Source organism: Acinetobacter sp. TG2027 (assembly GCF_000302435.1).
Lineage (GTDB): Bacteria > Pseudomonadota > Gammaproteobacteria > Pseudomonadales > Moraxellaceae > Acinetobacter > Acinetobacter pittii.
In genome coordinates, this window is sequence record NZ_AMJN01000047.1 from 115,344 (window position 1) to 168,479 (window position 53,136).

Annotated in this window: 43 protein-coding genes and 2 pseudogenes (1 of these 45 cut by a window edge); 29 read left to right on the forward strand and 16 right to left on the reverse strand. The window is 40.1% G+C overall.

Annotation, left to right across the window (positions count from 1 at the left end; translation table 11 throughout):
• From B806_RS0112715 to B806_RS0112730, 4 genes are all read left to right on the forward strand, one after another.
• Positions 1-199: the 3' end of a metal-dependent hydrolase gene (locus B806_RS0112715; RefSeq protein WP_005070390.1), read on the forward strand. It extends 761 nt beyond the left edge of the window; the window shows 199 of its 960 coding nt (coding positions 762-960); the start codon falls outside the window, past its left edge; its stop codon occupies positions 197-199.
• 65 nt (positions 200-264) lie between these two features.
• Positions 265-1,098, forward strand: coding sequence for an SDR family NAD(P)-dependent oxidoreductase (locus B806_RS0112720; protein WP_017386375.1), 834 nt, complete (start codon positions 265-267; stop codon positions 1,096-1,098).
• A gap of 22 nt (positions 1,099-1,120) precedes the next feature.
• On the forward strand, positions 1,121-2,644 hold the full coding sequence (locus tag B806_RS0112725; RefSeq protein WP_017403117.1) for an NAD(P)/FAD-dependent oxidoreductase: 1,524 nt from the start codon (positions 1,121-1,123) through the stop codon (positions 2,642-2,644).
• 113 nt (positions 2,645-2,757) lie between these two features.
• Positions 2,758-3,633 (forward strand): class I SAM-dependent methyltransferase, encoded by an 876-nt coding sequence (locus B806_RS0112730; protein WP_017403118.1) that lies wholly within the window; start codon positions 2,758-2,760, stop codon positions 3,631-3,633.
• Positions 3,634-3,644: 11 nt separating this feature from the next.
• Here B806_RS0112730 and B806_RS0112735 read toward each other — a convergent pair whose 3' ends face one another.
• Positions 3,645-4,658 carry an AraC family transcriptional regulator gene (locus B806_RS0112735; protein ID WP_025466699.1) on the reverse strand — a complete coding sequence of 338 codons (1,014 nt, stop codon included), beginning with the start codon at positions 4,656-4,658 and terminating at the stop codon, positions 3,645-3,647.
• 135 nt (positions 4,659-4,793) lie between these two features.
• Between B806_RS0112735 and B806_RS0112740 the strand changes: the two genes are divergently transcribed.
• From B806_RS0112740 to B806_RS0112755, 4 genes are all read left to right on the forward strand, one after another.
• A complete protein-coding gene (locus B806_RS0112740) occupies positions 4,794-6,281 on the forward strand; it encodes an NAD(P)/FAD-dependent oxidoreductase (protein WP_017403120.1) in 1,488 nt (495 codons plus the stop codon).
• Between the two features lie 43 nt (positions 6,282-6,324).
• The gene (locus B806_RS0112745; protein WP_017403121.1) at positions 6,325-7,179 is read left to right on the forward strand and encodes an SDR family oxidoreductase; all 855 of its coding nucleotides are present in this window, start codon (positions 6,325-6,327) and stop codon (positions 7,177-7,179) included.
• A 72-nt stretch (positions 7,180-7,251) separates the two neighbouring features.
• Positions 7,252-8,145 (forward strand): alpha/beta hydrolase, encoded by an 894-nt coding sequence (locus tag B806_RS0112750; RefSeq protein ID WP_017403122.1) that lies wholly within the window; start codon positions 7,252-7,254, stop codon positions 8,143-8,145.
• A 27-nt stretch (positions 8,146-8,172) separates the two neighbouring features.
• Positions 8,173-9,843: a GMC family oxidoreductase gene (locus tag B806_RS0112755; RefSeq protein WP_017403123.1), complete on the forward strand. Its 1,671-nt coding sequence runs from the start codon at positions 8,173-8,175 to the stop codon at positions 9,841-9,843.
• Between the two features lie 65 nt (positions 9,844-9,908).
• On the opposite strand, the gene B806_RS0112760 is transcribed toward B806_RS0112755, so the two are convergent.
• The 3 genes from B806_RS0112760 to B806_RS0112770 form a co-directional block, all read right to left on the reverse strand.
• Positions 9,909-12,107, reverse strand: a complete 2,199-nt coding sequence (locus B806_RS0112760) for an OsmC domain/YcaO domain-containing protein (RefSeq protein WP_017386383.1) — start codon at positions 12,105-12,107, stop codon at positions 9,909-9,911.
• A 252-nt stretch (positions 12,108-12,359) separates the two neighbouring features.
• Entirely contained in the window at positions 12,360-13,640 is a 1,281-nt protein-coding gene (locus B806_RS0112765) for an OprD family outer membrane porin (protein ID WP_017386384.1), read from the reverse strand.
• A gap of 31 nt (positions 13,641-13,671) precedes the next feature.
• On the reverse strand, positions 13,672-15,018 hold the full coding sequence (locus tag B806_RS0112770) for an MFS transporter (protein WP_017386385.1): 1,347 nt from the start codon (positions 15,016-15,018) through the stop codon (positions 13,672-13,674).
• Positions 15,019-15,390: 372 nt separating this feature from the next.
• On the opposite strand from B806_RS0112770, the gene B806_RS0112775 reads away from it, so the two are divergent.
• The 5 genes from B806_RS0112775 (at position 15,391) to B806_RS0112795 (ending at position 21,522) form a co-directional block, all read left to right on the forward strand.
• On the forward strand, positions 15,391-17,076 hold the full coding sequence (locus B806_RS0112775) for an arylsulfatase (protein ID WP_025465994.1): 1,686 nt from the start codon (positions 15,391-15,393) through the stop codon (positions 17,074-17,076).
• Between the two features lie 25 nt (positions 17,077-17,101).
• Positions 17,102-18,055, forward strand: coding sequence for a formylglycine-generating enzyme family protein (locus B806_RS0112780; protein ID WP_079381014.1), 954 nt, complete (start codon positions 17,102-17,104; stop codon positions 18,053-18,055).
• 12 nt (positions 18,056-18,067) lie between these two features.
• Entirely contained in the window at positions 18,068-19,255 is a 1,188-nt protein-coding gene (locus B806_RS0112785; protein ID WP_017403125.1) for an OprD family outer membrane porin, read from the forward strand.
• Positions 19,256-19,488: 233 nt separating this feature from the next.
• A complete protein-coding gene (locus B806_RS0112790; protein ID WP_017386389.1) occupies positions 19,489-20,565 on the forward strand; it encodes an aromatic ring-hydroxylating dioxygenase subunit alpha in 1,077 nt (358 codons plus the stop codon).
• 12 nt (positions 20,566-20,577) lie between these two features.
• A complete protein-coding gene (locus B806_RS0112795; RefSeq protein ID WP_017386390.1) occupies positions 20,578-21,522 on the forward strand; it encodes a PDR/VanB family oxidoreductase in 945 nt (314 codons plus the stop codon).
• A gap of 43 nt (positions 21,523-21,565) precedes the next feature.
• On the opposite strand, the gene B806_RS0112800 is transcribed toward B806_RS0112795, so the two are convergent.
• On the reverse strand, positions 21,566-22,258 hold the full coding sequence (locus B806_RS0112800) for a GntR family transcriptional regulator (RefSeq protein ID WP_005802836.1): 693 nt from the start codon (positions 22,256-22,258) through the stop codon (positions 21,566-21,568).
• Positions 22,259-22,345: 87 nt separating this feature from the next.
• On the opposite strand from B806_RS0112800, the pseudogene B806_RS0112805 reads away from it, so the two are divergent.
• The 3 genes and pseudogenes from B806_RS0112805 to B806_RS0112815 form a co-directional block, all read left to right on the forward strand.
• Positions 22,346-22,672: pseudogene (locus B806_RS0112805) on the forward strand (DUF3237 domain-containing protein); the annotation flags it as partial.
• Between the two features lie 40 nt (positions 22,673-22,712).
• Complete coding sequence (locus B806_RS0112810; RefSeq protein ID WP_017386397.1) at positions 22,713-23,102, forward strand: PaaI family thioesterase; 390 nt, start codon at positions 22,713-22,715, stop codon at positions 23,100-23,102.
• A gap of 33 nt (positions 23,103-23,135) precedes the next feature.
• Positions 23,136-24,887 carry a tannase/feruloyl esterase family alpha/beta hydrolase gene (locus B806_RS0112815; RefSeq protein ID WP_017403127.1) on the forward strand — a complete coding sequence of 584 codons (1,752 nt, stop codon included), beginning with the start codon at positions 23,136-23,138 and terminating at the stop codon, positions 24,885-24,887.
• Positions 24,888-24,952: 65 nt separating this feature from the next.
• Here the strand turns inward: B806_RS0112815 and B806_RS0112820 are convergent, their stop codons facing one another.
• The 4 genes from B806_RS0112820 to gudD all read right to left on the reverse strand — a co-directional run bounded on the left by B806_RS0112820 (position 24,953) and on the right by gudD (position 30,038).
• Positions 24,953-25,666, reverse strand: coding sequence for a FadR/GntR family transcriptional regulator (locus tag B806_RS0112820; protein WP_000092887.1), 714 nt, complete (start codon positions 25,664-25,666; stop codon positions 24,953-24,955).
• 242 nt (positions 25,667-25,908) lie between these two features.
• Positions 25,909-27,495, reverse strand: a complete 1,587-nt coding sequence (locus B806_RS0112825; protein ID WP_017386399.1) for an aldehyde dehydrogenase (NADP(+)) — start codon at positions 27,493-27,495, stop codon at positions 25,909-25,911.
• A 30-nt stretch (positions 27,496-27,525) separates the two neighbouring features.
• The gene (kdgD, locus tag B806_RS0112830) at positions 27,526-28,437 is read right to left on the reverse strand and encodes a 5-dehydro-4-deoxyglucarate dehydratase (protein ID WP_005077071.1); all 912 of its coding nucleotides are present in this window, start codon (positions 28,435-28,437) and stop codon (positions 27,526-27,528) included.
• Between the two features lie 266 nt (positions 28,438-28,703).
• Positions 28,704-30,038 carry a glucarate dehydratase gene (gudD, locus tag B806_RS0112835; protein WP_009387747.1) on the reverse strand — a complete coding sequence of 445 codons (1,335 nt, stop codon included), beginning with the start codon at positions 30,036-30,038 and terminating at the stop codon, positions 28,704-28,706.
• A gap of 285 nt (positions 30,039-30,323) precedes the next feature.
• On the opposite strand from gudD, the gene B806_RS0112840 reads away from it, so the two are divergent.
• The 3 genes from B806_RS0112840 to B806_RS0112850 all read left to right on the forward strand — a co-directional run bounded on the left by B806_RS0112840 (position 30,324) and on the right by B806_RS0112850 (position 34,322).
• Positions 30,324-31,682 carry an MFS transporter gene (locus B806_RS0112840; protein ID WP_017403128.1) on the forward strand — a complete coding sequence of 453 codons (1,359 nt, stop codon included), beginning with the start codon at positions 30,324-30,326 and terminating at the stop codon, positions 31,680-31,682.
• 70 nt (positions 31,683-31,752) lie between these two features.
• Positions 31,753-33,300 carry a galactarate dehydratase gene (gene garD, locus B806_RS0112845; RefSeq protein ID WP_017386401.1) on the forward strand — a complete coding sequence of 516 codons (1,548 nt, stop codon included), beginning with the start codon at positions 31,753-31,755 and terminating at the stop codon, positions 33,298-33,300.
• Positions 33,301-33,425: 125 nt separating this feature from the next.
• On the forward strand, positions 33,426-34,322 hold the full coding sequence (locus B806_RS0112850; protein WP_001181015.1) for a DMT family transporter: 897 nt from the start codon (positions 33,426-33,428) through the stop codon (positions 34,320-34,322).
• A gap of 15 nt (positions 34,323-34,337) precedes the next feature.
• Here the strand turns inward: B806_RS0112850 and B806_RS0112855 are convergent, their stop codons facing one another.
• Positions 34,338-35,408, reverse strand: coding sequence for an AraC family transcriptional regulator (locus tag B806_RS0112855; protein WP_017403129.1), 1,071 nt, complete (start codon positions 35,406-35,408; stop codon positions 34,338-34,340).
• Positions 35,409-35,537: 129 nt separating this feature from the next.
• On the opposite strand from B806_RS0112855, the gene B806_RS0112860 reads away from it, so the two are divergent.
• Positions 35,538-37,004, forward strand: a complete 1,467-nt coding sequence (locus tag B806_RS0112860) for a coniferyl aldehyde dehydrogenase (protein ID WP_017386403.1) — start codon at positions 35,538-35,540, stop codon at positions 37,002-37,004.
• A 191-nt stretch (positions 37,005-37,195) separates the two neighbouring features.
• On the opposite strand, the pseudogene B806_RS0112865 reads toward B806_RS0112860, so the two are convergent.
• From B806_RS0112865 to B806_RS0112880, 4 genes and pseudogenes are all read right to left on the reverse strand, one after another.
• Positions 37,196-37,885, reverse strand: a pseudogene (locus B806_RS0112865) (POTRA domain-containing protein); the annotation flags it as partial.
• A gap of 126 nt (positions 37,886-38,011) precedes the next feature.
• On the reverse strand, positions 38,012-39,475 hold the full coding sequence (locus tag B806_RS0112870) for an amino acid permease (RefSeq protein WP_017387195.1): 1,464 nt from the start codon (positions 39,473-39,475) through the stop codon (positions 38,012-38,014).
• 399 nt (positions 39,476-39,874) lie between these two features.
• Positions 39,875-40,969 carry an arginine N-succinyltransferase gene (gene astA, locus B806_RS0112875; RefSeq protein ID WP_017387194.1) on the reverse strand — a complete coding sequence of 365 codons (1,095 nt, stop codon included), beginning with the start codon at positions 40,967-40,969 and terminating at the stop codon, positions 39,875-39,877.
• The gene (locus B806_RS0112880; RefSeq protein WP_017387193.1) at positions 40,966-42,201 is read right to left on the reverse strand and encodes an aspartate aminotransferase family protein; all 1,236 of its coding nucleotides are present in this window, start codon (positions 42,199-42,201) and stop codon (positions 40,966-40,968) included. Before B806_RS0112880 ends, astA begins: the two co-directional genes overlap by 4 nt.
• Positions 42,202-42,336: 135 nt before the next feature.
• Here B806_RS0112880 and B806_RS0112885 point away from each other — a divergent pair, with 135 nt between their 5' ends.
• From B806_RS0112885 to B806_RS0112925, 9 genes are all read left to right on the forward strand, one after another.
• Positions 42,337-42,759 carry an Lrp/AsnC family transcriptional regulator gene (locus tag B806_RS0112885; RefSeq protein WP_002001056.1) on the forward strand — a complete coding sequence of 141 codons (423 nt, stop codon included), beginning with the start codon at positions 42,337-42,339 and terminating at the stop codon, positions 42,757-42,759.
• 327 nt (positions 42,760-43,086) lie between these two features.
• Positions 43,087-44,517 (forward strand): gamma-aminobutyraldehyde dehydrogenase, encoded by a 1,431-nt coding sequence (locus B806_RS0112890; protein ID WP_017403131.1) that lies wholly within the window; start codon positions 43,087-43,089, stop codon positions 44,515-44,517.
• A gap of 28 nt (positions 44,518-44,545) precedes the next feature.
• Entirely contained in the window at positions 44,546-45,316 is a 771-nt protein-coding gene (locus tag B806_RS0112895) for a nuclear transport factor 2 family protein (RefSeq protein WP_014206134.1), read from the forward strand.
• Between the two features lie 55 nt (positions 45,317-45,371).
• Complete coding sequence (locus B806_RS0112900) at positions 45,372-46,091, forward strand: GntR family transcriptional regulator (RefSeq protein WP_017387191.1); 720 nt, start codon at positions 45,372-45,374, stop codon at positions 46,089-46,091.
• A gap of 65 nt (positions 46,092-46,156) precedes the next feature.
• On the forward strand, positions 46,157-46,864 hold the full coding sequence (locus B806_RS0112905; RefSeq protein WP_017387190.1) for a cache domain-containing protein: 708 nt from the start codon (positions 46,157-46,159) through the stop codon (positions 46,862-46,864).
• A gap of 186 nt (positions 46,865-47,050) precedes the next feature.
• Positions 47,051-48,382 carry an APC family permease gene (locus B806_RS0112910; protein WP_017387189.1) on the forward strand — a complete coding sequence of 444 codons (1,332 nt, stop codon included), beginning with the start codon at positions 47,051-47,053 and terminating at the stop codon, positions 48,380-48,382.
• Between the two features lie 18 nt (positions 48,383-48,400).
• On the forward strand, positions 48,401-49,846 hold the full coding sequence (locus B806_RS0112915) for an FAD-dependent oxidoreductase (protein ID WP_017387188.1): 1,446 nt from the start codon (positions 48,401-48,403) through the stop codon (positions 49,844-49,846).
• A 148-nt stretch (positions 49,847-49,994) separates the two neighbouring features.
• Positions 49,995-51,353 (forward strand): amino acid permease, encoded by a 1,359-nt coding sequence (locus B806_RS0112920; RefSeq protein WP_079381166.1) that lies wholly within the window; start codon positions 49,995-49,997, stop codon positions 51,351-51,353.
• Between the two features lie 376 nt (positions 51,354-51,729).
• Entirely contained in the window at positions 51,730-52,089 is a 360-nt protein-coding gene (locus tag B806_RS0112925; RefSeq protein WP_002120526.1) for a hypothetical protein, read from the forward strand.
• A 92-nt stretch (positions 52,090-52,181) separates the two neighbouring features.
• On the opposite strand, the gene B806_RS0112930 is transcribed toward B806_RS0112925, so the two are convergent.
• Both B806_RS0112930 and B806_RS19945 read right to left on the reverse strand, forming a co-directional pair.
• Positions 52,182-52,736 carry a TetR/AcrR family transcriptional regulator gene (locus B806_RS0112930; protein WP_017403132.1) on the reverse strand — a complete coding sequence of 185 codons (555 nt, stop codon included), beginning with the start codon at positions 52,734-52,736 and terminating at the stop codon, positions 52,182-52,184.
• A 188-nt stretch (positions 52,737-52,924) separates the two neighbouring features.
• Positions 52,925-53,136, reverse strand: a 212-nt coding sequence (locus B806_RS19945) for a hypothetical protein (RefSeq protein WP_349267101.1), incomplete at its 5' end; no start/stop codon positions are given.

Genomic DNA, 53,136 nt, shown 5'->3' on the forward strand with positions numbered 1-53,136 from the left:
CTTAATTTTTGGTCCAAAAGATGGTGTTTTTGGTAGTACGATTGGTCAAATTCTTGACTACTTACGTCCAGACTTTCATCCAAATGATCATGATACAACTGAATATCTTGAGTATTACAAAAAGAAATTGCTGACCGAAGGCGGCGCAATTGCTCCTTACTTTGTTAAAGAATTTACCCCACCAGTACGCATGTCTTAATCGTCCTGCATTTCCAGCTATCAAAGAGGTAGCTGGTATCTCTTCAAGCTATTTATGGATGAATCATGATTTTATTTGGCAAAAAGAAAGTTAAACCAAGCCAAAAAGCTTATGCCGTAGTGACGGGTGCAGGCAGTGGGATTGGTAGAAGTTTTGCAATTGAACTTGCGAAACGTGGTGGCAGCGTAGTGTGTGCAGATATTAATCTGGAAGCTGCTGAAGAAACAGTAAAACTTCTTGAACAAGAAGGTGCAAAAGCTTTTGCTATGCGCTGTGATGTGGGTAATGCTGAACAGGTTAACCATCTCGCTGAAACTGCTGAAATCTTACTTGGGCATCCTGTGACTCTTGTCATTAATAATGCTGGAGTAGGTTTAGGCGGTAAATTTGACGAACTCAGCCTAGAAGACTGGAACTGGGTCATGAATATTAACCTTTGGGGAGTTATTCATGGCTGTCATGCATTTGTTCCCAAGTTTAAAAAGTTAGGTTACGGCGCGATTATTAATGTGGCATCTGCGGCATCTTACACGGCTGCACCAGAAATGACTGCTTATAACGTGACTAAAGCGGGTGTGCGTGCGCTTTCAGAAACGCTTTCTGCCGAACTGCGTAAGTTTAACATTAAGGTGAACGTGCTCTGCCCGACGCTGGTACCCACCAATATCATTAAAAATGGTCGAATTCCCGGACGCTATTCAAAGCTGGCGGACCATGCACTGATGAACTATGCGCTGACCACAAGTGACGATGTCGCAAGATTAACCCTTAATCGCCTTGATCAGGATGAGATGTATACCATTCCTCAAATTGATGCGAAGTTATTCTGGCTTATGAAACGTGCATCCCCAAGCTTGTATACCAAGTTCCTTGGTACATCGTACAAATTATTTAAATAAGAAATTTATAGGTAGTACACATATGACTGCGCAAATGAAAACAAATGCATCAGCAAAAAAAGCTGTCAAATCACCAAGCCATATTTTCGATACTTTTATTGTGGGTGCGGGCATTTCAGGGATCGCTGCTGCCATTCGCCTAGATCAAGTTGGTTATACCAATTATAAAATTATTGAAAAAGCTAGCCGCGTGGGTGGAACATGGCGTGAGAACACCTACCCGGGTTGTGGTTGCGATGTACCTTCTGCTCTTTATTCTTACTCATTTGCACCAAGTGCAAAATGGAGCCATTTATTTGCACGCCAACCAGAAATATTAAGTTATCTGGAAGATGTGAGTAACGAATTTAATGTTACCTCTAAAATCGAATTTAATAATGAATTGCTGAATGCCGCGTGGGATGACTCACGTCATGTGTGGGTACTTGACACCACTACTGGTCAATATTTATCTAAAACCGTTATTTTTGCCACAGGTCCAATTACCGAAGCTCAAATTCCACGTCTTGAGGGCTTAGAAACATTTAAAGGCGAAATGTTCCATTCAGCAAAATGGAACCATGATTATGATTTAACTGGTAAACGCATTGCCGTGATTGGTACTGGTGCATCTGCTATTCAGTTTGTGCCACAAATTCAACCAAAAGCGAAAGAACTGTTTGTGTTCCAACGTACAGCACCTTGGGTATTACCAAAACCAGATACAGACTTGGGCGAATTTAGTAAATCAGTGATTGCTAAATATCCGGCTATTCAGGCGAGCTGGCGTAAAAGTGTAGCGTTAACACTGAATGCAATTAACTTTGGTTTACGTAACCCTCTTGCGCTCAAACCAGTAAATGTATTGGGTAAGCAATTACTTAAATTGCAAATTAATGACCCAGTGCTACGTAAAAACGTAACGCCGAACTTTGACATTGGTTGTAAACGTATTTTGTTCGCTAACAATTATTATCCAGCACTACAAGCACCAAACACGACCCTGATCCCTCATGGTTTAGTGAAAGTTGAAGGCAATACAGTGGTTGCTGCCAATGGTGAACGCCACGAAGTTGATGTGATTATTTGGGGTACAGGTTTTGAAGTATCTCACCCACCAATTGGTAAACGTGTCCACAATGAAAAAGGTCAATGTTTACAAGATATATGGAAAGATAGTTCACCAGAGGCTTACTTAGGAACCAACATTGAAAATGTACCAAATGCATTTTTAATTTTAGGACCTAACGTACTGGTTTATGATTCTTTCATTGGTTTAGCAGAGGCACAACTCGACTATATCGTAGATGGCTTATTGAAAATTAAAAACAAAGGAATTAGCAAGTTAAATGTTAAATCTGATGTGATTAAAAAGCATAATGATTTAGTACAAAAGCACTTACAAACAACGGTATTTAATAGCGGCGGATGTAAGAGTTATTATCTTGATGCCAACGGTCGTAACTTTGCTGCATGGCCTTGGTCATTGAAAAAACTTAAACAACGTTTGAAAAAAGTAGATTTGAAAGATTATGAAGTGACGTATCAAACGACAAAAACTCACTAATTTGTATTTTCGATCAAATCAGTTGTAAGAAATAGGCAGTGTATTTTAGTTTTTCATGAAATACACTGCCTTCTTCGTTGAATATCTTCAAGAAATAAAAAAACAGGATAAAGATGAAAGAAGGACAATCAAGCCGTACTGCTGAAGCCGCTGCTGCATTACGGGCCAATCATTTTCAAAATACACAGAACCCTGTATTTTCAGATCCGTATGCTTTTGAGCTGACCAGTAAAGGCTGGAAAAAACTTCTCTCTAATTCACTGATTGTTAAAGTGATGAATTCTGCGGTTTTAAACCGTACTTTAGGTCTACTTACTGGACAAGTGGTCGGTCGCTCTCGCTATGCCGAAGATTTACTTGCTCAGGCAGTTCAACAAAATACTCAACAATATGTATTAGTGGGTGCTGGCCTAGACTCTTTTGCACTACGTGAATCACACCATTACCCTACTTTGAAAATTTTTGAAGTGGATCATCCTGATACTCAAGCTGCCAAACAAGCCAAGCTAAAAAAGCTAGGCAATATTCCTGCTACCGTTGAATTTGTTGCGATTAACTTTGAAAAAGAGTCTATTTCGGAAGCCTTGACCAGAAGTCTCTATGATCAATCTGCTCCTGCATTTTTTTCATGGTTAGGCACAACGCACTATTTAAACCCCGAAACCACGCTGCAAACTTTAAAAAGTATTGCTGAATTTGCTGTAAACGGTAGTGAAGTGGTACTCGACTATTCGACCGATTTTCAGGAATTAAACGGTATTGAGCGACTTGGAAGTATGGGCGTTGCACAATTTACCCATTTACTTAAAGAACCTTTATTGGGTCAATTTAAACCCTCAGATTTACATCAAGCCGTTGAAAAAATGGGGTTCGAAGTAGTCGAAGACCTGTCTGGTGAGGCAATTACTGAACGATATTTTAATGCACGGACCGATGAAATTCGCCACACCTCAGCAACGCGTTTATTGCATTTACGTTTAAATAAATAAAGATACTTTGATCATTGGTTACTTAGCCGCATGGCATGAGGTGTTTTCCCATGCCATCTTTTATAAGCATGAATAAAACTGGCAGGTTCGGCATAACCTAACCACTCGGCAATCTGTTCAACCGAAGCTTTTGGTAATGCCAAATATTGCTCAGCTAGAACTTGCCTTACTTCTTCACGTATCTGAATGAAAGTCATTCCCTCTAATGCCAAGTGACGGCGTAAGGTTCGTGCATTTAAATGTAATCGATCAGCAACTATTTCCATAGAAGGCATTTCCCCTCGCACGTTCATCAATTGCTGTTGCACTAAAGTTGTAAATTTATTTTGTGATTGGCGTTTCTCTAATATTTGTCGGCACTGTTCTTCGGCTGTATGTAAAACCAATTCATTTGCCATAAGCAACTTTTGGTCTACTTTTTGCGGATCCAGAATTACAAAACTTTTCGCAGCGCCAAATTCAGGCATGACTCCAAATAAATTCCGATATGGCTCGGCATCACCTTTGAGTTGAAAAGAAAAAGCCAAATACTGGCAAAAATTGTCCTGCACCAAATCTCGCTGTACCGTAATGAGTGCAGCGGCATCGCGTTCAATAATGAATTGACGCACTGAAGATGGAATATCTTGCTCATCAATTTCGATACGGATTCCTTGCGGTGTATCCGACACATCAAAGCGGGTAAAAGCAAAGGTTAAAGTAAAATAGGTTAAAGCCAAATCCAGTGCTTCACGAATGCTCGCACTACTCATCAGAGCCATACCTAATGGCCCAAATGTGGTGAAATGATAGCGTGTGCCCACTTCTAAGCCTAATGTCGGTCTGCCTCCTAGTTGCTCAACCAAGTTATGAATCAGCTGTAATTCCTGATGGCCTGTCACCACCATATTAGGGTCGAGTAATTGTTGTTGGCTAAGCCCTGTCCCTTGCAAAATCGTCTGATAAGAAATGCCTGATTCCACCGCAAAATCAGCCATTAACCGAACACTATGTACACTGCGTTCAAAAGCCCATGCATACTTCACTGTATTGCTCAGAATGTCCTCGAATCACAATATTTTGTCCTCATCCATCCTCTAAATCAAGCAAATAAACGTCTATTCTGCATACAGGAAATTGCGATTTTTTCGCTCACTGTTTTTAAGGATTTAGAGCAGCCCATGTTTAATTCGTCGTCTAATTCAAATAAAAATGTACGCATCGCCATTATTGGCACTGGTTTTGGTGGTCTAGGACTTGCCATTCGTCTCAAACAAGCAGGTTTTGAACAATTTACCCTCTTTGAAAAAGCTGCTGATGTTGGCGGTGTCTGGCGTGACAATACTTATCCGGGCGCTGCCTGTGATGTGCCTTCTCATCTGTATTCCTTTTCTTTTGAGCAAGAACTAGGCTGGAAAAATCGCTACGGGACATCTCAAGAGATTTATCAATATTTACGCCACTGTGCGGATAAATATGATATTCGTCCACATGTTCAATTTAATACTGAAATAGCCAGTGCCGAATTTGATGCGCTGCAAGGTGTATGGCACATTCAAAGCACGACTGGCGAACAATTTGAAGCTGAATTTTTAGTGGGCGCGGTAGGCCAACTTAACCGCCCTGCCTATCCAAAACTTAAAGGTATTGAAAACTTTAAAGGTAAGGCATTTCACTCAGCGCGTTGGGATCATGATTATGAGTTAACTGGCAAACGTGTCGCTGTGATTGGTACAGGTGCAAGCGCAATTCAGTTCGTACCTGAAATTGCTAAACAGGTTGCTCATCTCGATGTTTATCAACGCTCGGCGCCATATGTTATTCCAAAACCGGATCGTGTTTATCAACCTTTAGAGAAAAAAGCTTTCCGCAAACTGCCAATTTTGCAAAGTCTAGACCGCGCCTTGCAATATGGACACCATGAAATTCGTTTACTGGCCTTTACAACCTCACTCAATGAAATGCCGTTGGTGGAATATTTATTCCAGCGTCACATCCGTAAAGTCGTTAAAGATGGGAAGTTACGCCATCGTTTAATGCCGGACTATCCGATTGGTTGTAAACGTATTTTAATCTCTAACCATTGGTATGAAACACTGACCCAGCCTCATGTCGATGTGATTAATACGGGCATTCAAGAAATTACTGAAAACGGTATTTTAGATACGGAAGGAAATCTGCGTGAAATCGATACCATTATTTATGGGACAGGCTTTGCCGCAACGGAATTTATGGCGCCCATGCAGATTACAGGTCTTGATGGTCGCACCTTAAAAGACACATGGAAAGATGGTGCAGAAGCTTATCTCGGCTTAACTGTGAGCGGCTTTCCAAACTTCTTTATGTTGTATGGACCAAACACTAATCTTGGGCACAACTCAATTGTGTATATGATTGAAAGCCAAGTGAATTATATTTTAGATGCCATTCAAACAACCCTACAAAACAAACTTCTGTTCACCAATGTTCGTGCAGAAGTTCAACATGAGTTTAATCAAAGCATTCAAGAAAAAATGAAAAAAACTGTCTGGGCGCAAGGTTGTACCAGTTGGTATCAAACTGCGGATGGCAAAAATACCAATAACTGGCCAGGTTTTACCCTTGAATATCGACAACGCACTCGTCGCTTTGACATTGAAAACTACACTCAGGTTGCGGCTATTTCTTAAACAAGCTTCACCATAGGAAATGAGAAAATAAACGGAGAATTTTATGAAGTCTTTTAAAAATAAAGTCGCAGCTGTGACAGGTGCTGGCTCTGGTATTGGACAAGCAATTGCTATAGCACTCGCAAAACAAGGTTGCCATCTGGCACTTTCCGATATTAGTGAAGCTGGATTAGCTAAAACAGTCGAGCTGTTAACGCCTTATTCAGTCAAAGTAACTACACAAAAAGTCGATGTAGCTAAACGTGATGAAGTCGCAACTTGGGCAAAAGCTGTTGTAAATGAACATGGCCAAGTTAACCTGATTTTTAATAATGCTGGTGTCGCAATAGGTAGTACGGCTGAAGGTGTGAGCTATGAAGACCTTGAATGGCTGATTGGTATTAATTTTTGGGGTGTAGTTTATGGGACCAAAGAGTTTTTACCTTACCTAAAGCAAAGCGGTGACGGGCATATTATTAATATTTCCAGTATGTTCGGCTTAACAGCTCAACCAACTCAAAGTGCTTATAACGCTAGTAAATTTGCCGTTCGTGGCTTTACTGAATCATTGCGCCAAGAACTCGATCTACAAAATGCTGGAGTGAGTGCGACCTGTGTGCATCCGGGTGGTATTCGTACCAATATTGCCAAAGCTGCCCGCATGAATAATAGCGTCCAGTCTTTAGGAATGGACCCGCTAAAAAGTCAGGATGCTTTCGATAAATTACTTCGCACCCCTGCTGATGATGCAGCTCAACAAATTTTAGAAGCTGTTCGTAAGGACCGTCGCCGTTTACTCATTGGAGCCGATGCGAAAGCCGTTGATATGATTCAACGTATTCTGCCACAAGGCTACCAAAAGATTTTTGCAACTGCCACTGCCTTTCAAACCCGTCTACTCAACAAATCAGCAAAATAAAAATAGTGGTCAGCATACTCTTAATTTTCAGAGATGCTGGCTAATCTCACCTGCTTAGTATGAGTGCTTATTATGAAGCAGCTTCTTGCATGGACTATTCGTACCACGCTACGTCCAGCTTTATCCCCTAAAACACCACTAAAGCTACAACGTTTTTGTAGTGATGCAGCCAGTGCAATTGTGCTTGGGCCACGTGGCTATAAAACAAAAAAGCAAACAATTGCTCAAGTACCGACAGTCCATATTCAGCCCAAAACGACTCAATCAGGACTCGGCATCTTGTATTTACATGGCGGGGGCTATGTGGTGGGTAGCTCAAAAAGTCACACCAAGCTTGCTGCTCAAATCGGACACGCAGCTCAATCACAAGTCTGGTTACCTGAATATCGCCTAGCCCCAGAACACCAAAGCCCTGCTGCTATTGAAGACGCCGTTGCTGTCTATAAAGCTTTACTTGCTCAAGGACAAGACCCGAAAAAACTCGTGATTGCTGGCGATTCTGCGGGCGGCGGACTGAGTTTAAGTACTGCAATTGCAATACGAAATGCAGGGTTACCGTTACCAGCAGCATTAGTTTTACTTTCACCGTGGGTTGACTTAAGCCTATCTGGAAGCACGATTAAAACTCATGCAGCTCAAGATGCGATGCTGTCAGAGGACTGGTTAGCATGGTGTGCAAAAAACTATTGCGGACAAAAATCGGCAACCGATGCTACCTGTTCCCCACTCTATGCCGACTTAACTGGATTACCACCTGTTTTAATTCACGTCGGTACCGAAGAAGTCTTATTGGACGATGCAAAACGTCTCGCTGAACAAACCGAAAAGTATGGTATTCCGACGAACTTAAGGGTTTATGACCGAGTCGGACATGTTTTTCAATTCCACGCAGGTATACTAAACGAATCTAATGACTCGATTGAGCGCATTGGGCAATTCATTGATAAACATACACAGTCAATATAAAAATATCGCCAGAGAGGAGTCCTCGGCATGACAACAAACAATTATGACTATGATTACCTCATTATTGGTTCAGGCTTTGGTGGTAGTGTTTCTGCTTGCCGTCTAACCGAAAAAGGCTACTCTGTTGCTGTAATGGAAATGGGGCGACGCTGGGAAGCTAAAGATTTTGCTAAAAATAACTGGAATACCCGTCGCTGGATTTGGCGCCCAGGCATGAAACTTTTCGGTTATTTCAACATGCGTTTTTTTCGCCATGTCACCATTATTTGCGGTAATGCTGTAGGCGGCGGCTCAATCACCTATGCCAATACCTTACTGGTTCCACCTGAACATATTTGGAATGAAGGTACATGGGCAGATGCAGCGGACTGGAAAAATGAAATGCCACAGCACTATGCTGAAGCCGAACGCATGCTTGGTGTGACGGATAATAAAATTTTCGGTCCTGCCGACCACATGCTCAAAAAAATGGGCGATGCAGTTGGGGTTGGACATACGTTTAAACCGACGCGCGTTGCAACTTTCTTTCCACCCGAAGGTGAACAAGGCGGCAAGACCTACCCTGACCCATATTTTAACGGCGAAGGTCCAGACCGCGGAACCTGTACCGCATGTGGCGGCTGTATGACAGGTTGCAAACACAACGCAAAAAATACATTAGATAAAAACTATTTGTATTTTGCCGAAAAAAATGGTGCCAAGGTTTACGAAGAAACCAAAGTTGTTGATGTTATACCACTCAATGGCAAAGCCGATGGCAGCGATGGCTATGAAGTTACGACTGAATGTTCAAACTCATGGTTTAACAAACAGCGCCGTACATGGCGTGTTCGTAACGTGATTTTCTCTGCATCTTCTTTGGGTACGCAAGAGATGTTATTCCGTTTAAAACAGGCTGGTTCACTGCCAAATATCTCTGATGATTTGGGTAATCGGGTTCGTACTAATGCCGAGTCGATTTTAGGCGTTCGCTTTTTTGGTAAAGATGTCGACATGAGTAAAGGTGTTGCCATTGGTTCAAGTATTTACCTTGACCATGACACTCACATTGAAGCGACGCGTTACCAAACTGGTTCAGATGCCATGGGTCTCATGTGTACTTATATGGCGAAAGGCAAACCGGGTTGGACACGTATATTCTTTTGGTTATGGGCACTTATTTGCCATCCATTTATTTTTCTTCGCATGAGTAATCCGGTCAGTTTTGCACGCCAAACCTTAATTTTCTTGGTGATGCAAACAGCAGATGCCTCCATCAACATGCGCTTGAAACGTAATTGGTTCTGGCCTTTTGGTAAGGTGTTATCGAGCGAAGGTAAAAAGCTACCTGTTTATATTCCGCAGGCCAATGCTTTTACCGAAAAAGTTGCCAAAATGTTTAATGGCCACCCAATGACGACCATTACCGAAATTTTATTTAACGTGCCTTTTACCGCCCACTGTATGGGTGGTTGCGCAATCGCTTCAACCCCAGAGCGTGGTGTGGTAGATGGACAAAACCGTGTCTTTAACTATAAAAACTTATATGTTGTAGATGGTTCAATGTTAGGTGCCAATTTGGGCGTTAACCCAAGTCTCACCATTACAGCTCTTGCAGAACGCGCAATGTCGTATATTCCAGCTAAACATACTTTGGATGAGCAGCAAGATCATAGACTAGAGGCAGAAACCATAGAGATCACCAAAGCTTCTGCTTAAACTAGCAAGTTGTTTTATAAAAAAAGCCTATTTAAAAATAGGCTTTTTTTATTTCGCTTTTTAAATTACATCGCTACGGCTTTAGCACGAGCTGCATGCAATTTTTTATAGCTCTCGATCAGACGTAAATGACGATCAAGTCCTTCTAGTTTCATGCTTGTTGGTGTTAAACCATAGAAACGAACGCTACCATCGACAGAACCTAATACTGCGTCCATTCGTGTGTCACCAAACATACGACGGAAATTAGTCAGGTAGTCTTCAAGCTCGAGTTCTTCATCTAACATCACTTCAATCACCACGTTCATGCACTGATAGAACAAGCCACGCTCAACGGTGTTGGTGTTATATTGCAAGTAAGTTTCGACAAGCTCTTTTGCTTCTTCAAACTGTTGTAAAGCAACATAAATCAGCAATTTCAGTTCTAAAATTGTGAGCTGTCCCCAAACTGTATTGTCATCAAACTCGATGCCAATCAGCGTGGTGATTTCAGTGTAATCGTCTAGCTCACATTCTTCTAAGCGCTCAACCAATGCCTCAAGCTGTTTATCATCCAAACGATGTAGATTTAGAATATCTTCACGGAATGAAAGTGCCTTATTGGTGTTGTCCCAAATCAAATCTTCAACGAGATAAATTTCCGAATAATCTGGTACTAAAATACGGCAAGCAGTCGCACCTAAGTGCTCATAGACTGCCATATATACTTCTTTGCCCATCTCTTCGAGAATACCGAACAATGTTGCAGCTTCTTCTGCATTTGACTCTTCGCCTTCGCCTGAAAAATCCCATTCAACAAAGTCATAGTCAGATTTAGAGCTAAAGAAACGCCAAGATACCAAACCGCTTGAATCAATAAAGTGCTCAACAAAGTTGTTCGGCTCAGTGACTGCATTACTTTGGAAAGTTGGTTGAGGTAAATCATTTAAGCCTTCAAAACTACGGCCTTGAAGTAATTCAGTCAGACTACGTTCCAACGCAACTTCAAAACTTGGATGCGCACCGAAAGATGCAAACACCCCACCCGTACGCGGGTTCATTAAAGTTACACACATTACGGGGAACTGACCACCTAACGATGCATCTTTAACTAATACAGGGAAACCTTGCTCTTCTAAGCCTTTAATACCAGCAACAATACTTGGGTATTTTGCTAATACGTCTTCAGGAACGTCTGGAAGTGCAATTTCACCTTCTAAAATTTCACGTTTAACAGCACGTTCAAAAATTTCTGACAAGCATTGAACTTGGGCTTCTGCCAAAGTGTTGCCCGCACTCATACCATTACTTAAGTACAAGTTTTCAATTAAATTTGATGGGAAATAGACAACTTCACCGTCCGACTGGCGCACAAAAGGTAACGAGCAAATGCCGCGCTCTACGTTACCTGAGTTGGTGTCATATAAATGCGCGCCAAGTAACTCATCATCTGGGTTGTAAATCTCAAGACAGTATTCATCTAAGATTTCTTTAGGTAATTCACCATTTGGGCCCGGTTTAAACCATTTTTCATCTGGATAATGCACAAATTCAGCATTCGCAATATCTTCACCCCAGAACTGGTCGTTATAGAAGAAGTTACAGTTTAAACGCTCAATAAACTCGCCCAATGCAGATGCCAAAGCACTTTCTTTAGTTGCACCTTTACCATTGGTAAAGCACATTGGAGACTGGGCATCACGAATATGTAACGACCATACATTTGGCACGATATTACGCCAAGATGCGATTTCAATCTTCATGCCCAAATTTGCCAAAATAGCTGACATATTGGCAATGGTTTCTTCTAATGGCAGGTCTTTACCTTGAATATAGGTATGACTTTCTGAAGTTAAGCTTGGCAATAACAGTGCTTGCGCATCTGCGTCGATGCTTTCAACTTCTTCGATAATAAATTCGGGACCCGTTTGAATCACTTTTTTAACAGTACAACGGTCAATCGAACGTAAAATCCCTTGGCGATCTTTCTCTGAAATATCGGCTGGTAATTCAATTTGAATTTTAAAGGTTTGCTTATAGCGGTTTTCAGGATCAACAATATTATTTTGCGATAAACGAATATTATCGGTTGGGATATCTCGAGCGGCACAATACACTTTTACAAAGTACGCTGCACACAATGCTGACGACGCTAAAAAATAGTCAAATGGGCCCGGTGCCGAACCGTCACCCTTGTAGCGAATTGGTTGATCGGCAATTACCGTAAAGTCATCGAACTTAGCTTCCTGTCGAAGATTGTCGAGATAATTAACCTTGATTTCCATGCTGGCACCTAAATATTTTTATGTGTCAGCACAGACACATAAAATTCTAAATATTGAAAAATAAGCCGAATCACAGCGAAGAAATTGACTTAAAAAAATGAGAGATTAAAGCCATGTGTTTAATGAGAGACTCAAGTGGCTTTAATAAGATTGGCGGTATTATAGAGGGATTTTGTGCAGTTGATAACTAAAGTTAAAACATTGCTGATCACAATGTTTTAACTTGTCTTGAATTTAGTTAAATATTGAACGTTAAAATTTAAAGGTATAGTCAACATTCAAACGCGTTTCATTTGTCGAATGAAAGGTCATATTGGTAGGCATATCGTTGCGATAGTGAGAAAAACGAGCTCGCACTCCCAAACCATTTAACTTACCTTCAGGAATTTTATAGCCTAAATCAAATTCCATCGACTCTTCTTTAAAACGCTGATCGCCATATTGCAATAAATCAATGTCTTCACCTTTTGCGTAGCGAGTCATAAAACGCAGTCCGTTTAATGAAACATCACCTACCCGCGCATTTTTAAAGTCATATTCATAACGAATCGAATAGACTTTTTCGTCTTTATTTGAATAGTCCGAACTCATAAAATCAAGTACGACTGGACTTTCAGTTCCCGACAAAAATGGTAAACCGGTCGAGCCAAATGACTGCATGTAGCCCAAAGAAACTGTATGGTTTTGATAGTTCAAGCCAAATAAGCCACTAATATGTCGGTTATCGACCTCTCCTATTTTTTTACTTCCAGTTTCTTCACTATTAAAAAAACGCACGTCACTTAAAAAATTAAGTTGATCATTTAAAGGTTGTTTGCCGTTAAAACCTAAAAATTGTTGCTGGTAAATGTCTTTGAGTTCAGCATGGTAAGCCCGTAGACGATAATCCTTTAACTGATAGCTTCCACCTAATGTATAAAAAGAATCGGTAGTTGCCGCTTTGTCAAAACGATGATTGATATTGTCTGTTCCAACATCGGTATAACGAATGGAATCGCGCTGCCGCACTTCGTCAACATAAAAACCTTCGAGTTGAAGATTGGGAATTTCATTTGAAACAAAGCGAATACCGCGATAAGTCTGAGGGAACAAACGCGCTGGCGATGAAAATATGGTTGGTAATTGTGGAACTAAATCTCCCACAAAAAGCTCATTTTTTCTAAATTTAGCCTTTCCTGTAATACCTATTTTTCCATAATAATCATCACGCGAGTTATCGGTATTCACTGGTAATAAACCACTACGTGCATAGTCATCAGCTCGGCTTCCCATTAGGTTAAAACCTGCCATTGCCAGTACATCAACACCAAACCCAACTGTTCCTTCGGTATAACCAGACTGTCCTTTAAAAATTATACCCTGCGCCCAATCTCTACCTGCTGTATAGGGATATGGATCCTTTTTATAATCTCGGTCAAAGTAAAAATTACGTAGTGTTAGCTCAGCTTTACTGTCTGCAAGAAATTCGGCATGCACAACTTGACTAAATAATGGGCACAAGCATACCCCCACCCACAATGGCGTCTTTTTCATTTTTTATCTCAACTATTTAATTTTTAATGGATTAAGGTGCTGTTTTAAGAGAGTAGTTTTGCTCTTTTTGACTGCGGTAAAAAGCATTACCCAAACTTAAAATCAGGAAAATAGCCAAAATAAACACCACGCCGTAATAAGCATATAGCGTTGCGGGTGCTATACCTTTATCCAGAAAAATGCCTGCGACCGTTGGCGATAAAATTGCCCCAATTCGTCCAAAACCAATGGCATAGCCCACGCCACGACTACGGATTTCAGCATCATAAATTGTTGGAGAAATCGAATATAAACCTGCCACACAGCCATTAATGAGTGTGCCAAGTAATAACCCCACCATGAGTGCAACACTGACTTGAGCAGAGACTGCGACAAATAGGAAAACACATGCCGAGGTTAGCCCTAAAAACAGGCTTAAGGCATAGAAAATTTTAATACGTGACGCCAATAAACCAATAATGGCTGCCCCGAAAATCCCGCCAATACTAATTAAAATACCGGTACTTACGCCTTGTTGTGGCGACATCCCCATTGAAATAAGAATTTTTGGTGTCCAGCTCATCACGAAGTAAAAGCCAAACATCACTAAAAAGAATGAAAACCACAAACAAAGCGTTTGAAATCCAAGTTGTCCAGCAAATAATTTGCCCATTTCACTACCATTTTGCGTACTAATTTTTTCATAATGCGGCATAACTGGTAATTCATTTAGCCCCATACGATTTACAGTTGCATTAATTCGTTCTAATGCCTGTTTTGGTCGTTTCGCGAGTAAGTAATCTAAAGATTCAGGTAATAACCATGCGCTGATCAGCAGCATTGCAATGGTAGTAACCCCTCCTGCTAAAAAGATTGAGCGCCAACCTAAATGCTCAATCAATGCCAGTGATAGTACCCCGCCAAGTGTCGCGCCAATTCCATAACCAGTAGACATTAAGCTCACAGCAAGACTGCGCCAGCGAGCATTGGCATATTCACTTGCCAGTACATTACTACTCGCAAGGATGCCACCCACCCCAATTCCAGTAATAAACCGAAGTGCTGCTAACATGCCGTGACTTTGTACAAAAGCACAGCCCAACATGCTCAGACCTGCAATTACAAGACAAACTAAGATGAGTAAACGGCGACCGATTTTATCGGCTAAAGGTGCAAGAAAAATGGAACCGGCAGCCATCCCAAAAAGACCTGCACTTAACAACAAACCAATTTGTGCGCCTGAAAGTGACCATTCTGCTGACACAGATGGAGCGGTAAATGCCATCACCATCACATCAAAGCCATCAATAATATTGAGACAAATACAGATCAAAATGACGAACCATTGGTAACGGCTCATGTTGTTTTGATTGATCTCACTTAGAACGTCTCTTTCCATTTGTGTATCTCCCTTGGATAAGACATACACACGACATTGCTAATATGAGCGATTGGGTGGTTATGCACATCCGTATCCATAATGACCTAGAGGAATATTTGTTTTTTGAGCATCCTGCTCTTTTTCTATACTGAATATTTGGATCCAAAAAATCAACTAAAATTATAAATGGATTATTAAAAAGTATATAAACACATAAATTATATAAGTATAAAATTATTAAAAACATAAAATTAGGATGCTTAAATATTTTTATGGATCCATATTAAAAAATCTATTATGATCGATTCCAGAGCATTTTTTGGCCAAAAAAGCTCAGTTTATTTCCAGGAAATGCAAGATGCATTTTTAAAACATCAAAGGATTGTTGTTATGAAACTCAAAAGAGTAAGTCAGCTCACATTGGGACTTTTTTTTGCCAGCCAATTGTTTTACACAGCGCAAGCAGCACCTCCAAAAAATCAACAACCGCCTAACATCATGATTATTTTGGCCGATGATCTTGGATTTTCAGATATTGGTGCTTATGGTGGCGAAATTAAAACCCCTCATATCGATAGCCTGTTAAAGCAAGGAAAAATGCTTTTTAATTTTCATGCTTCATCAATGTGTTCACCTACTCGTGCACAGCTTATGACAGGTGCAGATAATCACTTGGTCGGTTTAGGTGCCATGTATGAAACTTCAAAACGACAAGAAAAATTGGTTGGCACCGATAGTCCGCGTGCACTGCTCAAAATTGATGGATATTCAGGTCACTTAACGCAAAATGCTTATACACTCGCAGAAATTTTAAAGACTAAAGATTATTACACCTTCATGGTCGGTAAATGGCACTTAGGCTATGCTCCCGAACAAAACCCTAAAGCCCGTGGTTTTGATCAATCTTTTGCCCTGCTCGATGGCTTCGATTTACATTTTAAAGACCAACCTAAAAACTATCCGCGCAACACCCAATACACGGAAAATGGTCAAAAGGTCACACTGCCTGACCACTACTACTCAACCGACTTTTTTACACAAAAAGCGTTTGAGTACTTAGACAAAAATAAAGCGCAAAAACCATTTTTTGCCTACCTCGCCTATACTGCTCCCCACTGGCCAATACAGGCACCAGCTCATTATAGATACTTATATAAAGGTAAATACGATCAAGGCTATGATGCGATTCGCAAACAACGCTTTGAGAAACAAAAGCAATTAGGATTAATTCCTACAAATGCAGAATACCCAGTCGAACGTGGTAACCAAGCTTTAGGCACCAAAAGCTGGAATGAACTCACCCCACAAGAGCGCAAATATGAAGCGCGTAAAATGGAAGTTTATGCGGGCATGGTTACCCAGTTAGACGACCGCGTGGGTGATGTCATTCAATATCTTAAAAAGCATCATTTATATGACAACACTTTGATTGTGTTTATGTCAGATAACGGCGCTGAAGGTGGTGATCATAATTTCCCAATGGGTGATGCCGATAATCGCTATGAAAATATAGGCAATGCCAGCTCATATGTTTATATGGGACCACGATGGGCCGAAGTCAGCAGTACACCATTCACCTATTGGAAATCAGCTGCTTCGGAAGGTGGAGTACGTGTTCCATTTATTGTTAAATCACCTGTGCAAATTTCTAAACAACGTGGAATCAACAATAACTTTGCGACAGTCAGAGATATATTCCCGACTGTTATGGAACTCGCGGGTATTCAAAATAATCAAATCTATCCAACTTCAAGCACTAAAATTAAACCGTCTGGTTTTAGCCTAATTCCTGCTTTTAAGGATAATACTGCCCGTATTCGCCCTGTTAATTATTATGACTTTAAAGAATTGCATGGCAGCCGCTACGCCAAAACTGACGAATGGAAACTTGTTGAAAACTCGCCTTCTAAATTTAAAAGCCACGGTTGGGAACTCTACAATTTAAAAACAGATTTTAATGAGCAACATAATGTTTATGCAGAACATCCTGAGATCGTCAAAGTCTTAAATGATAAATATTTAAGATATGCGGATGAAAATGGTGTTGTGGATTTTGAGCAATACAATAAAAAGTAGAGAAAACCAGATGAAACAGATCATGATGCTTTCATCGTTCCTCTTACTTGGTGCATGCCAAAAAACCACGCCTCAACTAGAACAGACCACCTTGCCCGACTTAGGCAGCAAAGCTAAATGTAATTCTTATTCGGGCCTTCCTTCGGGTTGGCCTAAAAACAAAGAAGCCGGCATGGTCAAGCTTCCGCAAGGAAAAATTGTTTTAGGCACCACACAAGGTTATGAAGATGAACGCCCATTAAACTTACAGACAACTTCCGTTCCCGCTTTTTTAATTGATGCAACTGAAGTCACCAATGCCCAATTTCAAGAGTTTGTTAAACAAACGGGTTATGTCACCGATGCAGAAAAGCAAGGTGGTGCGGCCATGTTTGTACAACCTGAGCATCCAGTTGAAGAATTACAGTGGTGGCGATTTGAAAAAGGTGCCAACTGGAAACATCCATGGGGCCCAAACAACCCTAAACAACCAGCACCTCATGAGCCTGTTCGTATGGTGACATGGAATGATGCTTACGTTTATGCAAACTGGCTAGGTCATGACTTACCGACCGAACTTGAATGGGAATATGCAGCCAAAGGTTTTCAGCAAAATTCCGATATTGGCCCGACCCATGAAGGCCATATTGTAGCCAATTTCTGGCAAGGTGAATTTCCATATAAAAATGTTCAGGAAGATGGTTTTAAGGATGTTGCCCCTGTTGGCTGTTTTAGTAAAAACCCATTTGGCTTATATGACTTGATTGGCAATGTATGGGAATGGACCCAAACACCCTACACAGGATCACGAGATCATCATATGGGGGATCCATCGAAATATCGGCAAAGTCATGAACAGATTTTGCAATACACGATTAAAGGTGGATCTTATTTATGTGCAACCAACTATTGCGCGCGTTATCGTGCTGCCGCGAGGCATCCACAGGAACTCGACCTTGCAACTAGCCATGTCGGATTTAGAACTGTAAAACGCTTTTAAACGGATTTAAAAATGAAGCATATTTTTATTTATGGGATTTTCTTCTCAGGGACAACCCTTGCCTGCTGTTTAGCTCATAGTGAAGTAGATGTTAATTTTCAAAATACACTCACACTAAAAACATTCAACTTCGACAGACAATATGAAAATGGTACTAGTCCCGATACTCATAGCTTGAGCCAAGGTCTGATTTATCGTGGTGACTGGTCAACCAAGCTTAATGATGTACAGCTCCACCTCAATCCAAGCATTCAATATGCTTATCGCCTAAGTAGCGACCAACACACCAATGATATGGTCATACCCTTTGACCCTAACACTAAAAAACAAGCACAAGATCAAGTTAAATATGGCTTAGGTTCTGGAGTTGAATATCAAAACTTTCGCATGAATGTAGGTGAAATCACTCCCGACTCACCACTTACGCCACAAGTAGATACACATCAATTACGAGTGAACTATAAAGGCTTAGAGTTAAAATATAAGACAATGCAACAAAATTTCGAGCTAGGTTTGATTAACCGTTATTCACCAAAAAATGAGGAGGACTACCACAAACTAGCCATTTCAAAACATGAATCTGACGGACTCTATTTCTTTCAATGGGATGGCAAAACGCCTAGATATCATTGGAAATTTTATAATGGCTATTTAACTGACCTCATCAATCAAAGTTACTTAGCTTTTGATTATCAATGGACAAAGCAGCACACCACAAAATTACGTGTGTTTCGCCATGATGATGTCGGCAAATCAAAACTTGGAGAATATGACAATACATCCGTAGGCGCTATGCATTTTATCAAACATGGCAACTTTACAACCGGAATTGGCTATCAAGAAAACTTTGGCAAAGATGGTATTCCAAAACTCGACAATATGCCGATCCCCCATATGGTGAACTGGACCTTAGGCGCGTTTACCAAAGCAGACGAAAAGTCGTATCATTTCGTTGCCTCGTATGACTTTAAAGACTATATCAAAGGTCTAAAAGTGACCTATAAATATATTTATGGCGATTCATTTCAGACCATGAACCAAAAGGATTTTGAGCAAGAAAGTGATGTGTTGATTCAGTACGACCTAAATGCTTGGGTTAAAAATCTTAAGTTTCTTTTCTTAAATATTAACTACGGCACCAAACATGGCAAAAGTCTGGATGAACAGCGCATGATGCTTCACTACACAGTTAATTTCTAAATCTTTACACTCCCATAATGGCTTAACTGAAGCCATTATGGATCCAAATAAAAACTAATAAAAATTTCACTCTAAAATTCCAAAGAATAGCAAAAGTCCTTAACAATATTTAAAAATATACAAATTAACCAACTTTAAAGAACAATATTTTTGAATAAATATACTGCTTATCAATTGACCAATATTTTTATTTGTTATAAATTGGATCCAATAAGTGATAAGGAGTCGTCACAATGTTTATTAAAAATGCTTGGTATGTTGCCTGCCGTCCAGAAGAAATCCAAGACAAACCATTAGGTCGCACTATTTGTGGTGAAAAAATTGTTTTTTATCGCGGTAAAGAAAACCAAGTTGCAGCCGTTGAAGATTTTTGTCCCCATCGCGGCGCCCCTCTTTCACTTGGCTATGTCGAAGATGGCAATCTTGTCTGTGGCTACCATGGCTTAGTCATGGGCTGTGATGGAAAGACTGTTTCAATGCCAGCCCAACGTGTAAATGGTTTCCCTTGCAACAAAGCATATGCAGTTGTTGAAAAGTTCGGTTTTATTTGGATATGGCCAGGCGAGAAAGCTTTAGCAGATGAAACAAAACTGCCAACTTTAGAATGGGCAGATCATCCTGAATGGAGCTATGGCGGAGGCCTATTTCACATCCAGTGTGACTATCGCTTGATGGTCGATAACCTGATGGATTTAACCCACGAGACCTATGTTCATTCAAGCAGTATTGGGCAAAAAGAGATTGATGAATCATTGCCTGTGACTAAAGTTGACGGTGATCATGTCATTACCGAACGCTATATGGAAAATGTGATCGCACCTCCATTTTGGCAAATGGCCCTTCGTGGTAACCACTTAGCAGATGATGTACCTGTTGACCGTTGGCAACGTTGTCACTTCTTTGCGCCAAGCAATGTGCATATTGAAGTAGGTGTAGCGCATGCTGGACATGGTGGTTATCACGCAACAAAAGACAAAAAAGTTTCCTCAATCGTGGTCGATTTTATTACCCCAGAAACTGAAACCTCACACTGGTATTTCTGGGGAATGGCGCGTAACTTCCAGCCAGATAATGCTGAACTCACCGATCAAATTCGTGAAGGCCAAGGCAAAATCTTTACTGAAGATTTAGAAATGCTGGAGCAACAACAACAAAATATTTTAAACAACCCACATCGCAAATTACTGATGCTCAATATCGACGCAGGCGGTGTACAGTCTCGTAAGGTGATTGAGCGACTGCTTACTGAAGAAAATAAAACACCTCCTGAAACGTCCGCACAAAAGTTTCCAAACATTCGGATTATTTAAAGGAGTATGAACATGGACGTTATTATTCAAAAAATTCACCAGCTCACCCCGACCATTCGTGCATTTGAATTGGTTGCAGCAAATGGTACGGAGCTACCGAATTTTGAGGCAGGTGCACATATTGATGTGCATCTTAAAAATGGTCTCACTCGCCAATATTCACTTTCAAACTGCTGCACTGAAAAGCATCGGTATGTCATTGGTGTTTTACATGATGCCAATTCACACGGTGGCTCACGTTGCATCCACACTGAATATCGTGAAGGCGATCATTTAAAAATTGGTGAACCGCGTAATTTATTTGAGATTCATCCTCAGACAAAGCAGGCGGTTTTATTTGCTGGTGGTATTGGGATTACCCCTATTTTGTCGATGGCGTATCGACTTAAGTCGGCCAAAATTCCTTTCGAATTGCACTACTTTGTTCGTAGTCATGAAATGATTGCCTTCTATGGCAACTTAACCGAGCACTTTGGTAACCAAGTCCATTTTCATATTCAAGATCAGCCAGACACTGAATGTAATATGGCAGAGGTTTTGGGCCAAGCTTCACCTGATAAACACTTATATGTATGTGGACCTACAGGGTTTATGCAGTTTGTCATGAGCTCGGCTGAACAAGCTGGGTGGTATAGTGAACAGTTACATCAAGAGCATTTTGTCGCCCAAAAAGTAGATACGTCTAATGATGAAGCTTTCACGATTGAAGTGAAAGGTACGGGCCGCCGAATTGAAGTGTTACCAGAGCAGACTGCTACTGAAGCATTAATTGCAAATGGTTTTGATATTCCTGTTTCGTGTGAACAAGGTATTTGTGGGACATGTATTACACGCGTTGTAGAAGGCACGCCTGATCATCGGGATTTATTTATGACCGATGAGGAACATGCATTGAATGACCAGTTTACTCCTTGCTGTTCTCGTGCAAAAACTAAAAATCTTGTGATTGAGCTTTAATACTCAAGTTCCTTTATTCAGAAATAAAGGAACTTCTTTCACCTTAAGCGCTGAGAACATTTCTGAGCGTTTCACCCAAAATCACCACACTACTGTGTTCACGCATTAAGGTTTCAGCACGCCCTGCCTGACGATGTACCAACGCATCGAAAATCGAACAATGCTGCAAATGTGCATAGTGCAAACGGCGATATTCTGACAAAGCTTGATTCTGGTCATAGGTAATGGCTTGCGCAGACGCCATCGGCAATTGATTGTTTTTCGCTAAGGCTTGGATGAGTGCGACGTTTTGCGCGCCTTCAATAATCGTGTCATGAAAAATGACGTTGAAATGGTGATAACGTTCCAGTTCAGCATCACCAAACTCGTCTGTTTCATTAAATAGTTTTTCAGTTTCTTGAATGCAATGTTGCAGTGTCTTTTTCTGCTCTTCGCTTAAGCCTTGTTCTGCCAAAGTTTTTGCAGCCAACCCTTCCAGCACACCGCGCACTTCGAGCGCATCATGAACGAGTTGTTCTGAAATTTCACGAACCGTGTAACCACGAGTTGGGTTTTTAATGAGGAGGCCTTCTTGCTCGAGCAACCGAAAGGCAATACGAACAGGCTGCCTTGAAACACCAAGTAACTCGGCAGTCGGAATTTCGGCAATTCTGGCACCGCCTTCAAGTTCCCCTGAAATAATCATTTTTCTTAGTTTAAGTAAAACTTGTTGTCCTGAAGACATTCGCTGCCACACATCACCAAAAACGTCACTTCGATGCTAGCAAGTTCATTTGTAAAATGAAATAAATTTTCTGTGTGAATCAGTGCTTAAGCATTTCCCCTTAAGGGCCGCATTTTAAATAATGGTGCAGATTGGCAAATCGTTGACAGTAAAGGACTGGCCATTATTGATACGCGATATTTGTTAGAAACCGATGACGGTGCGCTTATTTACCTTCAAACCAAAGGTTACCGCCATGGCTCGGCAGAGACGCTAAAACAGCTTGCCCAAGGCAAAGATGTGGACCCGAAAAACTACTATTTCAAAATTACCATGCAGTTTGAAACCAGCTCACCAAAATATTCATGGCTCAATCAGACCGTTGCGGTAGGCAGTGCAATGCGCTTGGGTAAAGCAGTTATTTATGATGCCTATACCCTGAAATAATAATTTTTATAACACTTATAAAAAGGATGGAGCCTTCATTATGGATCAAAAAATTTTAGAACACTTACCGCCCATCCATCACCATTTGGGTGGACATAATATTCATTGGAATGACCAAAACACTGAACTCACCATCCACTACACGGCGCTAGAAAGCTTTACCAATCCACGCGGCACCGTTGAAGGCGGCATGATCTGCGCCATGCTTGACGATGTGATGGGACTTTTTGCATATCTCGCCAATGACCATAAACCCGCCACCACCATCAACTTAACGATGGATTTTTTAAGGCCCTGTGCTGTGGGTGAAGTCATTACAAAATGCCGATTCATTAAACAAGGCAAAACCGTACTGAATCTCGAAAGTGAAGCTTGGCAAAACAACAAAATGATTGCACGAAGTACAGCGAATTTTCTGGTTTTAGATTAATTGCAAACATTCATTCAATAAGGATATGAATAAATGAATTACACCAACAATAAACGAATTTTGATGCATTCCGCTGTAGTGCTTGCCATGCTTGTTTCTTTGGCAGGCTGTGGAAGTGATAGTGATGACACAACGGTTCCCTCAACAACCAAACCACCGCAGTTATCTCCTGCTGTTGGCGTAAAAATGACAGGAAGCTGTTCAGACTTACTTGGATTTAAATATAACAATACGGTCATTAGCTCAGCTACCCTTCAAGAAGCAGGTACATTGACTGTCGCCAACAAACCGATTGGCGCTCATTGTTTAGTTAAAGGTTATATGGACCAACGTGTGAGCCCTGTCGATGGACAAACTTATCAAATTGGTTTTGAAATGCGCTTACCAATAGACTGGAACGGCCGTTTCCTCTATCAAGGTAATGGCGGAACCGATGGTAATTTAGTTCCTGCAACAGGTCAGGTCGGCAGCGGTGGCCCACTCACCAATGCCCTGCATGATGGTTTTGCTGTTATTTCCTCCGATGCCGGACATAACGCTTCACAAAATCCAATGTTTGGTTTAGACCCTCAAGCCAGAATTAACTACGGCTATGGTGCAATTACCAAACTCACGCCTATGGCAAAAAACCTAATTAAAGCCGCATATGGAAAATTACCAGATCGCTCCTATGCAGGCGGCACATCGAACGGTGGCCGTCATGCCATGATTGCCGCAACTCGTTTGGGCGACCAATATGACGGAATTCTAGCGAGTACACCAGGTTTTCACCTACCTCGTGCAGCCGCAGCTCAACTCTACACAGCACAACAGCTTCGTCGTGTCGCAACAGATGAAAATGACCTAAGTACTGCTCTAACTCTTCCAGAGCGTAAAGTATTAGCAAAAGCGATTTTAGATCAATGCGATGCCTTAGACGGTGTTGCAGATGGACTGGTTCAAGACGTCGAGACTTGCCGTACAGCTTTTGATATTCACAAAGATGTACCCATTTGCTCAAGCACAAGAGATGGTACTTGTTTAAGTACCGAACAAATTGATGTATTAGCCAATATTTACCGTGGTCCTGTAAATTCGGCTGGACAAGCGCTCTATGCAACCCAGCCTTTTGACCCTGGTTTAGTGGGAAGCAACTGGGCAAGCTGGAAATTTGAATCTTCTGTGGGAACAGCACGTGACCCAGTTGCAGTCGGCATTCTTTTTCAAGTCCCACCAGACCCAACTGTGACTCAAAACTCTAGACAATTTGCCTTTAATTTTAACTTCGATACCGACTATCCAAAACTCTCAGCAACCAATGATGTGTACACAGAAAGTTCGATGTCATTCATGATGCCACCTGATGAACTCAATCTAGATAAACTCCGTAATCACGGTGGAAAAATGATTGTGGTACAAGGCACAGCAGATGGCGTTTTCTCTGTAGATGACACCCAAAATTGGTACGATCAACTGCTACAACACTATAAAAATGATGCGAAAGGTACAGCGCCTGAATTTGCGCGTTTCTTTAGAGTTCCGGGTATGAACCATACCCGTGATGGCATTGCGACCGACCAATTTGATGCATTGAGTGCTTTAGTTAACTGGGTGGAATACGGGCAAGCACCTGACAAAATCATTGCGACTGCACGCGGCGTAGGTAACCCGAGTGGTCAAATTAATACTGAGCTTCCACAAGACTGGGCACCAGACCGCACCCGTCCACTTTGTCCTTATCCACTGATTGCTCGTTACAATGGTCAAGGCGATAGTGAAAAAGCTGAAAACTTTAGCTGTAAATAACATCCAATAAGATAAAAAGAGAGCTGACCTAGGCTCTCTTTTTTATCTTAATCTTAGCTCAAGTTTTACTGCTTAAACTTTTTAATACTTTTAGACAAATGAGCTCGCATCATTTGTCGAGCCAACAAACCATCCTGATCAACAATTGCGTTATAAATATTGACATGATCATGATGAACCGCTTTTAAATATTCTTCGCGGTTTTCAGGACTTTGCTCAATAGATTTAACACGTGCACGCGGAATAATTTTTTCGCCAAGATACTTTAGAAAATCAACGAAATATTGGTTTTCAGAAGCTTCAGCAATGGCAATATGGAAATCATAATCAGCTTTTACTGTGCCATCATTTGCATCTGATGAAATATGACGTTCAAAGTCTTCAAGCGCAGCTTTCATTTTATCGATGTGGATTTGCTTACGGCGCTCAGAGGCTAAAAAAACAGCTTCAGACTCAAGGCTAATCCGAAGCTCAAGTAAAGAAACAATATCGTTAATGGTTTCTAAACTGGCATTAGACAGCAAAAAATTCTGTTCAACCGTCTGCTCTTTTACAAAAGTACCAATCCCGTGACGAGTCTCGACAAACCCTAAAGAACGCAACTCAGTGATTGCTTCACGAATAACAGAACGGCTTACTTCAAAAGTTTCAATTAATTCAAGTTCGGTCGGAATTTTCTCTCCGACTTGGAAGTCTCCAGACTGAATTTTTTCGATCAGTTGTTCTACAATAATCTGGCTTAGTTTTTTTGTTGATCTAGGTTTAATTGCGCTAGACATAATCTGAAGAACTCATGAAATGTTGAAAAAAATTATAAAATTCATTTTACTATAAACTTAGCCGATAGTCATATTCGGTTTTTATACCTCTAAGTTATTAAAATCAAAATATTTTATCTCTGTTATCAAACCCTCACACATATTTAAAAAGTAAGCAACTTATGCTTCTGTTGATATTTAATAATGCGTTGAATAAGTTAAAAAATATGCAGCTCAATACCATTGATTGAGCTGCACAACTTTTAAATTTGAGCCTGAGTTAATTGCCCATTGACCAGACGAGTAATCTGTAGTGGATTACTATCTTTTAATGCATCGGGTAATAAAACTTGTGGGGTATTTTGGAAACATACCGGACGCAAGAAACGCTCAATCGCTCCCGTACCCACCGAAGTTCCGCGTGCATCACTGGTTGCAGGGAAAGGACCACCATGCACCATTGCATCAGACACTTCAACTCCTGTCGGGAAACCGTTAAACAATACACGGCCAGCTTTACCGGTTAGCAAATGAAGAAGCTCGCCTGCTTCAGACAACTCATTTTCATCACCAATAATGGTTGCCGTAAGCTGTCCACCTAAAGCCTCGATCCCTTTTAACAAAGTCGCTTCATCCTCTACGCCAATCACAATCGACATTGGCCCGAAAACTTCATGTTGTAGTTTTGGGTTGCTTGACAATAAAACAGATTGATCCGCTTTAAATAGATGTGCTTTTGCTTGAGAAACTAGCTCGGCCTCTTGTCCTGTCGCAATAACTTCAAAACCAGCTTCACTGTTTAGAGCATCAATACCTTGACGGTAGCTTTTTAAAGTTCCTTCATTCAACATGACCTGAGGCACAGCTTTTTGCGTGCTTTCAGCTAAAGCTGCTACGAAACTGTCAAATTCAGGACCTTGTACGCCTAAAATTAACCCTGGTTTTGTACAGAACTGACCACATCCCATATTAAATGAGGCAACCGTATCTTGTGCGATTTGTTCACCACGAGAATTCAGCGCTTGAGATAAAACCACTACAGGGTTCACACTCGACATTTCAGCAAAGAATGGAATTGGCTGAGGACGGCTCTGCGCAAGGTTATAAAGTGCCATTCCACCTTCAAGAGAACCCGTAAAACCAGCTGCCTGAATCAGTGGATGTTCTACCAAGTTTGCGCCAATACGGCCGCCAAAAATCATATTGAATGTGCCTTTAGGCATATCGCAAACTTCGATTGCTTTTTCAATGGCTTCTGCAACAAGCTCAGCAGTTGCCATATGGCCAGAGTGTGCTTTAAAGACAACCGGACACCCTGCTGCTAAAGCAGCTACGGTATCACCGCCTGCAGTTGAAAATGCAAGTGGGAAATTACTCGCGCCAAACACAGCAACCGGTCCTACCCCAACTTTATATTGACGCAAATCAACACGCGGCAAAGGCTTACGTTCTGGTAATGCCACATCAATACGAGCACCATAAAAATCGCCACGGCGTAAAAGTTCAGCAAACAGTCGAAGCTGACCAGTAACACGGCCTGTCTCTCCTTGAAGACGAGCAAGTGGTAAGCCTGTTTCAAGTGAAGCGACTTCTTGCAGGTTCGCACCTAATACTTCAATTTGGCGAGCAATTTCTTCAAGAAAAGAGGCACGTTGCTCTTGAGAAGTTTGGCTATAAACTAAAAAAGCGTTATGTGCAGCTTGAGCAGCTTGATCCACTTCTTCAAGGGTCGCCTGACTAAATACATAACCTGTTGGCTCATAGTCTTTTGCAGCTATACTTTCTAGAGCTGGCGCATTTGCAGCAACACGTTGACCATTAATAAACTGCCGACCGTTATTTTTACTCATTTTAAAGCTCCAATACCTAAATAGTTAGAATTATTGCGGACCAAGTGTCGCAATGAGCGCAGCCAAATCTTCATAGTCTGCTTGAGTTAAATCACTTAATGGCGGACGTACTGGACCTGCATCATGTCCAATAATTTTGGCACCTGCTTTAATCATGCTTACCGCATAACCTGATTTACGGTCGCGAATTTTAATCAATGGCAAGAAGAAATCTTTAATCAAACGATTGGTTGTTTCAAAGTCATCACTGCGAAGCGCGTTATAAAACTCCATAGCAGTCTTTGGAATAAAATTAAATACAGCTGATGAATAAACTGGGCAACCTAAGGCTTTATATGGCGCTGCAAAAACTTCTGCTGTTGGTAAACCACCTAAATATGACAAACGATCACCCATAGTCTGAGTCACTGCTGTCATCATATCGATTTGACCAGAGCTGTCTTTAAAGCCGATTAAGTTCGGGCACATCTCGGCTAACTTTTGGATTGAATCGAGATTTAATCTTGAAACGCTACGGTTATAAAAAATTACGCCAAAGTCTACTGAGTTACATACTTGCTTAACGTGTTCGATCAAACCTTCTTGGCTTGCTTCAGTTAAGTAATGCGGCATTAACAAAATACCGTGTGCACCTAAGCGCTCTGCTTCTTTTGCCTGTTCAATCGCCTGACGTGTCGGACCACCTGCCCCAGCAATAATCGGTACACTACCTTTACAAGTATCGACAGCTGTTTTAATCACGTCAGAGTATTCACTTCCAGTTAACGAGAAAAACTCGCCTGTACCACCCGCAGCAAATAATGCACTTGCACCATAAGGCGCTAACCATTCAAGACGTTTTGCATAAGAAGATTTATTAAAGTCCCCATTTTGGTCAAAGTCAGTAACCGGAAAAGAAAGAAGGCCATCAGAAACAATGTTTTTTAACTCAAGAGCATCCATTAGAAAATATCCATACATGTTTATTTTGTCAGACATCTTACATCATAAATTTTATTTTAATCAATATATTTTTCCTCTGGAAAATTAAATTTTTTAAAAAGATCAAAGTTCATTATCTAAAATAATTTAACCTATTGTTTTATAAAACATCTTTAAAAACTCTCAATATTAGGACTAATCGTTAGACATAAAAAAAGCTGCCCATATGGACAGCAAAGCATTAAGAAAACTCAAAAAGCGAATTTTTCAAAGATATCGGTAAAACATTAACGAACCAAACACGGCTTTTTATTATTAAACGACCAATTTGGTATTAAAAATTGCATCGCATCGGCATCATTACGAGCTCCTAAACCTTTTAATTTATACAGTTCATGGGCTTGATTAATTCGATCCCAGTCCAGCTCAACCCCAAGTCCTGGTGCTGTTGGCACCTGAATTTTACCGTCTTTAATTTCAAGCGGCGCTTTCGTTAGCTGATCTGTACCTTCTTGCCAAATCCAGTGTGTATCAATTGCCGTAACCTTACCTACCGCGGCGGCAGCAACATGGGTAAACATCGCAAGTGAAATATCAAAGTGATTATTAGAATGCGAACCCCACGTTAAATTGTACATATTGCAGAGCTGCGACACTCGAACCGAGCCTTCCAATGTCCAAAAATGTGGATCAGCCAAAGGAATATCAACAGCTTGCAATTGAATACTATGCGACATTTCTCGCCAGTCCGTAGCAATCATATTGGTCGCAGTGGGTAAGCCTGTTGCACGTTTAAACTCGGCCATAATTTCACGGCTTGAATAACCTTGTTCTGCACCGCATGGGTCTTCTGCATAGGCCAGCACCCCTTTAAGGTGTTTACCTAAAGCAATGGCTTCATCTAAAAACCATGCTCCGTTTGGATCAAGCGTTACACGCGCTTCTGGAAAACGGCGCGCGATGGCTGTAACAGCTTCGGCTTCTTGTTCGCCCTGTAACACGCCACCTTTTAGCTTAAAGTCTTTAAATCCATAACGATCATAAGATGCTTCTGCTAAACGCTGTACAGCCTCAGGTGTTAACGCTTTTTCATGACGGACTTTATACCAGTCATGGTTATGCTGAGGTGTAGTCGCATAGTCTAATGAAGTCTGTTTTCGGTCACCGATAAAGAATAAATATCCTAAAACTTCAACTTCACTACGTTGCTGGCCTTCACCTAGTAAGCTTGCGACATTCACATTTAAATGCTTGCCCAGCAAATCAAGTAATGCTGACTCATAAGCCGTTACAACATGAATTGTGGTACGTAAATCAAAGGTTTGGTTGCCTCGCCCCCCACTGTCACGATCAGCAAAAGTTTGTTGAATTTTTTTAAGTAGATTTTTATATTCGCCAATCGGCTGCCCTTCTACCAAGGCTTTAGCATCATTTAACGTCGCTAAAATTTTTTCTCCACCCGGAATTTCACCTACACCAATATTTCCAGAATTATCTTCGATAATAAGTATATTACGAGTGAAATAAGGTCCATGAGCACCACTCAAATTGAGCAGCATGCTGTCATGTCCAGCAACAGGAATTGCTCGAATTGATTTAACGATAGGTGTAGAGGTCGCCATTAAAATACTCCTTGGCATTCTGATACTATTTTTTCATTACCAAAACTTATAAGACATCAGACAACTTGTCAATATAAACCCGCATAAAAATTATTTTTCGACCCTACTTGCCAAAATAATATTTTTAATCATATGATGTCATACATCTAAAGACGCGGTTTTAGAACTAGGACTATAGAGTAGATACAAAATTCCGTTTTCTCATCTATTCTATCGATGAATTTGACATGACGTCACCTATTTCACGGATATGCAAATAGGTCGATTATTAAAAAGAGTTTGTATATGGATAATCTGCAAACAAATATTGCTGTAGTGACTCAGCAAAGAGCCAAACATACAAAAACTCGCTACTACATTCTTGCGATGATTTTTTTGGTCACGGCTTTTAATTACGGTGATCGTGCAACCCTTTCAATGGCTGCAACGCCAATCTCTCATGAGCTGGGAATCGACTCAGTCACCATGGGTTATATTTTCTCGGCCTTTGCATGGGCCTATGTAATTGGTCAAATTCCAGGTGGTTGGCTACTCGATAAGTTTGGTGCTCGCCGTGTATATTTCTGGAGTCTATTTTTATGGTCGTTATTCACGGTTTTAATCGGTTTTACCGACATTTTAGGTGATACTGCGACCATCATTACTTCACTCTTTGTACTCAGATTTTTAGTTGGTTTGTCTGAGTCGCCTGCTTTTCCGGGTAACAGTAAAATTGCTGCCGCATGGTTTCCAACCAAAGAACGTGGAACTGCCGCTGCCATTTTTAACTCATCCTCTTATTTCTCAACCGTACTTTTTGCTCCCCTAATGGGTTGGCTTGTTGCAACCGTCCACTGGCAGTCTATTTTCTGGGTCATGGGTGGTCTCGGAATCATTCTTTCCTTTATCTGGCTTAAGGTCATTTATAGCCCGACCAATCATCCAACAGTAAATCCCGAAGAAGTAAAATATATTGCTTCAGAAGGTGCTTTACTCGACATGGGTGAAAATAGCCAAAATAGTAAAAAAGAGAAAATTACTTTGAGCAAAGTTAAGCAGCTGCTTGCTTCACGTATGATGCTCGGTATCTTTATTGGACAATATTGTGTAAATACACTGACCTATTTTTTCTTGACTTGGTTCCCTGTTTACCTTGTCAAAGAAAGACATCTCAGCATTTTAGAAGCAGGTTTTGCAGCAGTTGCACCTGCACTCTGCGGCTTTGTAGGTGGAATTTTAGGTGGCTTGATTTCAGATAAGTTAATTCGAATGAATTACAGCTTAAGCTTTTCAAGAAAGCTACCTATCGTAGTCGGATTCTTGGTTTCAACCTCAATTATTATGTGTAATTACGTCGATTCTCAAGCAGCAATCGTATTCTTTATGTCCTTATCTTTCTTTGGGAAAGGCATCGGCTCTTTAGGTTGGGCAGTCATGTCTGATGTTGCACCAAAAGAAATGGTGGGTTTATCAGGAGGAATGATGAATGCGTTTGGTAATACGGCAGGAATCGTGACCCCAATTGTGATCGGCTATATCTTAGCAAGTACTGGTTCTTTCAACCTTGCATTGACTTATGTCGGTGTGCATGCGATTGCAGCAGTAATTTGCTATACCGCTATTGTGGGCAAAATCCAGCGCTTCGAGTTAAAACCTACCTCTTAAAACTTTAAGTCATAACGCTTAACTAACTTAAGCGTTATGACCTCTCTTCAAATGTATACAAGGAATGATCATGCTGAAGCCTCTCCTCATAAAAATTAGTCCTCTTGATAATGTAGCCATTGTAGTGAATGACGGCGGTTTACCACCTTCTACACATATTGAAGAATACCAACTCATCTTGGTTGATCATGTGCCACAGGGACATAAAGTTTTATTAAAGTCATTAAAGCAAGGTGAAGCAATTGTTCGTTATGGGGAAATTATTGGTTATGCAAATAAAGATTTATCCGCAGGTTCATGGGTAAATGAAGCCGTTACCCAAATGCCAGAGGCACCTGAGCTAGATGATCTTGAATTAGCAACTCGCCCCGATCCTAAGCTTCCTCCACTGACCGGATATACATTTAAAGGTTATAAAAATAAAGATGGCAGTGTCGGCACAAAGAATATTTTAGGTATTACGACCAGTGTTAACTGTGTAGAGGGTATTGTTGATTATGTCGTTAAAATTATTGAACGTGATTTACTTCCTAAATATTCAAATGTAGATGGTGTAGTCGGATTAAACCATTTATATGGTTGTGGTGTGGCAATCGATGCCCCCGCTGCAATTGTTCCTATTCGTACAATTCATAATCTTGCACTCAACCCTAATTTTGGTGGAGAAATTATGGTGGTGAGTCTAGGCTGCGAAAAAATGCAACCCGAACGACTTCTAAACATTCCTAAAGAAAACAAATATATCCCCCTAGCAAACGAAGATATTATTCAGTTGCAAGATGAACGCCATAACGGTTTTGAAAGTATGGTCAACCATATTTTAACCGTAGCAGAACAACACCTTGAAAAGCTTAATCAACGTACTCGAGAAGAAGTTCCAGTTTCTAATTTAGTTGTAGGCATGCAATGTGGTGGGAGTGATGCATTTTCGGGAGTTACCTCTAACCCTGCCGTTGGTTTCGCAGCTGACTTGATTGTGCAATGTGGCGGTACAGTCATGTTCTCTGAAGTTACGGAAGTCCGCGATGGTATTCACCTACTTACTCCACGTGCAGCAAATGAACAAGTTGCCAAAGATCTAATTCGGGAAATGAAATGGTACGATGACTATTTAGCAGCAGGCCAAGTAGACCGAAGTGCCAATACCACACCGGGTAATAAAAAAGGTGGACTGAATAACATTGTAGAAAAAGCGATGGGATCAATTGCAAAATCAGGCCGCTCACCGATTGTAGAAGTTCTCGCACCGGGCCAAAGACCGACAAAAAAGGGGTTAATTTTTGCGGCTACCCCTTCGAGTGACTTTATCTGTGGTACGCAGCAAATGGCATCTGGTATTACTGTTCAAGTCTTTACCACAGGTCGTGGTACACCCTACGGGCTGGCAGCCGTACCTGTAATTAAAATGGCAAGCCGAAACAATATTGCAAACCGTTGGTATGACCTGATTGATATCAGTGCTGGCGATATTGCGATTGGAAAGAAGACTATTGAAGAAGTGGGCTGGGAACTTTTTGAACTGATTTTACAAGTGGCTAGTGGCGAAAAACAAACGTGGTCGGACCGTTGGGGTATTCATAACTCACTCGCTGTATTTAACCCTGCACCCGTGACCTAATAAGGTTTAAAAGATGAGGCATATCACCTCATCTTTTCACATTTCCCATCTTAATTACGACACATTTCACTAAAACTTAACATCGCTGCTAAAATAACATCGAAAATTAAGAACTCTATTTCTCTATGCAAAATCAGACTGCTTCAAATCTCCCCTCAACTCAACTTGGAAAAGCGCTGCTTTGTCTTATGACATCAGCATTATTATTTTCCATTATGGGAGTGTGCATTCGTTTTGCTTCACAAACAGTAGACAATGCGACCGTCGTGTTTTTTAGAAATGCAGTGGGTTTATTTATTTTTATTCCGATGCTCTTTAAACAAGGTTTAGATTTTATTAAAACCGATAAACTTTGGATGCACACTTGGCGAAGTATTGTGGGTCTTGCCGCAATGTACGGTTTTTTCTATGCCATTGCAAACTTAAAACTCTCAAATGCCATGGTTTTTAGTTACTCATCTCCTATCTTTATTCCACTTATTGCATGGCTTTTCTTAAAAGAAAAAATTACTAAATCGATGATTTTTGCCGCTGTGATTGGACTCATTGGGGTTTTATTTGTCGCTAAACCCGACCAAGGTCTATTTAACGCATTGTCTTTTATTGGCTTGGGGGCATGCTTTTTATCAGCAATGGCTTTTGTCACCGTAAGAGCTTTAACCAGTACAGAGCCACCTGAACGTATCGTTTTTTACTTCTGTGTTTTTGGTAGTTTAATTTCCTCTATTCCGATGTTCTGGCATTGGCGAATTTTCACTTGGCATGAACTAGCATTACTCATTGCCGCAGGACTTTTAGCAAATATAAGCCAACTTTTTATGTCTTATGCCTATAGCCTAGCCCCAGCTGGCCAAATTGGCCCAATGAACTATATTGCCATTATTTTTGCAGGAATTTGGGGATTTGTTTTTTGGCATGAATTACCTGATCTGTTTAGCATTATCGGCATATTTATTATTTTATTTGCGATTTTGCTCTGTAATCCATTTTTGCAGAAAAAGTTACTTTCTCGATTTAAATAACAAACAAACCTTAATCTAATTTAGGTACTGTATTCGATACTCATTTGGTGAAATGCCTGTCCAATGGCGATAGGCTTTTCTAAAATTAGAAGTATCTGAAAAGCCAATTCTCTCAGCAATTTCATCTATAGTTAAAGTTGTCTCTCGCAAATATTCATCAGCAAGACGGCGCCGAGTCTCATCTAACAATTCTTGATAGGTTAAATCAAAACCTGCCAAACGCCGATGTAAGGTCCGCTTTGAGATATGTAAACGTTTAGCCATTTCTTGAGCTGATGGAAAAAGCCCCGTTCCATCCAATAGTATTAAACGAATCGTTTTCACCAACTCTGGCTCTTCAAGTTCAGCAGCACCTAGCATCCGCTCACAAAACGACTTACACATATCGGCTGTAATCGGGTTGGCATTTGGGCAAGGTACATCGAGCCACTTTAAATCAAAATGCCATTGCATCACCCCAGCATTAAACTGAACGGGGCAACGAAACACTTTTTCATATTCTTCTGCATAGTCAGGCGCTGGGTATGGTAATAAAAGCTTCTTCGCTTGAAATGGTCCTTCAAGTACCCGTTCAATTAAAGTTTGCATTGAGCTAAACCAAAACTCGCACACTAAAGGTAAAAGCTTACCCAGTGCAATAATGTCCTGCCCTTCAAAAACGGCAACATCATCTCGAATATAAAATGACTTCTTTAAAATAGGCCCTGCAAGCTTAATGTGTCGAATGCCAAGCTCGACTGCTTGTCTAAAATTACGTGAGGAATATAACGCATAGCCATATACTCCAAAATCTGACAATCGCTGCTTTTGCCCTGCGCGCAGACCAATGAGTGGATCATGTGATAGCTTTTGAATATTTTGAAATAGCTGAATTTTTTGGACTTGGGAAATATATAAAGAGGATTGATTCATCGCATCTGGCGAAATATTTGTGCCAGATAAAACATCTGATATTGAATGGCCTTGCAAACCCATTTCATCAAATAAACTGGTCAAACCCAGCAAATATGTATTGGAACCTAAGGATGTATTATCATAATTTCCTTTGATAACCGCATTTGTATTTTTATAAACATTATTAGGCATTTAATTCACACCATCCCTAGAGTGACGTGCATAATGGCACTAAACTACCTCTTGTTGTCTCAATTTAACATCGACCATATGACGCTTCAAGCATAAAGTATAATAAGCAAAAGTATGGAAGGAATAATAATGGAACAGTCCACCTTAAAAGAATATAGCGGCTCTGCCACTGAACATATGGAACTTATTTTTTCCAAACAACGTGCCAATTTTGAAGCAGATCCTTACCCAAGTCTTGAAGCACGCCGCACAAAACTGCATCAACTTAAAAAACAAATTATCCGTTATCAAGATGCTTTAGCTGCTGCGATTAATTCCGATTTTAGTTCAAGATCACTTGATGAATCTAAGCTATTAGATTTGCTTGGCTCTGTGTTAGAAGCCGATCATGCGATTCATCATTTACGACGCTGGATGCGTCCAAGTAAACGCCGTACCGAGCTTTTATTTTTATCAAATCGTTTAAGTGTGCAATACCAACCTAAAGGCGTGGTTGGTGTGATTGTTCCTTGGAACTTCCCCGTTTATTTAGCACTTGGCCCGCTTATTGCAGCTTTAGCTGCGGGCAATCGGGTCATGATTAAACTGCCTGAAATTACCCCGAATACTAATGCAATGCTTCGACGCATGCTGGCTGAAGTCTTTAACGAAGATGAAGTGGCGGTTTTTGGTGAAGAAATTACAGACCCAGCAAGATTTACCTCTTTGCCATTTAATCATATTGTCTTTACGGGTTCTCCTGCAATTGGCAAAGTCGTCATGCGAGCAGCAGCTGAAAACTTAACACCTGTTACACTTGAGTTAGGTGGTAAATCTCCTGCAATTGTAAGCCGCAACTACCCGCTTGCCGATGCGGCAAAACGTATTACGCATGGTAAAGCAACAAACAGTGGTCAAATCTGCGTAGCACCTGACTATGCGTTGGTTCCCAAAGAAAGTATTGATGAGTTTGTAGATGCTGCAAAATCAAGCTTTATAAAAATGTTTGGTCAAAACATCACAAACAATGAAAATTACACATCGATTGTAAATGACCGCCATTTAAAACGTATTCAAGATATCTTGACCGATGCACAAGAAAAAGGTGCCCGTATTATTCCTTGCGATACTTACAGCTTTGACCAACAAGGTCGCAGAATGCCTGTACAGATTGTGCTGAATTGCACGCCAGATATGCGCATTATGAAAGAAGAACTCTTTGGCCCTATTTTACCAGTGGTAGCTTATGATTCTTTAAATGATGCGATTACCTATGTGAAATCGGATGAACGACCTTTAGCACTTTATTGCTTTACACATAGCTCGGTAGAACGTGATCGTATTTTACGTGAAACTCATTCGGGCGGTGTGACCATCAATGATTGGGGTTGGCATGTAGTTAACCACGATGCTCCTTTTGGTGGTATCGGCAACTCAGGTATGGGGTCATATCATGGTGAGGAAGGTTTCCGCGAACTTTCACATGCAAAAACTGTATTTATTCGTCATCGGTTTTTCCCGACTCAGCTTTTCCACCCTCCTTATGGAACATTTTTACAAAAGTTAGCGATTCGCTTCTTCTTGAAAAAAGGCGATCCAAATATTAAAGAAGGATGATAAAAAAAAGCCTCGTAATGAGGCTTTTTTTAGTAGATTTTCATTGATCAACAATTAATATAAATATTTATCACACTATTTATATATCAAGTCATTCATATATTGAACTAATTTATTCTAAAAAATAATAAAAATTTACTATCTAAAATTACTGGCCTACAGTCACCTTAGTAAAACATGCCCCTGTAAGAGAGTATTAAATCGCTATAGCCCGTTAATTCTTTATCTTGAGCACTTGCGGGAGTAATTTGCATATCTACCGCATAGACACGTTTTAGATTTTCTAGCCCCTGATCGAGTTTTTTTAGATTTACAATGTCGCCCGCTTTAAATGGCAACCCTGTCTTAAGCTGTAATGAGGAAATTTTACCTTCCTGAATTATGATTTTATTCAAGCGACCAATTTGCACACTCAGGTTTAAATTACCCTGATTTAAGTCTTGTGGACTCACGACAATTTGACTGGTAATAAAACCCTTTTTTAAAAGTTCATTTTGGGCATAGTTCACGATGTTATGTAAACTTTGGGTTCCAATACATTTACCCAAAACATTCTGTGGGTGTTTTTTTATAGCTTTAACCACAAAGTTAAATTGCTGTAAGTCAGACTGCGACTGACCATTTAAAGGGATAAGACTAATTTCTTTAACCGTTACACATGGGCTTTCTTCAACAACTAAATGCTTAAAATCCTGTAATGGTTTTGTATTTTCATAAGGAGTTTGCTGAGCAAGCTGGTCTTGTAATTGCTGGTTAAGCTCTTTTAAACGTTGATCTTGAAGCACCTGGCTGGGCAAAGAAACATCTTCAATCGCATAGACATATTGGTGAAAACCCGCAAAAAGAATAAGGGAAGAAGTTATAAAATTCTTAGTTAACATTTTATAGACAGAATTGTACGTATAATCACACTATTTTACACAACTACAATATATATCTCAATATTTTATAAAAATAAAAAAGCTAGGCATCCACCTAGCTTTAATATAAAAACAACTATAATCGACTTAAATATAATCAACCTTTTGTGCTTTTAAAATATCAAGCTGCAACATCTTTTTCTTTTTATATTTATAGGCAATAAACAAACCAATAAACCAGATTGGTGAGCACTCAAGTGCAATTAAAGTATCATGATCCAAAGCTAAAATTACGATAGTAAACACTAAAAATAACATGGTCATCCATGCCATAAATAAACCACCCGGCATTTTATATTTTGACTGGGTATGTAATTCAGGGTTTTTCTTACGATAATAAATATATGAAAGCACAATCAACATGAATGTAAAAATACATAAAATTGAAGTAAGCGCTGAGATAATCGTAAATGCCGTCATAACATTAGGCACAATAAATAAAATAGAAGTACCAACCGTTACACACGCCATTGAAAATACGAGTCCGCGAATTGGAACTTTTCTTTTAGATAGCTTACTAAAGCTTTTAGGTGCATCATTATCTAACGCTAGACCGTATAACATACGGCTAGTCGCAAAGATTCCACTGTTTGCAGAAGATAAAGCTGAAGTCGCAACAACAAAGTTGATTAAACCTGCCGCAATTGGTAACCCGACCAAAGTAAACATTTCCACAAATGGGCTCTTTTCTGGTGAAACTTTTGCCCAAGATGTGACTGCAATAATACAAACCAACGCGCCTACATAGAATAATAAAATGCGTAAAGGAATAGAGTTAATCGCTTTTGGAAGTGATTTATGCGGGTCTTTGGTTTCAGCAGCAGTCGTACCGACAAGCTCAATACCCACAAATGCAAATATGGCAATTTGAAAACCTGCCAAGAAACCGGTTACACCATAAGGAAACATCGACTCTGTTTCAAACAAATGGCTCATTGAGGCCTTAACCCCATTTGGAGAGGTAAAACCAGTACTAATTAAATAAATACCAGCCAAAATAAACAGAATAATTGCAGTAATTTTGATGAGTGAAAACCAAAACTCAAGTTCACCGAACAATCGCACAGCCACAAAGTTGAGTATGGTTAAGATGGCCAATGATGTAAATGCCGGAATCCAAACGGGTAAATCTGGATACCAAAACTGCATGTACCCTCCAATCACAATCACGTCTGCAATCGCAGTAATAATCCAGTTACACCAATAGGACCAACCAAGGAAAAACCCCGCCCACGGACCTAGATAAGCCGTTGCAAAATCGGCGAAGGTTTTAAAATTGGTATTCGCAAGCAACAATTCACCCATTGCCCGCATCACGAAGAAAAAGAAGAAACCAATAATTAAATAGGTTAAAACAATTGAAGTACCCGAAACACTTAATGTTTTCCCGGAACCCATAAATAATCCAGTACCAATTGCACCACCAATTGCGATCATCTGAATATGACGATTGGTTAATGAGCGCTGCAATTTCTCTTCTTCTTGCTCAGTCATATGGTGACTACCAAGAAGATCTCCTTCCAGGAACTGCTTTCCTTTATTCTTACTCATGTAATATTTACTCCAATTTATAGCAACAGTCGTAAATGCTTTAATAATAAATAAATTATATGATTATTAATTTAGTCCATTAAACCATTCTAAAGATATTATTAAATTACTTAAGACCTTATAAATCCCTTTTTAAAAGCTATCACCTATAACAATAAAAATTATTCATCATTCCTTTCCTTCATTATTATATTAATCTGCTCTCCAGAATATAATTCCGATAAATAATTAAAATATATAGATTAATTAAATATTTTATTGATTTACCTTTTATATAGAAAAACAGGCTAATTAATTCCAGCTCAGCGAGCAAGATTGTATTTATCCATATACCCATCTTGCGCTAGCGATAATATAGTATTCCTTCTTAAATTTGGTGAAATGTATAGTAATTTCCGCTTAATTAACAGCCATTCGAAAATGTTCAGTGGCTTTGAGTTTATTGACCACTTCTGGACTCGAAACTTGTTTAACATGAACACTTAGCACCCGAACTAAAGAGCCATTTTCAACATTCAATTGTTTTGCTTGTTCTTTCGTTAACTGCAATATGTTTTGGTGCGGTTTGCTATACACAAGAATGGCGCGATAATTTTCATAGTCATCATTAGCCACAATGTAAGCTTCATCCCCTACAGCGATATTTTCAGGTTGTTCAATTTGGACCGTTACAGACTGACTTTCTTTAATTGCCCGTAAATTTTCGATATCTGCTTGCAGCGTTGCGCCACCATCAAAAATATCGACATAACCTTTGTAGCGTAGTCCCTCTTCAAGCAAGAGGTTGTAGGCTGGTCGAGTATTTGGGTGAACAATGCCAATCGCAGCTTTAGCATCGTCCGGCAACATATCGACATAGAGTGGATGTCTTGGCATCAGCTCAGCAATAAAAGCCTTTTGCCCGACTCCACTTAAATAATCGGCCTTGGTAAATTCGATATTAAAAAACTTATGACCTACGGCATTCCAAAATGGTGACTGCCCATTGGCGTCAGAATATCCGCGCATTTCGGCAACAATCGTTTCTTCAAAATATTGACGAAATGCTGAAAGAAATAAGAAACGGACTTTAGATAAAAATTTGCCATTTTTATTTAAGCGATAGTCAGGGTCTAAAAATAAAGTACAAAGCTCACTACAGTTAGTATGGTCATTACTCAAATACAAAGTAGGTAAAGCGTTATAAACACTTAACGGTTCTGACGCATGCACTTGTGTCCCAACATGGAAGTTATACCAAGGTTCTTTTAAACCAAGTGCAACTTCAATTCCGCAAACACCGACAACTTTATTGAGTTCAGTATCTTCTAAAACAAATAAGTAAACCTGATCTGCCTTTGGAAGTTCGCCTGCGACTGTCTTACACGCCCGTTCAATACGAGCAGCAAGTTTTTCCATATTTGGCTGCAAAGATGTCAAACCAAAACCTGCCTTTTGCGCCAACAGGTAAAGGTCATTAACATCTTTAGGTTCGATGTAACGAATAATCATCATGCTGCTTGTTCATCCTTTTGAATTTCTACAAAGCGAGCAAGCGCACGATCAAAGCGTTTTAGACCTTCATCAATATCAGCAAATGGAATAATCAAAGACGGTGTAAAACGTACAACGTTTGGACCAGCAATCAAAATCAATAAACCTTCTTCACCCGCAAGATTATTAATATCTTTTGCTTTACCAGCGAATTCATCTTTTAATGCACAACCAATCAATAAGCCCTCACCGCGAATCGTTTTAAAGACTTCATATTTTTCATTTAATTTATTTAAAACATTTTTATAGTAGTCATGGCGCTCTTTAACGCCATTCAGCACTTCAAGCGTATTAATAAACTCAAAGACTGCACCGGCTACCGCGCTCGCTAATGGGTTACCACCATAAGTCGTGCCATGTGTACCCACTGAAAAGTGCGGAGCAAACTTATCTGTTGTTAACATTGCGCCGACTGGAAAACCACCACCTAGTGCTTTGGCAGTCGTTAACACATCTGGAATAACACCAGAGTTCATGTAGGCATAAAGTGCACCTGTACGGCCTACACCAGTTTGTACCTCATCAAAAATAAGTAAGGCGCCAAACTCATCACACAGGTCACGCAAACCTTTTAAAAATTCGATGTCAGCAGGAATAACACCGCCTTCTCCTTGGATCGGCTCAACAATAACTGCACAAGTTTGCTCATTAATGACCGCTTTTGCAGCTTCTAAATCGTTAAAAGCAACATGGTTAATGCCATTTGGAAGTGGTGCAAAGTCTTGTGAATATTTAGGTTGACCACCCGCTGAAACGGTAAATAAGGTACGGCCATGGAACGCATTATTAAATGCCACAATGCCACTTTTGCCAGCAACACCGCTGTCTAGTCCAACTTTACGAGCTAGTTTTAATGCTGCTTCATTCGCTTCTGCACCTGAGTTACAGAAGAAAACCTTGTCTGCAAATGTATTTTCAGTGAGTTGTTTTGCAAGGCGTAGAACGGGTTCATTTGTATAACCGTTACCGACATGCCAAAGTTTTGTTGCTTGTTCTGTTAAAGCATTTACTGCCACTGGATGCGCATGACCTAATGCGTTTACTGCAATCCCGCCTGCAAAATCGATATATTCTTTATTTTCTTGATCCCAAATACGTGAACCTTCGCCACGTACCGGAATGAAATTTGCCGGTGCAAAAACTGGAACCATCCACTCGTTAAAGTCATTACGAGAAACTGCAAAATTATTCATCTTATCTAGTCCATTAAATTGAATTATTAGGCTTAACCGATGCCCCTATTATTCAAAATCAAATTGATTCACAAAATTTGTAATTCAGTCAAAAATGAATTAATTTTTACCAATTTGATAATTGACAATTACAATATGGATAACATTGATCAAATTATTTTAGGTTTACTTAAAGATAACGCACGGATGTCTGTTACCGAGTTAGCCGAAAAAGTTCACGTTTCAAGAGCAACTATCAAGAAGAGAATGGAGTATCTGGAGTCTTCGGGCATCATTACCGGATATACGGTACGGTTTAAACCCAATGCAGAACGAAACGTCATCCGTGCATGGATGAGCATTATGGTTGAAGGGACCAAAGCGCAGTCTGTGATTAAAGAACTACGCCTAGAAAGTGCCGTGGAATGTTTGCATAAAACCAATGGCAAATGGGACATTTTGGTTGAGCTACGTTCTGACACTTTAGAAAACTTCGACAAAGTTTTAGAAAGAATCAGGAACATTTCAGGTATTTATAACAGTGAAACCAGCATTCTGCTTGCGAGTCATAAGACCTAATCATTCACTTTAATTTCAAATAATAAGAACGAAAAATTGATGGGCTAAGCATAAGGTTTGGCTCATCAAGCTGCTCTCGATTAGAAAATTCTTCAATTGTCTTTCATCAAATCTACTGAACTAGTACGACAATCAACTTCTCCTAAAAATCTTCAATAAATTTTTAATATTTTTTAAACAATCAAATCAAAAACTTAAAATCCAATTTGATCTAAATTTCAACTTTTTTCACTCGTTCCCTCATCGAAGCATTTGACAGAAAATTTAAAACATAATACATATAGTGTTATATGTTATATGTTAAAACCTAAGGACAAGGTATAAAAAATGGCTAAAACTCAACTACAACACTTCATTAACGGCGAATATGTTGCTAGCAAAGGAAATGATTTCTTCGATTTGGTAAGCCCAGTGACTGGTGAAGTTTATGCACAATCACCGAATGCGACCGAGGCAGAAGTTGATGCTGCTTATACCGCTGCAAAAGAAGCATTTAAAATTTGGGGACGCAGTACACCTTCGACTCGTCAAAAAGCATTACTGAATTTAGCAGATGCTATTGAAGCAAATGCGGAGCGTTTAATTGAGGCTCAAAGTCGTAATACGGGTCAGTTAAAACACTTAATTGCATCGGAAGAAGTGGGTGCATCAGCAGATCAGGTTCGTTTCTTTGCCGGCGCTGCTCGCCTACTCAATGGCACTGCTTCAGGTGAATATTTAGAAGGTTTAACCTCTTCTATTCGCCGCGAACCAGTCGGTGTAGTTGGGCAAGTTACACCTTGGAACTATCCACTCATGATGGCTGTTTGGAAAATTGCTCCAGCTTTATCCGCTGGTAATACCGTGGTACTTAAACCAAGTGATACGACGCCTGAAAGTACGCTTTTACTGGCAGAAATTGCTGCACCATTTTTCCCTAAAGGTGCATTTAACGTAGTGTTAGGCCAAGCTCAGGTGGGTTCAAAAGTTGTATCACATAAAACCCCTGCTCTCGTTTCGATTACAGGTTCAGTTCGTGCGGGATTACAAGTTGCAGCTTCTGCCGCAGCAAATCTAGCCAAGGCACATCTTGAGCTTGGTGGTAAAGCACCTGTAGTGGTTTTTGAAGATGCTGACCTCGACAAAGCAGTTGAAATGATTGCATTAACGGGCTATTTCAACGCAGGCCAAGACTGTACGGCGGCAACGCGTGTGATTGTGGCTGAATCTGTTCATGATGAATTTTTAAGCAAGTTAGTTGAAGCTGCAAAAAATACCCGTTTTGGTGAACCAGATGATCAAGACGCGCTTTATGGCCCACTTAACAATGCCAACCAATTAAAAAATGTTAAAGCCTTTATTGACAACTTACCTGCTCACGCCAAAGTTGAAACAGGTGGAAAACAAGCAGACCGTCCAGGCTTCTATTTTGAACCAACCGTTATTAGTGGCTTAAAGCAACACGATGAAGCAATTCAAAATGAAATTTTTGGGCCAGTGATTACCGTTCAAAAATTTACAGATGAAAATGATGCAATTGAAAAAGCCAACGATGTTGAATATGGCCTAGCTTCAAGTGTTTGGACTAAAGACCATGCCCGCGCCACTCGTCTTTCTCGTGAACTTGATTTCGGTACAGTTTGGATTAACACGCATATTCCTTTAACCGCAGAAATGCCACACGGCGGCTTCAAAAAATCAGGTTATGGTAAAGATTTATCTGGCTATGGTTTTGAAGAATATACCCGTGTTAAACATGTGATGAGTTCAAACGAATAATAACAATGCATTTTGAAAGGAGATCAAAATGAATAAGCAAGAAATGAAAGACTTGGTGACTAAAGCCCATCACGAGCTATTTAATTTGCACGACACCACTGCTTTGGACCGTTATTTTTCTGAAGACTTTATAGAGCACTCTCCACTGGTTGCAAATGGTCTTTCGGGCCTTCGCCAACTGGTAGAAGACTGCCCCGACATGCAACACGAAGCTGTGCGTGTATTGGCAGACGGTGACTTGGTTGCAATTCATGGCCGCTTTCAGGGCCTTGATGAAAACCCTTTAGTTGGTTTTGATATTTACCGAGTGAAAGATGGCAAAATTGTTGAACACTGGGATGGTCTGGTGGCAGAAGCCGCGCCAAATGTGAGTGGTAGAACTCAATTAGATGGTCCGACTGAAATCGTCACTCACCATGACCCAGAGGAAAATCGTGAGATTGTGACCTCGTTCTTTAAGAAGTCTTTAATTGATGGCAATTATGAGGCATTTAAAGAATATACTCACAATGATCAGTTCATTCAACATAGTCCAGACATTGGTGATGGTGTTAAAGCAGTCATTGATTTTTTGAACAATATCCGTAATGAAGGACAAGGTTTGGTATACTCCAAAACTCATCGCTCCATTGCTGATGGTCAATTTGTCTTGACACATTCCGAAGGAAGTATTGCCGGAAATCGACATGCCTATTTTGAATTATGGCGTGTAGATAATGGCAAAATTGTTGAACTTTGGGATGCAATACCAGCTGTGCCTGAAGATGAACAGGCAGTCCATCAATATGGCGTGTTTTAATCATTTATCCGTTTCATTAAGCTAAGTCACTGACTTAGCTTTTAGAGAATTCGCCATGTCAGCATATACGATAATTTTTGCACCTATCGCTCAGGCAACTCGATCGGAACAAGTTGTAGAACGCTTGGAAAATGCAATTATCTCTGGATTGCTCAAAAGCAATGAACAGCTTCCTAACGAGGCGGATCTAGCTCGCTTAATGGGAGTGTCACCCATTACGGTCCGTGAAGCTTTAAATACTTTACGCGTAAAAGGTCTGATTGATACACGACGCGGGCGAAACGGCGGAAGCTTTGTTTGCGAGTTACCTTCCGATTTACTCTTAAACAAACACCCTCTGCGTCAGGCTTCCAATGAATATTTAGCTGATTTAGGCGAGTTTCATAGTGCAATTTTAAGCCATGGTGCATATTTGGCTGCACAAAGAACCACTGAATATGAACTGGGTAAAATCAAAGAGCTTATTGATCAATTTGAACAGGCCGTTGAACCAGACACACGTGCCCAACTTGATTTACGTTGTTTGTTAACACTTACCTCTTTTGCTCAATCAGCTCGACTGGCAAATCAAGAGTTAACCATACAAGCCGAATGGGCACCGCTCATTGCTGTGCTTTACCAAGATGATCAATTCCATCAATCGGTCGTCGCTCAATACCACCAACTTTTATCATCTTTTGTTCAAGGCAATGAAGATGATGCTGTTATTCAAGCGCGAAAAATCATTTCAATGCTAACAGATCAAATGCTTCGATATAAGTTATCTATTGAATAAAAACAATAAAGTAGAGCACTTATAAAATATCGAGTGAGAAATACGGAATTTTAGGAGTTATAGGAATGACCCAACATTTAGATATAGAAGAGCTTCAAAATTTGTTAAAGACGGTGGTTGAAGAAACGACAGCCATTACCGAAAAGCTGGCAACTAAAGCGAGCAAAATTCTTTCAAAACATGAACCTGAAAAAACAAAAGACGTTAAGCTTTCAGGTTCAGAACGCACTGCTTTGCAAAAGGAAATTAAAAAGGCCTTACAGGAAAGCCATTACAGTCAGGGTATTGGTTTTGCAAGTTATAGCCCTGCAACGCAAGAAGAGCAGGACTATTGGACACTCGAATGGTGGTATAAAAAAGAAGATCAGTTGCAGCAAGCAAAACTTGAAAACTATCAAAATGCTCAGCGATTTTTAGATTTCCGCTCTTTTGAATGGTTCCATAAACCTGCTCAAAACAAAAGTCCGTGCATCCATGGACCCTATGTCGACTATATTTGCAATGGTGCATACACCATCACCCTTGCCCATCCAGTCATGATTCGTGATCAATTTATCGGTGTAATTGCTACCGATATTTTAGTTTCCGCACTGGAAAAAATTCTTATGCCGAAGCTTAAAAACATTAAACAAAAAGCAATTGTAATTAACGACACTTCTCGAGTGATTACTTCAAATGATATCACCATCAGAACAGGCACATTATTTAAAGGCCAAGGCCCCGAGCAGGTTCTCTCACGACCGTGTCAATCTTTTCAACTGGTCGTGATCTAGAGTTATATCAAAGATATAAGTATTTGATCTTGCTTTAGGACATCACCAAGGCGAAACAGCCACCCACTTTTGTACAAACTTTCTCCAAATAGACGTGTTTATTCAAGTCTAGGGGAAGTTTTGGCTCAAAAATAGCATCGCTTTTCCGGATGAAAAGCAAAACAACGAATTTGAGGTTGAAATGAAATGGAAAATAAAACGTCTTCCTTAAAAAAACTGTCTCTTTGGCAAGTCACGATTATTGGTATTGCCTACATGACTCCCATGACGGTGTTTGACACTTTCGGTATTGTCTCTGGAATTACCAATGGACATGTACCACTGGCCTATTTACTCGCACTTGGCGCCATGCTACTCACCGCTTGGAGCTATGCAAGATTTAGTAAAAATTCAGAAAAATCAGGCTCAGCATATAGTTATACAGCTGAAAGTTTAGGGCCTAAAAGTGGTTTTTTTGTCGGTTGGTGCTCTCTGCTCGACTATTTGTTATTACCTCTCATTAATGTTTTGCTAGCTGCGATTTATCTCACAGCCCTTATTCCAAGTCTGCCTTACTGGTTCTGGGTAATTGTGTCGGCAAGCTTAGTCACTTTAGTAAACTGTTTCCGCATTCGGTTACTCGCCAATTTAAGCCTGTTGTTTGTGTTTGCACCGATCATACTGATGGTCATTTTTGTTTATTTAGTGATTAAGGGTATTGGCTCGGCTCAAGGTTATGAGCATGTGCTTACATTGGCTCCACTCTGGCATGAGCACCAATCTTTACTCCCCCTCGTTGCGGGTGCCTCAGTTTTGTGCTTTTCATTTTTGGGCTTTGATGCGGTTACCACGCTTTCTAATGAAACCAAACAACCCACCAAAAATATTCCTCGTGCAGTCATGTTAACGACTCTCGCTGGCGGGCTTATTTTCTTCACGGCCGCTTGGTTTATTCAGCTTTATTTTCCAAACAATCTACGCTTTCAACACCCTTCAGAAGCGTTGCCTGAAATTGTGCTTTACGTGGGTGGTGCTTTTTTCCAATCCGTATTTCTATGCGGACAAATTATGAACACTGTCGCCTCTGGCCTTGCCTCACATGCCAGCGCTTCGCGTTTACTGTATATAATGGGTACCGATAATATTTTCCCTAAAAAGTATTTTGGGACAATTCATATTTCATTAGGTACACCGTTTTTCTCGGTTTTGTTTGTTGGTCTTATTTCAATGTCTGCGGTTTTTCTAGATTTAGCCCAAGTCGTAAGCCTAATCAGCTTTGGTGCGCTAGTCGCTTTTACAGCCGTAAATTTCTCAGTTTTTATGAAGTTTTATATTAAAGATAAACAGCGTTCAGGGTTTAAAAACAAATTTCTAAACCTGTTTTTACCGCTTATATCAGTCTTTAGCATTATTTGCCTCTGGCTTAATCTCGATTCATCTTCACTCATGTTTGGTTGTTTCTGGTTAGCTTTGGGTGTTCTCCTATTTATCTATAAAACGATTAAAAAACAAAGTATTGCTATTAGTAATGCTTATTAATTTTTAAGGAACTTTATTATGAAAATTATTTCTAAACCTCAACTTTTAAAAGACGTGGAATATAAACCAAGTAAATCTCTACAAGTGGGTAAAGAATGGAGCTGGTTAAATCCGAAACATGCAAAATTTGAGGCAACTACTGTAGAAGGCACCTCGTTAGATAACCCTGCAAACTATTATGAAAGCTCACTTTCTGATTGGCATACATTTGAAAGTTTAAAAGCTGATATTGAGTGTGATGTGGTTGTTATTGGCGGTGGTTTATTGGGTTCATCTACGGCCCTACATTTAGCTGAACAAGGCGTAGAGACTGTTTTATTAGAAAAAAATCGCATTGGTAGCGCAGCTTCTGGACGCAATGGCGGACAACTCACCCCTGGTTTAGCTCGCTGGGAAGCTCAAGAAATGGCTGATCGCTTGAGTTATGAAGATGCCAAAAAACTTTGGCATTTTACCTCTACGGAAGCGATGCAACTGATTGATGACATCTCGGAAAAATACCAGCTTAACTTTGACCGAAAATACGGTCATATTACTGCTGCCGTTCATGAAGGACATTTAGTCGGTTTAACACAAGGCGCCGATGCACGAAAATATTTAGGTGAAGACCATACCCGCATTGTGGGTAAACATGAACTCATGGACTATATTAAGTCTGATTATTACACAGGTGGTTTAATTGATGAGTTGGGTGGACAAATTCATCCTTTAGCTTTAAACCGTGGCTTAATTTATGGCTTTTGCCAAAATGGCGGTACTGTTTATGAACAAACAGAAGTCATTTCAATAGAAGAAAAAGCAGATGGTATTTATGTTCAAACTGCAAATGCTGTTGTAAAAGCTAAAAAGTCTTTAGTGTTAGCCGTGCACCATGCTTCGTTTAAACTTTTATCAGAGCAAAACAATACTACTATTCCGTTTTACACTTATGTTGCGACGACTGCCCCGCTAGAGCTTGATACAAAAGAACTTTTACCATTTGGACATCCAGTATATGACACACAGTTCCAAATTGATTACTACCGTCCCGTGTTTAACAACCGCTTATTATTTGGTGGTCAAGGTACAGGAACATGCTGGGGACCAGAAAAAACATTAAATTATCTAGAGCATCGAATTCACACTGTTTTCCCTCAAATTAAAAATCTAGAGATGGATTTTGTCTGGAGTGGAACGACCGATTTAACCGTAAATGGTGCAGTCGATAGCCGTAAATTTGGCAATAAATTCCCAATTTATGCTGTTCACGGCTGGAGCGGTCACGGCGTTGCTCAGACGGTACGTATTGGTAAAGCCATTGCAAATGACTTTGTTGGGCAATCTAACGACTTTGAAATGTTATCTAAAATTGACCATCAAAATATTATCTTTGGTCGTACCCTTGCACCCGTTGTTATTCCACTCGCTAAAAGCATGTATGGTATTGGTGCAATGATTAATCCGGGCAAAATGGTGTCTTTCTAATTTATTAAAATAACTAATTTTCAAAAAAAGGATTCGTATAGCTTTGTACGGATCCTTTTTATTTAGCTGAGTAAAATCCTTTTCAAACTAGGTTATCCCTAACCAATCTATTACAATAGCGCCAGCTTTTTTATTCAGCGCATATATTTTGAGCAATTCATCTTCCCAATTAAAACGCGGACTTAAAAATCGTCATATCCAGTTAATCGCTATGGGTGGTGCTGTCGGGACAGGTTTATTTTTAGGCTCTGCACAAGTCATCCAGTCTGCTGGTCCTTCTATTATTTTAGGTTATGCCATTGTCGGTTTGGTCGCATTTTTAATTATGCGCCAAATGGGTGAAATGATCGTAGAAGAACCTGTGGTCGGTTCCTTTAGTTACTTTGCACAAAAATATTGGGGGAAATTCCCCGGTTTTCTATCGGGCTGGAACTATTGGGTTGTTTATATTCTGGTCGCGATGACCGAACTGACAGCAGTTGCTAAATATGTGCATTACTGGTGGCCCCACATTCCTGCTTGGATATCAGCCTTATTTTTCTTTGTTTTGGTCACATGTTTGAACTTAGGCAACGTTAAATTTTATGGCGAATCTGAGTTTTGGTTAGCTATTATTAAAGTTGCGGCGGTCATTGCCATGATCGTGTTTGGCTTATATTTATTGCTTACCGCAGGTAGTGACTCTATCGCTAGCTTTGCAAACTTATGGCAGCATGGCGGATTTTTCCCGCATGGCTTCTCAGGCCTATTTTATATGCTCGCCTTTTTAATGTTTGCATTTGGCGGTATTGAACTGATCGGGATGACTGCCGCTGAAGCTGAAAATCCTGAAAAAAGTATTCCACAAGCCATTAACCAAGTCATCTTTCGAATCTTGGTTTTCTATGTGGCTTCGCTTGCTATCATCATGTCGCTCATTCCGTGGAATCAGCTTGACCTCGGTGGTTTAGATAAAAGTCCATTTGTGATGATTTTTAGCCAACTTGGGATTGGCTGGGCAGCACATTTACTGAACTTTATTATTTTGACTGCTGCATTGTCAGTTTATAACAGCGGCATGTATGCAAACAGTCGCATGTTATATGGCCTAGCAGTACAAGGCCATGCATCCAAAATTTTTACAAAAGTCAGCAAACAAGGGGTTCCAACACCTGCTGTTATCTTTTCTTCTATCCTAATTTTTGGTTGTGTATTACTGAATTATTTTATCCCAGAAGAAGCTTTAAGCTATCTCATGTACATGGCCGTGGCTGCGCTGGTTTTAAACTGGGCAATTATTAGCTTTACGCATTTAAAGTTTAAACGTGCCATGAAACTTGAGAATAAAGTTGCCAAGTTCCCTGCTCTATTTTCACCTTTAAGTAACTATATCGTTTTGATTTTTATTGGCATGATTTTATACATCATGTGGACTCAAGGGTTTGAAAAATCGGTGATTTTAATTCCAATCTGGATTACATTCATGTTTGGATTATATAAATTTTTGAGTTGGAAAAAATCAATCTAATCTTTAAAGAAGGCTTATTCAAACAGGATAAGCCTTTTATCATTAAATAGCTTGTCCTCTTAAATAACTTCAGAAAATCTACTCAAAAAACCATTCACATTCTATTCATTATTATTGAATTGCTCTCTGCTAGACACATGGATATGTAAGCGTTAGTCATTCTAAACATTGGTATTTAATGAGATAATTATTAAAGTACAAGTGTTTACATGATCTATAAATATTTGTGTCAATGTTCAGCTAAAATCAAAGCAGACCAGTTATCGTTACGATCACTCAATAGGCAAAAGATACTGCATCGTAAGACAGATTCTTTACCCACTTTACTGATTTAGCCCTCAACTGTGTCACTCAATGATGAAAGACAGGAAATTTTATGGAAAAAGCTCTGCAATGTCCTAAGTGTGGTTCTACAGAAATTGAAGCACGTGACCATGACAAATTACTTAGAACAACTGGCGGTGTTTTACTCACAGCTGCCGGCACAACAGCAGGCACTGTAGGTGGTGCTGCGACTGGTGCTACTGTTGGAGCAGCTATTGGTACTGTTGCTGGTCCTTTAGGTGTAATTGTTGGCGGAACTGTAGGGACTTTTGTTGGTGCCATTAGTGCAGGAATTACTGGCGGTGTAGTTGGTAACATTTTTGGTAAGAAAGCTGGCGTAATAATCGACAAGAATATTTTTCAAGATTATCGTTGTCTAAAGTGTAAATACCGTTTTAAGCAAAAGAAGTAATATTTATATAAATTAAGTTCAGGTTTAATTTATTTTTAAAGTAAGGAAAGTACGCACTTAGGGTATTTTTCCTTACCCATCCCCTCACTCAATTATCTCAAAACATTAAAAAAATAATCCAACAATTGCTCCCTTTCACTAGCTTTATTTGGATCTAAAAGTTGGATGATTGCGCCATCAATCATAAATAAAATCATGTTTGCATCAGCTTTTAAGCCACGACTTTCTAGACTAAATATCAAATCAAAAAGTTCTTTAAGTAGCCATTTTCTATATTCAATCGCCATGCGGTAAGCCCTTGGGTAAAGCAGTTTTAATTCAAAAATGGCCTTAAATAGCAAAAAGTAAAAACTGTTTAAATCGACATGTAAACGGACAATTTCTTTGAGTTTATCGGCTGCGTTTGGATAGCGATGTGAATAGACAATTGCCAGAACTTCTTCTTTGAGTCGGCTTTTTTGAAAGATTAGGCACATTTCAACAAACCGTTCTTTCGAGTGAAAGTAGTTATAAAACGTGGCTTTTTGAATTTTGGATTTTTTGATAATCAGGTCTACCCCTGCATTATGAAATCCATACGTGGTAAAAAGTTGGATAGCGGTTTGAATAACCTGTAATTTTTTGGAAGATATTTCTAAAGTTGGCATAGTTTTACCGTTATAAATTCTTGTTGTTTCTAAATGAGATAAAAAGCCTGTGCCCTTTCTGGGAGAAAAAAAGGCACAGCAAAGCCGTAAGACGGTGCTTGGCACATCTCAAGTTTTGTTTTGCTAAGTTTTAAGTAAAAATGACTTAAAGCCTGAAAACCTTATGGCGTTCAAGCTGCTTTAAATTTTTAAGTTGTGTCGTTATAGCTTTTGGCAGCCGCTGCCAAGAAATAATGAATGTGCAAAGCCAACTCCTTTTTTATTGGGAGTTCTGCCAAATCATTAAAATTATGGTGGCAGAACGAAAGGGGGTTCGCAGACTGGTCATAGATCCAGCACACCCGTGGGTGTCCCCCTCCCGTTCTGAACTGCACCCCATAAGTTAGACTTTTAAAACTTA

Coding starts and splice junctions, on each gene's coding strand:
- B806_RS0112720 (WP_017386375.1), top strand. CDS start 265: ATGATTTTATTTGGCAAAAAGAAAGTTAAACCAAGCCAAAAAGCTTAT.
- B806_RS0112725 (WP_017403117.1), top strand. CDS start 1,121: ATGACTGCGCAAATGAAAACAAATGCATCAGCAAAAAAAGCTGTCAAA.
- B806_RS0112730 (WP_017403118.1), top strand. CDS start 2,758: ATGAAAGAAGGACAATCAAGCCGTACTGCTGAAGCCGCTGCTGCATTA.
- B806_RS0112740 (WP_017403120.1), top strand. CDS start 4,794: ATGTTTAATTCGTCGTCTAATTCAAATAAAAATGTACGCATCGCCATT.
- B806_RS0112745 (WP_017403121.1), top strand. CDS start 6,325: ATGAAGTCTTTTAAAAATAAAGTCGCAGCTGTGACAGGTGCTGGCTCT.
- B806_RS0112750 (WP_017403122.1), top strand. CDS start 7,252: ATGAAGCAGCTTCTTGCATGGACTATTCGTACCACGCTACGTCCAGCT.
- B806_RS0112755 (WP_017403123.1), top strand. CDS start 8,173: ATGACAACAAACAATTATGACTATGATTACCTCATTATTGGTTCAGGC.
- B806_RS0112760 (WP_017386383.1), bottom strand. CDS start 12,107: ATGGAAATCAAGGTTAATTATCTCGACAATCTTCGACAGGAAGCTAAG.
- B806_RS0112765 (WP_017386384.1), bottom strand. CDS start 13,640: ATGAAAAAGACGCCATTGTGGGTGGGGGTATGCTTGTGCCCATTATTT.
- B806_RS0112770 (WP_017386385.1), bottom strand. CDS start 15,018: ATGGAAAGAGACGTTCTAAGTGAGATCAATCAAAACAACATGAGCCGT.
- B806_RS0112775 (WP_025465994.1), top strand. CDS start 15,391: ATGAAACTCAAAAGAGTAAGTCAGCTCACATTGGGACTTTTTTTTGCC.
- B806_RS0112780 (WP_079381014.1), top strand. CDS start 17,102: ATGCTTTCATCGTTCCTCTTACTTGGTGCATGCCAAAAAACCACGCCT.
- B806_RS0112785 (WP_017403125.1), top strand. CDS start 18,068: ATGAAGCATATTTTTATTTATGGGATTTTCTTCTCAGGGACAACCCTT.
- B806_RS0112790 (WP_017386389.1), top strand. CDS start 19,489: ATGTTTATTAAAAATGCTTGGTATGTTGCCTGCCGTCCAGAAGAAATC.
- B806_RS0112795 (WP_017386390.1), top strand. CDS start 20,578: ATGGACGTTATTATTCAAAAAATTCACCAGCTCACCCCGACCATTCGT.
- B806_RS0112810 (WP_017386397.1), top strand. CDS start 22,713: ATGGATCAAAAAATTTTAGAACACTTACCGCCCATCCATCACCATTTG.
- B806_RS0112815 (WP_017403127.1), top strand. CDS start 23,136: ATGAATTACACCAACAATAAACGAATTTTGATGCATTCCGCTGTAGTG.
- B806_RS0112820 (WP_000092887.1), bottom strand. CDS start 25,666: ATGTCTAGCGCAATTAAACCTAGATCAACAAAAAAACTAAGCCAGATT.
- B806_RS0112825 (WP_017386399.1), bottom strand. CDS start 27,495: ATGAGTAAAAATAACGGTCGGCAGTTTATTAATGGTCAACGTGTTGCT.
- kdgD (WP_005077071.1), bottom strand. CDS start 28,437: ATGGATGCTCTTGAGTTAAAAAACATTGTTTCTGATGGCCTTCTTTCT.
- gudD (WP_009387747.1), bottom strand. CDS start 30,038: ATGGCGACCTCTACACCTATCGTTAAATCAATTCGAGCAATTCCTGTT.
- B806_RS0112840 (WP_017403128.1), top strand. CDS start 30,324: ATGGATAATCTGCAAACAAATATTGCTGTAGTGACTCAGCAAAGAGCC.
- garD (WP_017386401.1), top strand. CDS start 31,753: ATGCTGAAGCCTCTCCTCATAAAAATTAGTCCTCTTGATAATGTAGCC.
- B806_RS0112850 (WP_001181015.1), top strand. CDS start 33,426: ATGCAAAATCAGACTGCTTCAAATCTCCCCTCAACTCAACTTGGAAAA.
- B806_RS0112855 (WP_017403129.1), bottom strand. CDS start 35,408: ATGCCTAATAATGTTTATAAAAATACAAATGCGGTTATCAAAGGAAAT.
- B806_RS0112860 (WP_017386403.1), top strand. CDS start 35,538: ATGGAACAGTCCACCTTAAAAGAATATAGCGGCTCTGCCACTGAACAT.
- B806_RS0112870 (WP_017387195.1), bottom strand. CDS start 39,475: ATGAGTAAGAATAAAGGAAAGCAGTTCCTGGAAGGAGATCTTCTTGGT.
- astA (WP_017387194.1), bottom strand. CDS start 40,969: ATGATGATTATTCGTTACATCGAACCTAAAGATGTTAATGACCTTTAC.
- B806_RS0112880 (WP_017387193.1), bottom strand. CDS start 42,201: ATGAATAATTTTGCAGTTTCTCGTAATGACTTTAACGAGTGGATGGTT.
- B806_RS0112885 (WP_002001056.1), top strand. CDS start 42,337: ATGGATAACATTGATCAAATTATTTTAGGTTTACTTAAAGATAACGCA.
- B806_RS0112890 (WP_017403131.1), top strand. CDS start 43,087: ATGGCTAAAACTCAACTACAACACTTCATTAACGGCGAATATGTTGCT.
- B806_RS0112895 (WP_014206134.1), top strand. CDS start 44,546: ATGAATAAGCAAGAAATGAAAGACTTGGTGACTAAAGCCCATCACGAG.
- B806_RS0112900 (WP_017387191.1), top strand. CDS start 45,372: ATGTCAGCATATACGATAATTTTTGCACCTATCGCTCAGGCAACTCGA.
- B806_RS0112905 (WP_017387190.1), top strand. CDS start 46,157: ATGACCCAACATTTAGATATAGAAGAGCTTCAAAATTTGTTAAAGACG.
- B806_RS0112910 (WP_017387189.1), top strand. CDS start 47,051: ATGGAAAATAAAACGTCTTCCTTAAAAAAACTGTCTCTTTGGCAAGTC.
- B806_RS0112915 (WP_017387188.1), top strand. CDS start 48,401: ATGAAAATTATTTCTAAACCTCAACTTTTAAAAGACGTGGAATATAAA.
- B806_RS0112925 (WP_002120526.1), top strand. CDS start 51,730: ATGGAAAAAGCTCTGCAATGTCCTAAGTGTGGTTCTACAGAAATTGAA.
- B806_RS0112930 (WP_017403132.1), bottom strand. CDS start 52,736: ATGCCAACTTTAGAAATATCTTCCAAAAAATTACAGGTTATTCAAACC.